The 46,291-nt window shown below is 33.6% G+C and carries 34 protein-coding genes and 1 tRNA gene (1 of these 35 running past the window's edge); 29 read left to right on the plus strand and 6 right to left on the minus strand.

Features of this window, described 5'->3' with window-relative positions:
- The 3 genes from QO182_RS09005 to QO182_RS09015 all read right to left on the minus strand — a co-directional run.
- Nucleotides 1-979 carry the beginning of an FAD-binding and (Fe-S)-binding domain-containing protein gene (locus tag QO182_RS09005; RefSeq protein ID WP_371561101.1) on the minus strand. The gene continues 1,928 nt to the left of window position 1, outside the view, so only the first 979 of its 2,907 coding nucleotides appear in the window; the start codon lies at nucleotides 977-979; its stop codon lies off the left edge, out of view.
- Between the two features lie 134 nt (nucleotides 980-1,113).
- On the minus strand, nucleotides 1,114-3,039 hold the full coding sequence (nagB, locus tag QO182_RS09010; RefSeq protein ID WP_371561103.1) for a glucosamine-6-phosphate deaminase: 1,926 nt from the start codon (nucleotides 3,037-3,039) through the stop codon (nucleotides 1,114-1,116).
- A 114-nt stretch (nucleotides 3,040-3,153) separates the two neighbouring features.
- Nucleotides 3,154-3,903, minus strand: coding sequence for a DeoR/GlpR family DNA-binding transcription regulator (locus QO182_RS09015; protein ID WP_371561139.1), 750 nt, complete (start codon nucleotides 3,901-3,903; stop codon nucleotides 3,154-3,156).
- 217 nt (nucleotides 3,904-4,120) lie between these two features.
- On the opposite strand from QO182_RS09015, the gene QO182_RS09020 reads away from it, so the two are divergent.
- From QO182_RS09020 to QO182_RS09030, 3 genes are all read left to right on the plus strand, one after another.
- Entirely contained in the window at nucleotides 4,121-7,180 is a 3,060-nt protein-coding gene (locus QO182_RS09020) for a SusC/RagA family TonB-linked outer membrane protein (protein WP_371540750.1), read from the plus strand.
- 18 nt (nucleotides 7,181-7,198) lie between these two features.
- Nucleotides 7,199-8,467 carry a carbohydrate-binding protein SusD gene (locus QO182_RS09025; RefSeq protein ID WP_371540752.1) on the plus strand — a complete coding sequence of 423 codons (1,269 nt, stop codon included), beginning with the start codon at nucleotides 7,199-7,201 and terminating at the stop codon, nucleotides 8,465-8,467.
- A 472-nt stretch (nucleotides 8,468-8,939) separates the two neighbouring features.
- Nucleotides 8,940-10,148: an anhydro-N-acetylmuramic acid kinase gene (locus QO182_RS09030; protein WP_371540754.1), complete on the plus strand. Its 1,209-nt coding sequence runs from the start codon at nucleotides 8,940-8,942 to the stop codon at nucleotides 10,146-10,148.
- A gap of 293 nt (nucleotides 10,149-10,441) precedes the next feature.
- On the opposite strand, the gene QO182_RS09035 is transcribed toward QO182_RS09030, so the two are convergent.
- Entirely contained in the window at nucleotides 10,442-11,191 is a 750-nt protein-coding gene (locus QO182_RS09035) for a DeoR/GlpR family DNA-binding transcription regulator (protein ID WP_371540757.1), read from the minus strand.
- 217 nt (nucleotides 11,192-11,408) lie between these two features.
- On the opposite strand from QO182_RS09035, the gene QO182_RS09040 reads away from it, so the two are divergent.
- The 24 genes from QO182_RS09040 to QO182_RS09155 all read left to right on the plus strand — a co-directional run bounded on the left by QO182_RS09040 (nucleotide 11,409) and on the right by QO182_RS09155 (nucleotide 42,278).
- Nucleotides 11,409-14,495, plus strand: a complete 3,087-nt coding sequence (locus tag QO182_RS09040; protein ID WP_371561106.1) for a SusC/RagA family TonB-linked outer membrane protein — start codon at nucleotides 11,409-11,411, stop codon at nucleotides 14,493-14,495.
- Nucleotides 14,496-14,506: 11 nt separating this feature from the next.
- Entirely contained in the window at nucleotides 14,507-16,054 is a 1,548-nt protein-coding gene (locus QO182_RS09045; protein ID WP_371561107.1) for a SusD/RagB family nutrient-binding outer membrane lipoprotein, read from the plus strand.
- Nucleotides 16,055-16,080: 26 nt separating this feature from the next.
- Nucleotides 16,081-16,911, plus strand: a complete 831-nt coding sequence (locus tag QO182_RS09050; RefSeq protein WP_371561109.1) for a DUF4397 domain-containing protein — start codon at nucleotides 16,081-16,083, stop codon at nucleotides 16,909-16,911.
- A gap of 177 nt (nucleotides 16,912-17,088) precedes the next feature.
- A complete protein-coding gene (locus tag QO182_RS09055; protein ID WP_371540833.1) occupies nucleotides 17,089-18,228 on the plus strand; it encodes an exo-beta-N-acetylmuramidase NamZ domain-containing protein in 1,140 nt (379 codons plus the stop codon).
- Nucleotides 18,229-18,323: 95 nt separating this feature from the next.
- A complete protein-coding gene (murQ, locus tag QO182_RS09060) occupies nucleotides 18,324-19,139 on the plus strand; it encodes an N-acetylmuramic acid 6-phosphate etherase (protein ID WP_371540768.1) in 816 nt (271 codons plus the stop codon).
- A 187-nt stretch (nucleotides 19,140-19,326) separates the two neighbouring features.
- A complete protein-coding gene (locus tag QO182_RS09065; RefSeq protein WP_371540771.1) occupies nucleotides 19,327-20,835 on the plus strand; it encodes a sodium:solute symporter in 1,509 nt (502 codons plus the stop codon).
- Between the two features lie 35 nt (nucleotides 20,836-20,870).
- On the plus strand, nucleotides 20,871-23,858 hold the full coding sequence (locus QO182_RS09070) for a glycoside hydrolase family 3 N-terminal domain-containing protein (RefSeq protein WP_371540773.1): 2,988 nt from the start codon (nucleotides 20,871-20,873) through the stop codon (nucleotides 23,856-23,858).
- A 6-nt stretch (nucleotides 23,859-23,864) separates the two neighbouring features.
- Nucleotides 23,865-25,136 (plus strand): acyltransferase family protein, encoded by a 1,272-nt coding sequence (locus QO182_RS09075; RefSeq protein WP_371561110.1) that lies wholly within the window; start codon nucleotides 23,865-23,867, stop codon nucleotides 25,134-25,136.
- Between the two features lie 187 nt (nucleotides 25,137-25,323).
- Nucleotides 25,324-26,901, plus strand: a complete 1,578-nt coding sequence (locus tag QO182_RS09080; RefSeq protein WP_371561112.1) for a glycoside hydrolase family 10 protein — start codon at nucleotides 25,324-25,326, stop codon at nucleotides 26,899-26,901.
- Entirely contained in the window at nucleotides 26,882-28,165 is a 1,284-nt protein-coding gene (locus QO182_RS09085) for an MFS transporter (RefSeq protein ID WP_371561114.1), read from the plus strand. Before QO182_RS09080 ends, QO182_RS09085 begins: the two co-directional genes overlap by 20 nt.
- Nucleotides 28,166-28,240: 75 nt before the next feature.
- On the plus strand, nucleotides 28,241-29,839 hold the full coding sequence (locus tag QO182_RS09090) for a glycoside hydrolase family 3 protein (RefSeq protein ID WP_371561116.1): 1,599 nt from the start codon (nucleotides 28,241-28,243) through the stop codon (nucleotides 29,837-29,839).
- Between the two features lie 214 nt (nucleotides 29,840-30,053).
- Nucleotides 30,054-31,514 (plus strand): Na+/H+ antiporter NhaC, encoded by a 1,461-nt coding sequence (nhaC, locus tag QO182_RS09095; RefSeq protein WP_371561118.1) that lies wholly within the window; start codon nucleotides 30,054-30,056, stop codon nucleotides 31,512-31,514.
- A 183-nt stretch (nucleotides 31,515-31,697) separates the two neighbouring features.
- Nucleotides 31,698-32,336 carry a peroxiredoxin gene (locus QO182_RS09100; RefSeq protein ID WP_371540788.1) on the plus strand — a complete coding sequence of 213 codons (639 nt, stop codon included), beginning with the start codon at nucleotides 31,698-31,700 and terminating at the stop codon, nucleotides 32,334-32,336.
- Nucleotides 32,337-32,446: 110 nt separating this feature from the next.
- Complete coding sequence (locus QO182_RS09105) at nucleotides 32,447-32,755, plus strand: thioredoxin family protein (protein WP_371540790.1); 309 nt, start codon at nucleotides 32,447-32,449, stop codon at nucleotides 32,753-32,755.
- A 124-nt stretch (nucleotides 32,756-32,879) separates the two neighbouring features.
- Nucleotides 32,880-33,137 (plus strand): hypothetical protein, encoded by a 258-nt coding sequence (locus tag QO182_RS09110; protein ID WP_371540792.1) that lies wholly within the window; start codon nucleotides 32,880-32,882, stop codon nucleotides 33,135-33,137.
- A 188-nt stretch (nucleotides 33,138-33,325) separates the two neighbouring features.
- On the plus strand, nucleotides 33,326-33,823 hold the full coding sequence (tpx, locus tag QO182_RS09115) for a thiol peroxidase (RefSeq protein ID WP_371561120.1): 498 nt from the start codon (nucleotides 33,326-33,328) through the stop codon (nucleotides 33,821-33,823).
- A gap of 12 nt (nucleotides 33,824-33,835) precedes the next feature.
- On the plus strand, nucleotides 33,836-34,210 hold the full coding sequence (locus tag QO182_RS09120; protein ID WP_371561122.1) for a diacylglycerol kinase family protein: 375 nt from the start codon (nucleotides 33,836-33,838) through the stop codon (nucleotides 34,208-34,210).
- A gap of 22 nt (nucleotides 34,211-34,232) precedes the next feature.
- Entirely contained in the window at nucleotides 34,233-36,671 is a 2,439-nt protein-coding gene (locus tag QO182_RS09125) for a DNA translocase FtsK (RefSeq protein WP_371561124.1), read from the plus strand.
- Nucleotides 36,672-36,675: 4 nt separating this feature from the next.
- Nucleotides 36,676-37,317: an outer membrane lipoprotein carrier protein LolA gene (locus QO182_RS09130; protein WP_371540802.1), complete on the plus strand. Its 642-nt coding sequence runs from the start codon at nucleotides 36,676-36,678 to the stop codon at nucleotides 37,315-37,317.
- 7 nt (nucleotides 37,318-37,324) lie between these two features.
- A complete protein-coding gene (locus QO182_RS09135) occupies nucleotides 37,325-38,764 on the plus strand; it encodes an LptF/LptG family permease (RefSeq protein ID WP_371561126.1) in 1,440 nt (479 codons plus the stop codon).
- Nucleotides 38,765-38,773: 9 nt separating this feature from the next.
- On the plus strand, nucleotides 38,774-39,907 hold the full coding sequence (gene ribB, locus QO182_RS09140) for a 3,4-dihydroxy-2-butanone-4-phosphate synthase (RefSeq protein WP_371540807.1): 1,134 nt from the start codon (nucleotides 38,774-38,776) through the stop codon (nucleotides 39,905-39,907).
- A 166-nt stretch (nucleotides 39,908-40,073) separates the two neighbouring features.
- Nucleotides 40,074-40,158 (plus strand) — tRNA-Ser (locus QO182_RS09145).
- Between the two features lie 116 nt (nucleotides 40,159-40,274).
- The gene (locus QO182_RS09150; protein WP_371561127.1) at nucleotides 40,275-40,895 is read left to right on the plus strand and encodes a hypothetical protein; all 621 of its coding nucleotides are present in this window, start codon (nucleotides 40,275-40,277) and stop codon (nucleotides 40,893-40,895) included.
- A 627-nt stretch (nucleotides 40,896-41,522) separates the two neighbouring features.
- The gene (locus QO182_RS09155; protein ID WP_371561128.1) at nucleotides 41,523-42,278 is read left to right on the plus strand and encodes a hypothetical protein; all 756 of its coding nucleotides are present in this window, start codon (nucleotides 41,523-41,525) and stop codon (nucleotides 42,276-42,278) included.
- A 77-nt stretch (nucleotides 42,279-42,355) separates the two neighbouring features.
- Here the strand turns inward: QO182_RS09155 and QO182_RS09160 are convergent, their stop codons facing one another.
- The gene (locus tag QO182_RS09160) at nucleotides 42,356-43,222 is read right to left on the minus strand and encodes a hypothetical protein (RefSeq protein ID WP_371561130.1); all 867 of its coding nucleotides are present in this window, start codon (nucleotides 43,220-43,222) and stop codon (nucleotides 42,356-42,358) included.
- Nucleotides 43,223-44,425: 1,203 nt separating this feature from the next.
- Here QO182_RS09160 and QO182_RS09165 point away from each other — a divergent pair.
- Together QO182_RS09165 and QO182_RS09170 are read left to right on the plus strand one after the other, a co-directional pair.
- Nucleotides 44,426-44,557, plus strand: a complete 132-nt coding sequence (locus QO182_RS09165; RefSeq protein WP_371561132.1) for a hypothetical protein — start codon at nucleotides 44,426-44,428, stop codon at nucleotides 44,555-44,557.
- Between the two features lie 37 nt (nucleotides 44,558-44,594).
- Nucleotides 44,595-45,050, plus strand: coding sequence for a hypothetical protein (locus QO182_RS09170; protein ID WP_371561134.1), 456 nt, complete (start codon nucleotides 44,595-44,597; stop codon nucleotides 45,048-45,050).
- On the opposite strand, the gene QO182_RS09175 is transcribed toward QO182_RS09170, so the two are convergent.
- The gene (locus QO182_RS09175) at nucleotides 45,051-46,106 is read right to left on the minus strand and encodes a hypothetical protein (protein WP_371561135.1); all 1,056 of its coding nucleotides are present in this window, start codon (nucleotides 46,104-46,106) and stop codon (nucleotides 45,051-45,053) included.
- Nucleotides 46,107-46,291 lie beyond the last annotated feature (185 nt).

Raw genomic sequence — 46,291 nt, forward strand, 5'->3', positions numbered from 1 at the left:
AAAACCTATTTTTACTTTGCTCTTTGTTTGTTTTAGTACAATCCAGAATAGTATCATCGATCATTTCACAAGTGTACAAATGATGTTTCATGGCAATCATAACAGCTTCTAAACTCTCTTGAACACTAGTAAAATGAGTTACTACCATCACATTATTAGTGGGGGGTAAATCATCAACTTTTAAAGTGACCTCAGTAGTAAAAGCTAAAGTTCCCTCAGAACCACAAAGCAGTTTCCCCACATTAATCGTGGGTTGGCTTCCGCCAAAAAGATCAGAATACAACAGAATATCTACTGCATATCCTGTATTTCTTCTATGAATTTCTGGTTTCGGGAATTCTTTTACAATTTCCTTCTGTGTAGCTTCATTCGATAATTCCTCGTAAAGGCTTCTGTAGATTTTATTTTCGAGAGAATCGCCTTTTGTTTTTTCAATAAATTCAGCCGAAGTTAATTCACCAAAAATAACTTGCGAACCATCACTTAAAATTGCTTTTATCTCAACAATTTTATCTCTGGTAACCCCGTAACGTATCGATGTGGTTCCAGATGAATTATTCCCTACCATTCCTCCTATCATACACCGATTAGAAGTAGAAGTATTAGGGCCAAAAAATAATCCGTGCGGTTTTAAATATAAATTCAACTCATCCCTGATAACACCGGGCTGAACTGTAATCGTTTTATTTTCTTTATCAAAAGAGACAATCTTAGTAAAATATTTAGACACATCTACTATAATACCACTACCAACTGTTTGTCCTGCTAGAGAAGTTCCTGCGGTTCTTGGCGTTAGAGCAATCTTGTTTTCCTTGGCAAAACGGACCAACTTTATAATATCAGCCTCATTTTTTGGTAAGGCTGCCGCCAAAGGCATTATTCTGTAAGCAGAAGCATCTGTTGCATAGAGTGTTTTATGAAGATCATCGTATAGAAGAGTTCCTTCTAAAGATCCAGCTAATTCTTTTAATGGGGGCAAGTTGGACATTGTAAATTGTATTGCTTTTGTTTTCACAAATATAAATGATAGTAAAGTATAATGGAACAATTATGACTATTAAAACAAAACTGCTAATCGTCATTTTGTTATAGCAGCCTTAATCGTATTTTTATTTAGTAATCAAATCGCTTAAAAGCTTCTATCGCTTCATATTCAGCTAAACCTAAGTTATCGTAGCTTTTTGCTGTGCTTTTATTGCGTTCCTCTGCCCTTACCCAAAATTCTCTGGAATCATTCCCTTGAAACATAACGCGATCCTTTTGAGACTGATGGAATAAGATAGCATGTCTTTTTAACATGACTTCATCCGGACTAAGCGGAACTGCCATGTCAATTTCATCAATAGCCCATTCATGCCAAGCGCCTCTATACAACCACAACCAGCAATCATCCATAAACGACTTGCTTTTTAGCGTAGCCATAGCTGCAAAAATAGCATTCAAACAAACCTCATGAGTACCATGCGGATCTGCTAAATCTCCTGCAGCAAACACCTGATGTGGTCTTATTTTTTCAATAATATCCATAACAATGGTAATATCAATTGCAGCTAACGGATTTTTCTTGATTTGGCCTGTTTCATAAAACGGTAAATCCAAAAAGTGAATATTAGCATCTTTCAAACCAATATATCTGGTTGCAGCATACGATTCACGTCTTCTTATAAGCCCTTTTAATTTTCGAACTTCAAGCGAATCCATTTCATCTTCCTTTTTATTGTTTAAAAAATGAATCACCTCTTTAAAATCTATTTTAGCGCGATCATCGCCAATAAAATCAGTGCATACCTCAGCAAACTTCAAAGCTTCATCATCTGTTACGGCAATGTTACCCGATGTTTGATAAACTACATGAACATCGTGTCCTTGCTTAATTAATTTTGAGAAAGTACCTCCCATTGAAATCACATCGTCATCTGGATGAGGACTAAAAAGAATAATTCTCTTTTGAGACGGATTAGCTCTTTCTGGTCTGTTACTATCATCAGTATCAGGTTTCCCTCCAGGCCATCCAGTAATCGTGCGCTGTAACTGATTAAACATATTAATATTCAAATCATAAGAAGATCCTTCCTGCGCTAATAAATCAGACATTCCATTGTTATTGTAATCTCTGTCTGTTAGTTTTAAAATGGATTGATTTGTTTGTTGACATAGCCAAACAATTGCCTTACTTTTTAATGCTGGCGTCCAAACACATTCTTCTACTAGCCAAGGCGTTTTTAGTCGCGTTAATTCAGAAGCTGCCGAATGATCTAACACAAAGGTCGTGTTATCATGATTTTGCAAAAAAGTAGCAGGGATTTCAGCGCTAATACCTCCTTGAATCGTTCTTTTAATTATATCTGCTTTGTTTTGTCCCCAAGCTAATAAAACAATCCTCTTAGATCTAAGAATTGTAGAAACGCCCATGGTTATCGCTCTTGTAGGAACATTGCTTATTCCGTTAAAATCTGATGAAGCATCTACCTTTGTAATGTGGTCAAGCGTTATTAATCGTGTTCCAGAATTGATATGTGATCCTGGCTCATTGAAACCCACGTGTCCTGTACGCCCTATTCCCAATAATTGAAAGTCAAGACCACCAACACTTTTAATTTTCAATTCATAATCAGTACAGTATTGATGTAAATCCTCAAGAGCTACTGCACCATCAGGTACGTTTATATTTTCAGGGGCGATATCAATATGATTGAAAAGGTGGGCATGCATGAAATAGTGATAACTTTGCTTATTTTCTTTTTTCATTGGATAATATTCATCCAAATTAAAAGTAATCACATTACTAAAGCTAAGCCCCTCTTCTTTATGCAAACGCACTAATTCATCATAAACTCTTATAGGAGAAGAACCAGTAGCTAAACCTAGTACGCATTTTTTATTTTCTGATTGCTTTACTTTAATTAGTGTCGCTATTTCTTGAGCAACTGCTTTTGAAGCATCTACCGAATTTTTAAAAATTTCATTATGAATTTTCTCAAATCGGGTTGTTTCATATTTTCCAGGTGCTACATAGTTTAGATTACGAATTGCTTCCATAGTTTAGTTGTATTTTAAGAAAGTTAATACAACAAATATAGAAAATAAAAACATAATAATGCGTTTCAATGCGTTATTTTAATAATAAATTATTGAATAACGCAAAATAACGCATTAAAGTATAGTAACCCCAGCTTTACGGTATTCTTCTAACACCTCATCCTCTGGATTTAAGTCAGTTATCATCGTACTTAAGCTACTAATCTCACAAACTACGTGAGGCATCTTCCTATTTAATTTTTCAGCAGTTAGCATTAAAATGACCTTATCAGATGCTTCTAGCATTGCTTTTTTAACAATCGAAACTTCATAACCTTTTTCGGTTAGTCCTTGCTTAGCACTTATACTACTCACCCCCATAAAACAAATATCTGCTTTGATTTTAGACAAAACCTTAAGCACATCCATTCCAATGGTTACCATGGCGTTTTTTTGTATCTTACCACCAATAAATATTAAGTCAATATCCGGGTATTGAGATAATTGCATTGCTATAGGCAAACTATACGTATAGATTGTTGCGCTTAATAATGGCGGAATTAATTTAGAAAAAACCAAGTTTGTAGTACCTCCACTCATAATAATTACCTGACCATCATGAAGTAAAGAAAGTGCCTTATGGCCTATTTCATTTTTCTGTGTTTCGTTAGATATTACTATATCAAAAACATTTCTAGGCTTATCTGCAATAGGAATCGCGCCACCATACACTTTCTCAAGAAGACCTCTTTCATGCAACTTGTTTAAGTCTCTTCTAATAGTATCTTCAGACACAGCCAATAACTCAGCTAACTCTACGGTACTAACTCGCTGTTCTTCAGCAAGTTTATTCATTATATAATTGCGCCTTTCTGCTTTTAACATCGTGATAAAGTAAATGATAGAGTACAAATGTATTAAAATAAATCATTAATATGGAGACGATTAGGGACACCCAAGGATTAAAACAACTTTCGACCCCAAAAAAAATGCGTTATAATGCATTATTTGAGTAAAAAATTAAAATACATCTGATAACATCGCATTTGTATGCATAAAATAAATACATTTGTGTACTAACTAAAACGTAAACCAAATAATTATGAAAAAATTATTCCTGATTTCATTATTGTTTATTTTTGTTCAAACCACATTTGCACAAACAAAAACAATTACTGGAACTGTAAAGAACAAAGCTGATGGAATTCCTATTCCGGGAGTTACAGTACTTATTAAAGGTACTACAAAAAGTAGCATCACTGATCTAGATGGTAACTACTTGATTAATGCATCGCCTAATGATGCTCTTATTTTTAGTTATATTGGTTTTGAAACCAGAGAATTAAAAGTAACAGAAAAAACAACTAATTTCAGCATCAATTTATCTGAAGAACTTAATACCCTAAACGAAGTTGTTGTCTTGGGTTCTACGGTACGAGTAACTAGAAAAGAACTTGGAAATGCAGTTACAAGTTTGAAAGCAGAAGAACTCAATCAAGCAAAACCTGTAGATCTTTCATCTGCTTTACAAGGAAAGATTGCTGGTGCCCAAGTTTCTCAAAACTCTGGAGATCCAGCTGGTGGATTCAGCATAAAACTTAGAGGAACTTCTTCTATCCTAGGTTCCTCAGATCCTTTGTATGTTATTGATGGTGTTGTATTGAATAATGCAACTACAAATCTTACAAACCTTAATGTAAGTAAAGGAAATTCAAACCTACAAATTGGACAAAACAGGTCGTCTGACATAAACCCGAACGACATTGAAAGCATTGAAGTCCTAAACGGAGGTGCTGCGGCAGCAATATATGGTTCCAGAGCTGCAAATGGAGTTATTTTGATCTCAACAAAAAAAGGAAAATCAGGAGAAACGAAGTATACGTTTTCAACAAGTCTGACTTCAAATAGCCTACGTAAAAAAGTTGGTGTTAATATGTCTGACAAACAATTCGTCAATTCTTCTCCAGCATTATTTCCAATACAAGGACAAGCTGCAACTGCAACTACCGTATTAGTAGCTGGAAGAAATTTAGAAACACGAACCATTTCTGGAATTAAAAGGTATGATTATCAAGATGATATTTTTACCACTGGAATAGGAAATGACACCTATTTTTCTTTAAGAGGCGGCGATGATAAAACAAAATATTTTTCATCTATTGGTTATTTAAAAAATGAAGGAATTGTTAAAAATACTGATTTTGAAAGATTAGGAGCCAAAATAAGATTACAGCATGACTTCAGTGACAAATTAACAGCGTCGATTGGCTTAAATTATATTACTTCTAGCTCGAATGAGAAACCAGATGGTAATGTTTTTTGGAGCCCAATTAATTCGATAACTATCACAAATAATATTTATGACATCAATCAAAGAAGCTCAAATGGTGATTTAATGTCAGTAGATCCAAATAGAGTAAATCCTTTATCTGTAATTGAAACTTTCAACATTACACAAAAAACAGATCGTATGGTTTCTGATATTCAATTGAATTATAAACCATTCAAAAACTTTAATGCTGACTTCATTTTTGGATTAGACAATTACAACCAAAAAGGAAAAGTTTTTATACCAAGATATCCATACTCTCCCGTGAATGGAACTTATTTTAATGACGGTTATGTTTCTGAAGCCTCAAATAGAGTCGTGCAATTCAACAATGATTTGAACTTGAGATACCTTTGGAATATCACTAAAAATATAAAACTAACCTCATTTGCAGGTTATAATATGCAAACTTACAGAGACGAACTTTTTGCGATTGAAGGTCGAGACTTAAAACCGTTTGTTCAAACAATTAATGCTTTTAACACATTGCTTCCAGGATCTCCTAGCGCGGGTGAATCAAAATATAATCTATGGGGTTACTATTTGCAAGAAACTATTGGGATCAATGACAAACTTTTCATAACTATAGCAGGAAGACAAGATGCCTCAACTGTTTTTTCAAAAGAAAACCGCTCACAGTTTTATCCTAAAGTAAGTGCTAGTTATGTATTGTCTGATGAGAAATTCATGCAAGACTCTCCTATAAGTTCAGCCCGTTTACGTGGTTCTTGGGGAGAATCTGGGAGTTTGACAGCAATAACTCCTTATGCTAGATTCACAAATTATTCTACAGGAAACCTTATCGGAAATACTTCCTTTACCCTTGAAGGCTTCAAAAAAGGAAATTTAGACTTACGCCCTGAAAAAAGCTCAACATACGAGGTTGGTGCTGACCTAGGCTTTCTTAGCGACCGTATAAATCTGTCTTTTAGTTATTACAATGCAGATATAGTAGACTTATTATTACCGGTACAACTAGCAAGTTCAACAGGATCTACCAATACCATCCAAAATATTGGAGAAATGAATAATAAAGGTTTAGAAATTGGATTGCGATATGATGTGATCAAGAAAGAAGATCTTAATCTTGATGTGTATGTAAACTACAGCAGCAATAGAAATAAAGTGACTGGTTTGCCGCAGCAAAGATTCAAATTAGACAGTAATCCTTCTGGAGCACCAGTATTTGTAGAAAAAGGACAACCAATTGGTATTTATTATGGTACGTATTACGCTAGAAACACAGACGGTAGCTTGCTACTTACTGCAAATGGATATCCACAAGTTGAAAAAGGAGATGCTCTAACTGGAAATCCTACGAGAGATGCAAGTGGACAACCTACAGGAACTATCCTTAATACAAAAATAGGAGATCCTAATCCAGATTACATTATCTCTTTCGGTGCCAATTTAAATTACAAAAAATTTGGTATGTCTATTTTATTTGACGGTGTTCAGGGTGTGGATGTATTTGATGCAGATTACAGAACAAGACAAGGAGTTGGAAATGGAGAATTAGTTGAAAAAGAACTTAATGGGGAATTACCCAGAGGATATATATGGTCGATATATGGAATTGAAGAATTTAGAGTTGTAGATGGTAGTTACATCAAATTGAGAGAAGTTTCGTTTAGTTATTCTTTCGGGAAATTGAATAGCTTTTTTGATGACTTAACTATTAATGCAAGTGGTAGAAACTTATTCTCCTGGGATAAATTCACAAGTTTCGACCCTGAAACTAACTCTGGAGGGCAATCATCAGTAGCTAAATATAATTTTGGTACAGTACCAATCCCTAGATCATATTCATTAGCGTTAAAATTTCAATTTTAATAAAAAAAAGAAAAACAAATGAAGAAAATATTTATAATCATACTAATAGTAAGTGTTTCATTTACTTCTTGCAACGAGGAATTCTTAGATCCAACTAAGCCTTCACAAGAACAAATTCTTAATAGTAGAGATGGTTTAATAGGAGCTGCAAATGGTTTACAACAGTTATGGAGTACATCAAGAATAAGCCCTGTTTATACTATTATCACAGCAAACGGATTTACTACTAATGAATTGAGACTAATCAATGCTGGTAATGCAGAGGAGGGTGAACTGTCGATTGGGGGTGTTTCTTTAACTGCTAAAAATGGACTAACCAATAACCTATGGTCACAATGCTTAGTAATTAATGCAGAGTCCCAAAAAATACTAGATAACATTAATGTTATCACCGTTGAAAGTGAAAAAGCTAGTATTTTAACCCATGCATCAATATATAAGGCAATGGCATTGGGCACGTTAATTCAATTTTATGAGAGCGTTCCATTGAAAACAATGAAAAATGCTCCATTTAACTCAAGAACTGAAGTACTAAGTGCAGTAATAGCTACATTAAAATCTACCGAACCTTTTTTAGCTAATGCCAATGGGTTTACAGGTTTAATATCTGGTATTAACTATAAAAACACAGTAAATGCTCTTTTAGCCCGTTACTATCTCATGTCTAATAATTATGATAAAGCATTAGAACATGCTAATTTAGTTGATCTAAAGTCTAAATCAACTTTTTTATACGATGCAGTAAGTAATAACCCAATTGCATTCAATTCAATTTTAACAAATAATGTATATCAGCCAATAGATAGAAGTTTTGGCTTACCTAGCAATCTAGCACCAATAAGCATAGATGCACGTATTGCCTTTTATATCACTCCGGGTTCAAGTCCAACGACTGCCGCTGGTTTTTTTAATTCAAATATAAAAGCAATACCTGTTTATTTACCTGGAGAAATCACATTAATAAAAGCGGAGGCTTATGCTAGAAAGACTCCCAATATGCTTGTTGAAGCAAAAGTAGAACTAGACAAGATCTTAACTAAAACAGCGGCAAATGATGCCTTTGGGATTGGTGCAAATTTACCGCCTTACACTGGCTTACTAAATCAATCGAGCCTTTTGTCTGAAATTTACAGAAATCGTTGTGTCGAATTATACATGTCAGGTCTAAAATTAGAAGATACTAGACGTTTTGACCGTCCAACGACAGAAAGAAACCGAAATTGGTATCCTTATCCAGACTCTGAACGTTTAAACAATACTAATACACCTGCAGATCCTGCTAATTAAAAAAGAAAAATCAACAACGAGGTAATTAGAAATATTTACCTCGTCGTTTTTTTAAATCAGCTTTAATTATAAAAAAAATGGTTTAGTTATTCGAATTATTGTAGGTGGTGATTCTGCAATGTGAAAAGCAGTTAAAAATGCCAAAGATGACTATAACCCAGCTTGGGATGATTAAAAAAAGTAAGAAATTACTAGTATGGGTTTTGTAATAAGGTACGTGGTAACAAAAAATTAGTAGAAAGAGGTATTAAAATGCTTATTGATGAATTGGAAATTAATGAGGATGATGCTCAACAATTAGTATTAGAACACAAAAGAGTCAGAGTAGCAATACTTGCCAATAAGTTAGCGAAATAATTTAAAATGTTCAAAACAGATATTTATAATTCTAAACCTTAGCAAAACAAATCAAGATTACTTTTAGTTCTAGTTTAGTCCATTATGGGAAAAGAAAAATTTAAAAATTGAACAGATGAATAAAAATATTGAATCGCTTTATAACATTGCAAGAAAACCTGTTCGAAAAATTATAGGGTTAATGTCTGGTACCTCGTTAGATGGTCTTGACATAGCCTTATGTGAAATTTCAGGTTCAGGAGAAAATACAAATGTTAAAGTAACTCATTTTGAGACTTCGGATTACTCTGAAGACATCAAGAAGGAAATCCGTACCGTTTTTGCTAAAAAAAACATTGATTTTCGACATTTGGCATTATTAAACGAATGGATTGGCTTGCTGCATGCTCAAAAGATTAATGAAGCCCTTCATAAATGGGATTTAAAATCTTCTGAAATTGATATTATAGCTTCTCACGGACAAACTGTAATGCATATCCCTAAAACCCAACATAAAATAGATAAGTTTCCAAATGCGACGCTTCAAATTGGTGATGGAGATCATATAGCTGTAAAAACCGGTATTATCACAATATCTGATTTTAGACAAAAACATCTTGCAGCAGGAGGCGAAGGCGCACCGCTGGCAGTTTACGGAGACTATTTCCTTTTTGGAAAAAAGGGAGAAAATAGAATTATGCTAAATTTAGGAGGAATAGCAAACTTTACTTATTTACCATCAACTATGAATTCTGAAGATGTTTTTGTCACCGATACAGGGACAGGAAATACTTTAATTGATGCATTCACCCGATTACACTTTCCAGAGATGTCGTATGATAAAGATGCTGCAATAGCAAAAAAAGGTCAAGTGAACCAAGACCTTCTTTCTCAACTTAAATCAGATATATTCTTCAAAACTGCATTCCCAAAAACTACAGGTCCTGAATTATTTAATATTGAATATGTTCAAAAAGCTATCGTACAAAGTAACAATGAAGATATTAGTATCTCAGACTTATTAGCAACCTTAACCCGTTTTAGTGCCGAAACAATTATTGAAGCTATAGAATATCCAATTAAAAACTCCGGTTTAAATATCTGTGAGTTTACTGTTTACGTCTCAGGAGGAGGCATGCACAACCCCTTATTGATTCAATATTTAAATGAATTACTGCCTTGTAAGTTTAAAAGAACCGATGAATTAGGCATTTTAGGAGATGCAAAGGAAGCCGTATTATTTGCAGTTTTAGCTAACGAAACTTTATCTGGCGGTGAAGCTGAATTCGGAAAAAGAGAAGGTGTTCCGTCCATTTCAATGGGTAAAATTTCATTTCCTAATTAAAAATGATTTTTGAACAATTTTAGGTAATAGTCTTTTTAAGAAATGTTATCTCAATTTTTATGATTATAGTCGGCAAGCCAGTGAGCTTTCAAGACACTTCTACTCGATTGTCCCATGTAAATAGGCACGCTTGTAATCCTCTCTACCTAATTTTATTTACGTTTATTTTTGTTGGGTATTTCGTCCATAGCTTCGTTGTATTTTAAGAAAGTTAACTCCACAAATACAGAAAAAAAAATGCACAGACATGCGTTATCTCAACAACTACTTTTTAAACAATGCTAAATCACGCATTAAAGTATGGTTATCCCAGCTCTACTGTATTCTTCTAAGACCTCGTCCTCTGGATTTAAGTCAGTTATCATCGTATTTAAGCTACTAATCTCACAAACTACGTGAGGCATCTTAGTATTCAATTTTTCAGCAGTTAACATTAAAACTACCTTATCAGATGCTTCCAGCATTGCTTTTTTAACAATCGAAACTTCATAACCTGTTTCGGTTAGTCCCTGCTTAGCACTTACGCTACTCACCCCCATAAAACAAATGTCTGCTTTGATTTTAGACAAAACCTTAAGCACATCCATTCCAATGGTTACCATGGCATTTTTTTGCATCTTACCACCAATAAATATTAAGTCAATATTCGGGTATTGAGATAATTGCATTGCAATAGGCAAACTATATGTATAGATTGTTGCGTTTAATAACGGCGGAATTAATTTAGAAAAAACCAAGTTTGTAGTACCTCCACTCATAATAATTACCTGACCATCATGAAGTAAAGAAAGTGCCTTATGGCCTATTTCATTTTTCTTTGTTTCGTTAGATATTACGATATCAAAAACATTTCTAGGCTTGTCAGCAATAGGAATCGCACCACCATATACTTTCTCAAGAAGACCTCTTTCATGCAACTTGCTTAAATCTCTTCTAATAGTATCTTCAGACACAACCAATAGCTCAGCTAACTCTATGGTACTAACTCGCTGCTCTTCAGCAAGTTTATTCATTATATAATTGCGCCTTTCTGCTTTTAACATAGTTCTAAAGTAAATGATAGGATACAAATGTATTAAAATAAATCATTAATATGGAGACAATTAGCTACTCCCAAAGAATAAATGCGATTTTCAAACCCTTAAACATGCGTTATATTGCGTTATTTGCCTTAAAATCGAAAATAAACGGAAACATATTGCATTTATATGCAAAAAATAAATATATTTGTTTAATAACCATAACATAAACCAAATAATTATGAAAAAATTATTCCTGATTTCATTATTGTTTTTGTTTGTTCAAACCACATTTGCACAAACAAAAACAATAACTGGAACTGTAAAAAACAAAGCCGATGGGATTCCGATTCCGGGAGTTACAGTTCTTATTAAAGGTACTACCAAAAGTAGTATCACTGATTTAGATGGTAACTACACGATTAATGCATCGTCTACTGACGCACTTGTCTTTAGTTATATTGGTTTTGAAACCAAAGAATTAAAAGTAACAGGATCAAAATTAAATCTTACCCTGAGTGAAGGTGCTGAAACACTAAAAGAAGTTACTGTAACAGGAGCTTTTGGTATTAACCGACCAAAAGCATCTTTAGGTTATGCTACTCAAGGAGTAAAAGGTGACGAAATTGCCGATACTCAAAGAGAAAATTTCATCAATGCTTTGCAAGGAAGAATTGCCGGTTTGACTGTTACCAGTACATCTGGTGCTCCTGGTGCTTCGGCAGCAATCCAACTTAGAGGGGTAAACTCCATGAGTGGAAATAACTCACCTTTGTTTATTGTTGATGGTTTACCCATTAGTAACTCTACGCTAGATCAAGGATTATTAATATCAAATGGTCCTAATAGAGATACTGATTACACCAATCGTGGTGCAGATATTAACCCTGATGATATTGCATCAGTTACTGTATTAAAAGGACCAGAAGCAGCAGCATTATATGGTATCGAGGCAGGAAATGGAGCTATAATCATTACTACTAAAAAAGGAAAAAATGGAAAAGGTTCATTCACATATTCAACAGATATTAGATTAGATGATGTTTATAGATTTCCTGAAACTCAAAGAGTATATCAAAGAGGTTCAAATGGTATAACAAATGATAATTATCGCAGGCATTTTGGAGAAAAATATCCAGAAGGAACTCAACTATATGACAACATCAACAACTTCTTTGAGACAGGGATTAAGAAAACAAACTCCCTAACTTTTGATGCCGGAACAGAACAATTGACTTATCGTTTGTCTATGTCTAATTTAGAGCAAACTGGTGTTGTTCCAAATTCAGCTTATAATCGATTGAATCTATCTTTAAGCGGAACTGTAAAACTATCGAGTAAATTAAAGTCGGAAGCTACTTTCTCTTACATCAAGTCTGAAACAGATAAAACATCTAAAGGTGCTGGTGGATTTTTATTAAGTCTATTAAGCTACCCTGCTAATGAGGACGTAACTAACTATCTAAATTCAGATGGTAGCCGACGCAAAATTACTGATGGGTCAAATGATACTGAAGTAGATAATCCGTTTTTTGAAGTAAATAAAAATAGAGGAAACGATAAAAACAATCGTATTCTAACTAATGTCTCTTTAACTTATGATCCATTATCGTGGTTAAGTTTTACAGGACGTTTTGGTATTGACGCCAACTCAACTCAAGGATTCAAATCAGTACATCCAGAATCAGCAAGAAGCGCATTCGGAATAGGTAGTGGTACAGGAATTTCTACTGGAGGTTATTTTGAACAGTATACAGATCAGTCTAACAATTATAACTATTTAGGATTTGGTACCGCTAAAAAATCAATTGGAAAATTCAATGGTCTACTTCGTGTAGGTGTAGCTCGATTAGAGAACAATTATAAGATTCTTTCTACAAAAGGTGAAAAATACTACGAATCAGACGTAATGAATATCAATAATACAGATCCATTAACACAGCGTTCACAAGAAAGAATTATTAAAAGACGTGTGGATGGTATTTTTGGTGAGTTTACTGTAGACTATGATAAAATCGTTTTCTTAACTTTAACAGGTAGAAATGATGTTTCTTCAACATTACCACGAGCAAATAACTCCTTCTTTTACCCATCGTCTTCTTTAAGTTTTGTATTCACAGAATTAGAAGCATTAAAGAACAGTAATATTTTATCTTATGGAAAATTAAGAGCTTCGTTTGCAAGAGTGGCTAATGATGCTAAACCTTATTCCATATCACCTACTTATGAAACAAAATCAACCACTGGTGGAGGTTTTGGATACTCAGTGACTGGAGCAAATCCTAATCTTCAAGCGGAGATGAATACATCAACAGAACTTGGTACAGAATTGCGTTTCCTTAAAGACAGAATTGGTTTAGATGTTGCTGTTTACAAAAGAAAAACAGACAACCCTATTATCAACAACATGCGTTTAAGTTATGGAACGGGATTTGTATTGACTGCATTCAATTTTGGTGCACTACAAAACAGAGGTCTTGAAATCACCCTTACTGGTTCACCTATTTTGACAAATGACTTTAGTTGGGATGTTATGGCCAATTTCACAAAAACAGACAGTGAATTATTAAACCTACCTCCTACTTTACCTGAATATTATACATCAGATACTTGGTTATTTGGAAACATAAGAGGTGGCGCTCGAGTAGGATCTTCATTGACTACATTCACAGGATATACCAACTTGAGAAATGACAACGGAGACATTTTAATTAACCCATCTAATGGACAAGCGTTGAAAGACCAATCGTTCCCAATTGTAGGTGATAGAAACCCTGATTTTGTAATTGGTCTTCAAAATAGTTTTAATTACAAGAACTTTAAATTATCCTTTCTTTTAGACATCCGTAAAGGAGGTGATATTTATAATGGAACAGCAGCGTATTTATACACTCAAGGTCTAAGCACAAAAACGTTAGATCGCGAAACGCCTCGAGTATTAAAAGGAGTTTTACAAGACGGTTTAGAAAACACTGCAACACCAACACAAAACAATATTCAAGTAACACCTTACTATCAAAATGAGGCTTACAATTTTAATTATGTTGACTCTGATTTTATCGAGAAAGACATCAACTGGTTAAGAATGCGAGACATCACAGCGAGCTACAAATTCCCTTCGAAACTATTGAACAAAACAAAGTTTTTTACTAGCATTTCTATGTATATTACCGTTACTGATGCCTTTATGGTTACTAATTATACAGGAGCAGATCCATCTGTAAATGGTTTGAACGCAAGTTCAGGTGGTGCTGGTGGTACAGGATTTGATTACGGAGTACTTTCTACTCCAAGAGGTTTTAATCTAGGTTTTAAATTTGGACTTTAATAAATTATAAAATGAAAAACATAACAAAATATATAGCTGTATCAATGGTAGCCTTATTATCTACAGCTTGTAATCGTGATGAAATAGCAGATGTAAATATTAACCCGAGTTTCCCAACTGCGACAGAACCTATCTATCTTTTACCTAGTATTCAGTCCTCTATGGCGTTAGGTATTCAGTATGACGCTCGATTTTTAGGGAAATACACTCAAAATTTCTCTCATTCTTCAGTTGGATATATTTGGGATTTATATGGATATAGTGCAAATAGTGATAGTGGTGGAGAAATTTGGAAAATGGCTTATTATACGATTGGACTAAATCTTACACAAGCTATTGATGGTGCCAATAAAAATCAACGTTATGATATCGCAGGATTATCAAAAGCAATAAGAGCATGGACTTGGCAAGTAGCTACAGATTATCATTCTGACCTTATCAAGTTTGACCAAGCTTTTACTTCTAGACTGACATTTGATTATGGAACTCAAGAAGAAGCCTACGCTGAAGTAGCTAGATTAGCTAAAGAAGGTATTGCTGACTTAGAAAGAACGGATGGAAAATCTGACGTTAGTTATACCGCAAAAGGAGATTTAATCTACAGTGGTGATAAAACAAAATGGATTAAATTTGCCTATGGTGTTTTAGCTAGAAATGCGAATAACTTAAGCAATAAGTCAAGCTATAACCCAGATAAGGTAATAGAATATGTAAACAAATCATTATCCAGTATAAATGATGATTGTTATGTACCGTTTTCTGGTATCGCGAACTCCGATACTAACTTTTTCGGACCTAGTCGAAACAACTTATCAAGTTTTCGTCAAACAGACTTTATTGTACACGCTATGGATGGAACGGTATTTCCCGGATCAACTGATCCACGTATGGCTAATGTACTTTCTCCCTCTGCAGATGGAGTTTTTAGAGGAAATCCTTTGAATACAACTGCCGGAACGGTTGCCGCAACGCGTATTCCTAACTTATGGGGAACGATTATATCTGGAAACTCGTCAACTCCTGGAAGATACCTATTTAGAAATACTGCCGATTTTCCTTTGATGACTTATACTGAACTACAATTCATTAAAGCTGAAGCAGCCTTTATCAAAGGAGATAAAACAACAGCTTTAGCTGCTTATAAAAAAGGAATAGAAGCAAGTATAGATATGGTGAACAGAAATACGGTTGTATCTACTGTTGCTCCAACAGCAGCTCTAATAACAGCAGCTCAAAAAACACTTTTTTTGATCAACCCAAATGTAGTTCCTACAGCTGCTAATCTTACCTTGAAACACATTATGATGCAAAAATATGTGGCTCTTTTTGGGTATGGATACGTAGAAACATGGACTGATATGAGAAAATACCATTATGATCCTTTAGTGTACGAAACAATGGTTTTTCCTATATTATCACCAGATAACAATGGAAAATTAGCGTATAGAGTTCGTCCTCGTTACAATTCAGAATACGTATGGAACTTTGCCGCACTTCAATCAATTGGAGCCGACAAACCTGATTATCACACAGAAGAAATGTGGTTCTCTAAACCATAATTATTTTAATTTTAAATAAATTTCAGATGAAAAATATAAAAATAACAATTACGAAGTACTTAGGATTAGCTGTACTTACTTTAGGCGTCTTTTCTTCTTGTGGTGATGAAACTAATTTTTCACCCTATCAAGAAAGTGTTCCTGAAACTGCTGCTCTAGTCAAGTTCCAGCATACTGCAATAGGTCCCAATGGAGTAAATTTTACTGCAAATTGGTACGTTGACGATGTAAAAACGACTAGTGTAAACGTATCATCAGGTCTACCACTAGGGATTGGATATGGAAGTGCTTATCCAGCTGCGATAAACTATTCATTAATTCCCTCGGGCGATAAAAATTTGAAGGTAGAAATTCCAGCGAATGCTACTACAGAGGCTACTGCATTACTTACTTCTCCTTTTAATATTGAAGCCAAAAAGAATTACACTAGTTTCTTAGTAGGTTTATCTCCTAATTATACTGCCTACACAATTAACGATGATTTATCTGTAGCTGAAAAGGATCCGACAATGGCCTATATCCGTTTTATAAATGTAATTGCAAACTCACCAAGTACAGGGTTTGACTTATCAATTAAAGAACTTAATAGCAACGCAGTTGTTTTTTCTGGAGTTGGCTACTTAAAAGGTAACGAAGTTTTTATCCCAATTACACCAATAGCCGATTTAGAATCGACTACTTATGAATTTCAATTGCGTGCCGTAGGATCTACGACAGTGATTGCTAAATCAACTCTTACTGCTCGAAAAGGTAGAGTCTATACCTTTATCTGTAGAGGATATGTAGGAGGTTTATCAAAAGGCTTACCTAGTGCTACTGTCAATATTCCTGTATTGACCTATTTCACTAATAAATAACCCATTAATTTTACTGGAAATAAACCACTTTAGCTCTGCTAAGGTGGTTTATTCTACCTTTATCTTGACCAATTTCTGGCTTTAACAACATAAGACTAATCTTCAATTACCATGGACTTATTTATAAAAAAAGTAACTTTTATTTTGTTTTTTATTGCACCTATTTGCATCCATTCGATGCCTCTAAAAAAGGAAATAGATGTGCTTTTAATGACTCCAAAAAGCAGCATTAAAACTGGAGCTGATAATTATGAGAAATACCTTCCGTTATTAAAAGACAAAAAGATTGGACTTGTTACTAATCAGACGGGGATTCTTAGTGACAAAACTCATTTAGTAGATTTTCTATTGGAGAAAAAGATAAATATTCAAACCATTTTTGCTCCTGAACATGGCTTTCGAGGTACCGCAGATGCAGGTGAACACGTAGTTGACGGAAAAGATCCAAAAACCGGACTTTCAATTATTTCTCTTTATGGGGATAATAAAAAACCAAAAAAGGAACAATTAGCTGGTATTGATATCATGGTATTTGATTTACAAGATGTAGGCGCCCGTTTCTATACCTATATTTCCTCTTTACACTACGTCATGGAAGCTTGTGCCGAAAATGGAATTCCGCTTGTAATTCTTGACAGACCAAATCCAAACGGAGGCATTACTGATGGTCCTCTTTTAGAAAAAGAATTTACAAGTTTCGTAGGCATGCACCCTATTCCCTTGCTTCATGGAATGACTATTGGAGAATACGGAAAAATGATTAACGGTGAAAAATGGTTGAAAAATGGGATCCAATGTACGCTTACTGTTATCCCTTGCACTAACTACAACCATAATATGTCCTATAATTTACCCATTAAACCATCTCCGAATTTGCCTAACGATCAATCCATAAATCTATATCCAAGTTTATGCTTTTTTGAAGGTACTAATGTGAGTGTAGGTCGAGGTACTGAAAAGCAATTTCAAATTTATGGCTCTCCTTTTTTAAATAAAAATAGTTTCAATTTTACTTTTACTCCAAAACCAAATTTTGGTGCAAAAGACCCAATGCATAACGGAAAAGAATGCTTTGGTGAAGATCTATCATCCAGTAAAAAAGTAACTCAGCTAGAGCTTAAATGGCTTATCAAAGCGTATCAAAATACGGGCGACAAAACTAAATTCTTTAATGCGTTTTTTACAAAACTAGCTGGAACAAAAAAACTTCAACAACAAATTGAAAAGGGAAATTCAGAAAATGAAATTAGAAAAACATGGACCAAAGATCTAAATGATTTCAAGAAAATGAGACAACACTATTTAATCTATCCATAAGACCATCAAACATTTATGGTTATAATTTAAAAAAATAATATGCCTATTATTTTACAACTGCCCTTGCCCCTATTTAAATATCATACTTAAAAAAAATGAAAAAAAACAGCCTTGATACAGAACAAGAATCTCTCTATGCCAATTTGGATAAGATGAGTACGAAAGAGTTACTTTCTAACATTAATGCCGAGGACAAAAAGGTCCCCAATGTTATAGAGCAACAAATCCCAAACATTGAGAAATTAGTAGATGCGGTCGTGGAAAAAATGAAATTGGGAGGTAGACTTTTTTATATTGGAGCCGGAACTTCGGGTAGAATCGGTATTCTCGACGCCTCTGAATGCCCTCCTACATTTGGAGTTCCTGATGATTGGATTATTGGCATCATTGCGGGAGGCGACAGTGCAATCCGTAAAGCTGTTGAAAATGCTGAAGATGATTTTAATCAAGCTTGGAGAGACCTTTCTGCTTTTTCTATAACTGATTTAGATGTGGTTATTGGAATTGCCGCTTCGGGAAATACGCCTTACGTAATTGGTGGACTCGAAAAAGCAAAACAAAATAATATTACTACAGGTAGTATTTCCTGTAACAGTAAGAGCAAAATATCTGCTATAGCAGATTTCCCAATAGAATTAATAGTTGGACCAGAATTCTTAACTGGAAGCACGCGAATGAAAGCGGGAACATCCCAAAAATTAGCACTGAATATGATTTCTACTTCAGTAATGATTAAACTGGGAAGAATTTACGGCAACAAAATGATAGACATGCAATTGTCTAACAAAAAACTCGTAAAAAGAGGGGTCGAAATGATTGTCGAAGAGTTGAAAATAAATAAAGAGGAAGCGGCTAAACTTTTAAAACAGCACCAAAGTGTCCGGGCAGTTTTACTAGCTATGAAAAAATAATAAGCAGCCCTGCTTCTTTTATACCCTTTATTTAAAGTTAATTAGGTTGGTTTGGTTTGGTCCTATTAAGCGCTGTCTAACAAATTAATGCTATCCTAGCAATAATTAAGACAGTGTTTGATTTGACCATTAAATCACTACTTAAAAACTACTTTACAACTATTTTATTCTTTAAAATTTAACAACAATGACACCAAGTGCAATCCTAATTCTTATCATTATTTATTTTGGAGTTTTATTCTACATCTCCCATAAAGTCAGTAAAAATGACAACGGAAATGAAGCTTTTTTTAAAGCCAATAAAAACTCCAAGTGGTATTTGGTGGCTTTTGGAATGATTGGAACAGCACTTTCGGGTGTAACATTTATATCTGTTCCTGGGGAAGTAGGCTCGCCAGGCGGAGAGCAATTTAAATATTTCCAGTTTGTTTTAGGGAATGCCATAGGCTTCATCGTAATTACAAAATTATTACTGCCGCTTTATTATAGAATGAATCTGACCTCAATCTATAGTTACATCGAGAAAAGGATGGGTACTTACAGCTATAAAACAGCAGCCAGTATATTTTTAATCAGTAGAACAATAAGCTCAGCCTTTAGACTTTATTTAGTGGTAATTGTACTGCAGCGATTTGTATTTGAATACTATAATATTCCATTTGCAGTAACGGTCCTGATTTCATTAATTTTAATCTATTCCTACACGTATAGAGGAGGATTAAAAACGATTATTATAACAGATACTTTACAAACTTTTTTCTTAGTAAGCTCCGTATTTCTTACTATTTACTTTATTTGTGACAGTCTCGATTTAAATGCCATTCAAGCCTTTAAAGAAGTACGTGATAGCTCCTACTCCAAAGTATTTTTCTTTGATGATTTTATGACAAATAAATTTCATTTTGTCAAGCAAATACTGGGCGGAATGTTTGTTACAATAGCCATGGTAGGACTTGATCAAGATTTAATGCAAAAAAATCTAAGTTGCAAGAACACTAAAGAAGCGCAAAAGAATATGTTAACGTTCACTGCAATTTTTGTTATTATCAATATCTTCTTTTTAAGTGTAGGAGCACTACTTTATATTTACGCAAACAAAAACGGAATTTCAGTACCCCTAGATGCTATCACTGGCAAACCAAGAACTGATCTATTATTTCCAGAAATAGCACTGAATCATTTGTCTATAGTACCTTCTGTTGTGTTTTTGTTAGGACTGATAGCCGCAACATTTGCTACTACTGATTCTGCATTGACTGCTTTAACCACTTCTTTTTGCGTTGATTTCTTAGCTATGGATAAAGAAGAAAACAGTCATAAAACGACTAATGTAAAAAACAGAAATCTGGTGCATCTGGCTTTTTCAATACTGCTGTTTGTAACCATCGTCTTATTCAACACCATTAATGATAGTTCAGTTGTAACAATGATTTTTAAAGTCGCAACTTACACTTATGGTCCTTTACTAGGTCTATATGCCTTTGGATTATTCCAAAAAACAAAAAAAGTATCCGATAAACTAGTGCCTATAATTTGCGTGCTTGCCCCTGTTATCACCTATATTATTAATGAAAATTCCCAAGTGTTATTTTTAGGCTATGTATTTGATAATGAATTAATAATAATAAACGGACTTGTAACCTACATCGGTTTGTATCTTACAGGTAAAAACACAGCTGAACTGCAAAAATTTTAGGAATACTGATACTTATTTAAAAAAATAAATTACGGATGAACAATAAAATTTTAAAAATTAGCGCCTCTATTATAGTATTGTTTCTAATGATTAATTGCGCCAACTATAAAGCCAAAAGACTACTTAAGGAAGGAATCACCGCAGAAAACGCAATAAAATATAAATCGAAAAACAAATCCAAAAGGAATACCTTTTTTAAAACTACTGATTCAGAATCTATTTGGGTAGACAACATCTATTCTAAAATGACTCTTGAAGAAAAAATTGGTCAATTATTTATGATTTCGGCGTATTCTAATAAAGACGAATCACATCAAGAGGCTGTTGAAAAATTAGTAACCGAAAACCATGTGGGCGGAATTATTTTCTTCCAAGGTGGACCAGTCAGACAAGCTAATTTAACTAATCGTTATCAGGCTAAAGCGAAAGTTCCTTTGTTTATTGCTATTGATGGAGAATGGGGATTAAGTATGCGTTTAGATTCTACTTATCGCTATCCATGGAACATGACTTTAGGCGCTATTCAAGATTTGAAATTAGTTGAAAAAGTAGGTCAAAATATGGGAGAAGAAAATAAAAGAATGGGAATCCATTTTAATTTTGCTCCCGTTATCGATATCAATACCAACCCTAAAAATCCTATTATTGGCAATAGATCTTTTGGCGAAAGCAAAATAAATGTAGCTAATAAAGCCACTGCCTTGATGAAAGGGCAACAATCACAAGGTGTTTTTAGTACTGGGAAACATTTTCCAGGTCATGGAGACACTTCTACTGATTCTCATAAAACCCTTCCTACTGTTGGCTTTAGCAAAAGAAGAATTAATTTGGTCGAATTGTATCCTTATAAACAACTTTTTGATGAAGGTTTAGCTTCGGTAATGGTAGGCCATCTCAACATCCCTAGTTTAGAATCTTCAAACAGACCTACTTCGCTTTCATACAAAGTGGTAACCAAGTTACTCCAAAAGAAAATGAACTTTAAAGGACTTATTTTGACAGACGCTTTAGGAATGAAAGGGGCCAGTAATTTTATAGGCCCAGGTGAAATTGATTTAGAAGCCTTTCTCGCAGGAAATGACATCTTACTTTGTCCAGAAAATGTTCCTTTGGCTATAGCCAAAATAAAAGCGGCATATAACGACAATCGAATCAATGAAAATCGCTTGGCTTATTCCGTAAAAAAAATACTCCATTATAAATACAAATCAGGTTTAAATAACTACAAACCAATCAATACGACCCATTTGCAGGAAGATTTAAACTCTTCTAAAAAAGACGCTTTACACTACCAATTGTATGAAAATGCTATTACAGTATTACAAAATAAAGAGTCCATTTTACCTATAAAAGACCTAAGTCAAAAAATTGCTTATGTAAAATTAGGAGATTCTAATAACAGCTCTTTCTTAACTACATTAAAAAAATATACTGAAGTAATCGAAGTTTCGGATACTAATATTGATCGCTTAAACGATAAACTTAAAGATTATAGTACGGTTATAATTGGTTTTCATAAACTAGATAAAGCATGGGAAAACCAAGAATTCTCTGAAACCGAATTAAATTGGCTGGAACAAATTGCATCCAAAAACAAAGTAATTCTCGATGTTTTTACAAAACCTTATACTTTATTGACTGTCCCTACATTCGAAAATATAGAAGGTGTTGTAGTATCGTATCAGAATTCTGATATTGCCCAAGTTGTCTCGGCTGAATTGCTTTTTGGAGCTATTGAAGCCAAAGGAAAAACACCCGTATCAATCAACAACCATTTTTCAGTAAACGATGGATTAGCAACTGAAAAATTAAATAGACTCGGATTTACAGCTGCTGAGAATATGAATATGGATCCTGCGATCTTGAATAAGATTGATGCAATCGCCCAAAAAGCAATCGATGGTAAAATGGCCCCTGGTATGCAAGTTCTTGTAGCTCGAAAAGGGAAAGTAGTTTTTCAAAAATCCTATGGGCACCCTACTTATGACACTACAACTAAGGTTACAAATACAGATTTGTACGATGTGGCTTCGCTGTCAAAAATGATTTCGACACTTCCTAACATCATGCAATTGTTCGATCAAAAAAAGGTTGCTCTGGATACTCGTTTGGGAACGATGCTCCCCTATTTTGCCAATACAAATAAAAAGGATATTCTTTTTAAAAATTTATTATCCCATTACGCAGGACTGAAATCGTGGATTCCTTTTTATAAAGAAACTTTAGATGCTACTAACAAACCTTCTGAAACCTATTATCGAAAAGTACCTAATCCCAAATTCTCTATAAAAGTTGCTGATAGTTTATACCTAAGAACTGACTACCAAAACACCATCATGAAAATCATTGCTGATTCCCCATTGGCAACCAAAAAAGAATACGTTTATAGTGATTTTACATTCATCCTTTTAAAAGAATATTTAGAACAAATTACCCATAAGAAACTAGATATCCTTAGTCAGGAAAATTTTTTCAACTCGCTTGGAATGAATTACACCTTATACAATCCGTTACAAAAATTTGATAAAAACGTAATTGCACCCTCAGAAGTAGATACTTATTTTAGACATCAGCAAATTCAAGGTTATGTACATGATATGGCTGCAGCTATGCAAGGTGGAGTTGCTGGTCATGCCGGTATCTTTTCTAACGCTATGGATGTAGCTAAAATGATGCAATTGTACTTACAAAAAGGCTCTTATGGCAACCATCGTTATTTTTCTGAAGAAACATTTGATGCTTTCAATACTTGTTACTTTTGTTCTGAAGGCGTGGAAAGAGGTTTGGGTTTTGATAAAAGACTTGGTGCAAATGGTCCTACTTGTCAATGCGCTTCACCATCAAGTTTTGGACACACTGGCTTTACAGGAGACATGGCTTGGGCAGATCCAGAAAATGAAATCGTTTATATCTTTTTATCGAATAGAACCTATCCTGAAGTATCAGCAGCAGGAAATACACTGGCAAAAGAAAAAATCAGGGAAGATATTCAAAAAATAATCTATGAAGCAATTCAAAAATAAGACATAATGAAAAATGACAGAATAATTTCAGTCGATATTTTAAGGGGAATGACAATTTTATTGATGATTATTGTCAATAACCCCGGAAATTGGGGCGCGGTATATACTCCATTATTGCATGCAAAATGGAATGGCTGCACTCCTACCGACTTGGTTTTCCCCACCTTTATTTTTGTATTAGGAATTGCTATTCCTTTGGCTATGCCAAAAAAAACTTGGAATCAAGAAACATTTATTAAGATAATAACACGAACACTTCGAATCATTAGTTTGGGTTTGTTTTTAAATTTCTTTAGTAAAATCTTCATTTTTAGTGATAATCAAATCTTGCTGCTATTCGTTCGCTTAAGTATAACAATTCTTGTAGGATATGCTTTATTAGGCAATTTTAATCCAAAAGTCAAACTGCTCTTAGCCGTTTCTATTTTTACTATTTTACTTTTCCTCGCCTACAGCGGAATTGAAAGTTTTAACGATGTGAGATTACCCGGTGTCTTACAACGCATTGGTATCGTTTATCTCATCGCTACAGTGATCTATCTAAAAACAGAATTAGAAACACAAATAGGAATTACGATTGCCTTATTAATTGGTTACTGGGCATTACTGACCATCATTCCTGTTCCCGGAATTGGAACCGCAAATTATAATGAAGGAACGAATCTTTCCTCTTGGCTAGATAGTTTTTTGTTAGAAGGACATATGTATGGCGCTACTAAAACTTGGGATCCTGAAGGCATATTAAGTACGCTACCCGCCATTGCAACAGCATTAATAGGGCTAATCATAGGGAAACTGATACTTACTAATGAGTCTAAAATTAAAATTATTAAAAAAATGGCTGCTATCGCCTTTGTTTTGACCACAACCGGATTACTCTGGTCATTCGTTTTTCCGTTAAACAAGTCACTTTGGACAAGCTCTTATGTATTATACAGTGCAGGAATAGCTTTGTTTATTTTAGCTGTTTTACATTATATTACAGAAGTAAAAGGGGCTAAAAAAGGATTCTTCTTTTTCTTAATATGGGGAGTGAATCCAATGATTGTATTTTTTCTATCAGGAATACTTCCTCGTGCTTTAGGGATGATCACTTTTCCAAATCCTGAAAATGCCGATGCTAAAATATCAGTTTTAAGCTATGCTTATCAATTTTGGATTAACCCTAATTTTGATAATGAGAAATCAGCTTCCTTGACTTATGCGCTACTTTATGCTTCCCTATGGTCGTTACTACTATGGTTTTTCTATAAGAAAAAATTATTTTTTAAAGTTTAAGAAAAGTATACTAACCTAATAATTTAATTCACATTGGTTTAATCTAAAATGAGGCTATTAAGCCAATTTAAAAAAATAGCTTTGGCAAAGTAATTGAGATAATCAAAAAAGTGAAATTTTAATACTTATATTACTCATAAACATCACTAAAAAAACTATTTTTGAACTCTATAAAAACATCCCGATAATGAACCGTACCAAGCACCTATTCTTATTGCTTTCCTTTATTTTATTGTCTTTTTCAAATGGAAATGCACAAGAAAAAGTAAGCTATCCTAAAAACGAATTTAGAGCAGTTTGGATTGCTACTGTGGTAAATATTGACTGGCCAAAAAGTGGTTCGGATCCTATTGAAAAACAAAAAGCTGATTATCTAGAGATTTTAGATACCTATAAAAAATTAAATTATAATGCTGTTATTGTCCAAATTAGAAGCGTGGGTGATGCTTTTTATCCTTCAAAACTAGCTCCATGGTCTAAATATTTGACTGGGAAAGAAGGGCAAGCACCTAGTCCTTATTTTGACCCATTAGAATGGATGATCACAGAAGCTCATAACCGTGGCTTTGAATTCCACGCCTGGTTAAACCCCTATCGTGCCACTATGGATTTAAGAACTGATATTCTAAGTCCTACCCATGACTATTACAAGCACCCGGAATGGATGATTAAATATGGCGGAAAGTATTATTACGATCCTGCCTTGCCTGAAGTTCAGACTCATTTAATTGCTGTAGTTGACGAGGTAGTTAGAAACTATGATATCGATGCAATACATTTTGACGACTATTTCTATCCTTATAAAATACCAGGTGAAAACTTTAATGATACGGCATCATTTAAAAAATATGGGGGCGGAATGAATTTACCAGATTGGAGACGTCTTAACGTGAATAATTTTGTGAAATACTGTGCCTTTTCTATCAAAAAAATCAAGCCTTGGGTTCAATTTGGTATCAGCCCGTTTGGCGTTTGGCGTAATAAATCTGTTGATCCTAGAGGATCCGATACGAATTCCGGACAAACAAATTACGATGACTTGTTTGCTGACCCTGTGGCATGGATGGAGAACTGCTGGATTGACTACCTACTACCACAATTGTACTGGAGTATCGACCATAGAACCGCTTCTTATGCAAAATTGATTAAATGGTGGTCTGAAAACTCAACAAATACCGCTATTTACATTGGAAACGGAAGTTATAAAATCAATACCGATTCTGATAAAAAATGGAATATTCCAAGTGAAATTCCTAATCAGATTGATTTGACTAGAACTTATAAAAACATTGGGGGAAATGCTTTTTTTAGCGCCAAATCATTTGTAAACAGAAACAAAGCGGTGACCGATTTACTTTTGCAAAATCAATACAGATACCCAGCACTTCCCTATGTTGTTCCTAATTCTAGAAGAACAGACATTGAAATGCCTACGGTTTCTACTATTACAACTAATAATTTAATTTCGACTGTTACAATGGATTATCCTTTGCTCAGTAAAATACGTTACGTAATGGTTTATGGTGCCAAAGACAGTTCTAAACTTGATATTAATAATCCAAGTCAAATCGTTGATAAAATTGCTTTTAAGGAACAAAAGGATAGTATCAGCATCAAAATTCAGAAGAGCCTTTTAGAAAAAAATAATATTTATGCTATCACATTCATTGATTATTACGGTAATGAAAGTGAGGCAGTTCTTTTAAATAAAACAACAGAAACCAAAACGATTCAAAGTACTTTAAATGACGAAAATAGACAATAGACCTTGGTACTGGATACCCTTTTTGAACTTTGCCTCGGGCTTGCCTTACGCTATTATTATCTCGGTTTCGGTCATTATGTACAAGAACCTTGGGATTGACAATGAAGACATCGGGATATACACGAGTCTATTGTATCTACCTTGGGTTATAAAACCTTTATGGAGTCCATTTATTGATCTATACGCGACAAAGAGGAAGTGGTTTTTAGCCATGCAATTAGTGATATCTATTGCCTTTCTACTTGTGGGATTAACGATTCCCATGAATAATTTCTTTGTAATCAGTCTCGCCATTTTTTGGGTAGCGGCTTTTGCATCAGCATCGAATGATGTTGCCAGCGACGGTTTCTATATGTTAGCTTTAGAGAAAGAACAACAATCTTTTTTCCTTGGAATTCGCAGTACATTCTATCGCCTTTCCATGCTTACCGGAAATGGTTTGATTGTAATAATAGGTGGTTATCTGGAACAAGAATATGGCGACAAACAAAAAGCATGGTCTTATACTATGGTTATCGTTGGTTTGATTATGGCTACATTGACCATTTATAATTATTTTTCTACACCAAGAACCGAAGTAGTAACTACTAAAGAGGAAAAAGCAACAGAACCAAAAATAAGTTTTGCAGCCGTCTTCGCTAGTTTTTTTCAAAAAAAGCAAATTGGTTTTGTACTGGCCTTTATATTATTATTCCGCTTGGGCGAGTCACAATTATTAAAAATGCTAACCCCTTTCCTTATCGATGACAAAGGTTTAGGCGGAATGGGTTTAACTACCCAAGACGTGGGAATTATATATGGAACTTTTGGGGTAATCTCTCTAACTATTGGCGGAATCATTGGCGGAATTGTAATTTCTAGAGATGGTCTTGGTAAATGGATGCTGCCCATGATTCTGGCGATGCACTTGCCAATACTTGGATTTGTTCTATTAGCGCATTTTCATCCAGCCTCCGTTTATTATATTTATGCTACTGTTATTGCAGAGCAATTTGGTTACGGTTTTGGTTTTGCCGCCTTTATGATGTATTTGATTTATGTGGCTGATGGCGAATCGAAAACCTCGCATTACTCTATTGCAACTGGATTCATGGCATTAGGAATGATGCTTCCTGGAATGGCAAGCGGATTCATTCAAGAATATTTAGGCTACGGAAATTTCTTTATTTGGGTATTTCTAGCCACTCTTCCCGGATTGATTCTGTCTCGTTTTTTAATTTTTCCAAAAGACTTCGGTAAGAAATCGGAACAACAAAATTCATAAACATATAAGTCATATAAGTTTTAGAAAAGATTATCAGCTATTCTTAGATGGATTATATGGTTAAAAATAAATCAAATGACTTTAGAACAAAAAATAGGGCAATTCTTTTTTCCAGCCGTTTTTATAAACGATACAGAAGAAAATATTCAAGCAACTGAAGAATTAATTAAGAAGCACAACATCGGTGGACTTACTTTTTTTCATAGTAGAGCTAGTGCTGCCACTAATTATGAAACTAAGAAAAAAATCGTTTTTAATGACGACAGTTACCAGCGATTGAAAGATTTAATTACTCGGTATCAAAAGTGTGATACTACTCCTTTACTGATGAGCATTGACGCAGAATGGGGCTTGGCGATGCGAATTGAAAAAACGCCACAATATCCTTATGCTATCACACTAGGTGCCTTACCTATGAGTGAATCTCATTTAGTGTATCAAGTGGGAAAACAAATAGGTCTCGATCTAAAATCAGCAGGACTTCATTATAATCTTGCTCCCTTAGCCGATATAAACAACAACCCGAATAATCCGGTGATTGGATACCGTTCTTTTGGTGAAAACAAAGAAAAAGTAGCCCATTTTGCTTTAGAATACTTGCGAGGAATGAACGACGCGGGGGTTTTGGGTTGCCTCAAGCATTTTCCTGGACATGGAAATACTAACGTAGATTCTCATTTAGGATTACCCGTTTTGACAGAAACATTAGAACAATTACTTGAAAATGAATTGTACCCTTTCATAAAAGGAATAGAAAGTGATGCTGACTCGATTATGATAGGGCATTTAGCCGTTCCTGCATTAAATAACGGAGCAAACACTTCGGCAACATTATCAAAATCAGTGATTGAGACGCTTTTGCGAAAGCAATTAAATTACAATGGACTAGTGATTTCGGATGCACTTAATATGCACAGTGTTTCCAAACTTTATGAAATAAAAGGCCAACTAGAATGGGAGGCTTTTAATGCCGGAAATGACGTGTTGTGCTTTGCTGAAAATGTACCAGAAGGCATTCAGGAAATCCTTAAGAATGCAAGTCCAGAACGTATCGAAGAAAGTTTTAACCGCTTGATGAAATGCAAGCAAAAAGCAGGTTTATTTGATAATCAAGAGAACGTAGCTGTCGAAATGGATTTTGAAACAGCTTCACTTTTAAATGGTAAAATTGCTCAAAAATGTATTACCACTATCAAAGACACTCATAATACAGCAGTTGTGATTGATGCAGCAAAAAGAGGCACATTAGCAAAATTGAGTATCTATAAAAATACAGAAAACGCTTTTTTTAAAACGCTTGGCCCTTCCCTATCTGCACCAGAATTTGCTATTGAAATAGATACTAAAAATACAGTTGAAGAGATAGAAAAAAGTCTGAAGGGTTATGACACTTTAATTATTGCTCTTTTTGTTCCAAAGGCAAAACCACAGAATAATTTTGACATTGAAGAAGCTGTTCTGGAAATGCTGAAAAAATTAATTTTATCAAAAAAATGTGTATTATATTTATTTGGTAATCCTTATGCCTTACAAATTGTACCAGACCTGCAATCTATTAGCGGCCTTGTTCAAGTATATCAAGATTTTGATGAATTTCAGGAAACTGCCGCATCTCAATTGCTTGAAAATTCAAGCTGCAAAGGAACTCTGTCTGTGAGCATTAACAACTTTTAAATAGTTGTAAAATTAGAAAGCCACACTTTTAAGAATAAGTATTCTTTTTAATTTTAAATATAACCCAAAACAAGTTACGAGAAAAAAAATCGAATTGTTTTCGTTTTCTAAACCTAAACGCTCCGTAAATAAATCTATAATCTAAAGTTTTCACCAAATCTGTTTAGGCTCATAGGAACTTTTTTATCTATATTGCAAACTCAAACGCAATAGAATGGAGACAAAAATTAACAAAAATAAAGAATTATCAATTGGGGAAGCTTTAATTCCTGTTGCTGCGCTTATAGTGATGCTCGGTTATAACGTATATGTATATGGAGACGAAGCTTTGAGTGGCAGCAATCAATTTGTCTTATTATTAGGTGCGGCTGTTGCGGCTGTAGTTGGCTTTTTTAATAAAGTTACCTATGAAAAAATGATGGCTGAAGTGGCTGAAAATATTAAGTCTACTGTTGGTGCTATTCTAATATTATTAATGGTTGGCGCTTTGGCAGGTACTTGGTTAATAAGCGGAATTATTCCTTCTATGATTTATTACGGCTTACAAATTCTGAGCCCGGCCATCTTTTTACCGGCCACACTAATTATATGTTCTATAATTTCTATTGCTACAGGAAGTTCCTGGACCACGAGTGCTACTGTTGGTATTGCTTTGATTGGTGTGGGTGGTGCTTTAGGTTTTGATCTAGGTATGGTTGCTGGTGCGGTAATTTCAGGAGCCTATTTTGGAGATAAATTATCACCCATGTCAGATACAACTAACCTTGCCCCTGCAATGGCTGGAACTGATTTGTTTACACACATTAGATACATGACTTTAACCACTATTCCTACATATGTTATTACGCTGATTCTTTTCATTATACTTGGATTATCAGTCGATATTAAAGGAGATGTAAATATTGGGTCGTTACTAACTGATATTGAAGCTTCTTTTACTATTACACCATGGCTGTTTGCGGTACCTGTTATTGTTATTGGTTTAATAATAAAAAAAACAGAGCCTTTAATCGCCTTATTAATTGGAACCTTATTAGCTGGAATCTTTGCTGTTTTATTCCAACCTCATATCATTAATCAAATTGCCGGAGTCGAGCAAATGACTTTTCAATCAGCTTATAAAGGAGTTATGGATGCCATAACAGGAAAGGTGGTAATCCCTACCGATAATAAAACTCTGGCAGATCTTTTCACATCAGGCGGGATGCAAAAAATGCTAGGAACCGTTTGGTTGATACTTTGCGCCATGGTATTTGGAGGAATTATGGATGCAATAGGAGCTTTGGCAAGAATTAGCCAAACATTACTAAAATTAGCCCATACTACTTTCGGGCTTTTCGCTTCCACAGTTGGAAGTTGTTTAGCCTTAAACATTACGGCGTCAGATCAATACTTAGCTATTGTGGTTCCTGGTAAAATGTTTGCAAAAGCATATGAAGAAAAAGGCCTTGCACCTGAAAATTTAAGCAGAACACTAGAAGATGCGGGAACAGTGACTTCTGTATTAATCCCATGGAATACTTGTGGAGCTTATCAATCTGGTACCTTAGGGGTTTCAACTTTAGATTACCTGCCTTACGCCTTCTTTAATATTTTAAGTCCGTTTATGACCTTAATTTTCGCGGCATTTAATATCAAAATCCGACAATTGGTAACTGATAAAAAAATTAATTAAGAACTCGATTACTTCCTTATAAAATCCTAATGACATGACTATGAAAAAGTTGTGTCATTATTTTTTGAAACTATAGTATAAAACTATAACTCTATCGAAATATATAATTAAAATTGATTGTACGAACATGACCTTATTGTTTACTTTTGCCGAAAGAATAAATTAATAATAAAATATATAATTATGTCATTAGTAGGTAAAAAATTCCCAAGTATTGCAGTTGACGCTATCTCAGAAATGGGTGACAACATGAAAATCAACATCTTTGACGAAGCTGTAAACAACAACAAAAAAGTACTTTTATTTTGGTACCCAAAAGACTTTACTTTTGTTTGTCCAACTGAACTACACGCTTTTCAAGCTGCATTACCAGAATTTGAAAAAAGAAATACAATCGTAATAGGTGCTTCTTGTGATACAAATGAAGTACACTTTGCATGGTTAAATACTCCAAAAAATAACGGTGGAATTGAAGGTGTGACTTACCCAATTCTTGCAGATACTAACAGAAACTTATCTAACATATTAGGTATTCTTGATATCGACTCAACTGAATACAGTGAAGAAACTGACTCCGTAATAGTAGAAGGATCAAACGTAACTTTTAGAGCTACTTACTTAATTGACGAAACAGGGAAAATCTTCCACGAAAGTGTAAACGATATGCCTCTTGGTCGTAACGTAAACGAATATTTACGTATGGTTGATGCTTATACTCATATCCAAGAAAAAGGTGAAGTTTGTCCTGCAAACTGGGAAGCTGGTAAAGAAGCAATGAGTGCTGACAGAAAAAGTACTGCTGAATACTTAAGCTTAAACTAATAAAAATTAGTTCCAAAATTAATTTTAATGGCAATACCAAAAATCAGTTTCTTTAGTGGAATTTGAGCTTTGCTATTGCCATTGATTTTTAAACTTTAAAACAAACAACTATGTTAATAGATTTAAACGAAGATACTTTACAGGATTTAATAACTAAAAACGAGAAGGTAGTAGTTCAATTTTCGGCATCTTGGTGTGGAAATTGTCGAATAATGAAACCAAAATTCAAAAAATTGGCTTCAGAAAACGACGCAATTACTTTTGTTCTTGTTGATGCTGAAAATTCTCCTGAATCACGAAAATTGGCCAACGTAAGTAACCTTCCTACTTTTGCAACATTTGTAGGCGGTAAACTGGTAAATGAAACTCAAACAAATAAACAAGAAGTCCTAATTGAATTAGTGAACGAAATAGTTTAATGTTTTTGTTTAAAGTTTAATGTTGTCAAGCTTTGTAAATAAGTTTAATGTTAAACTCAAAAATCATTTCTTAAGCAACAAATAACTTTAAACTTTTAAAACTTTAAACCTTAAAATAAAAAAAATGAAATTACCTGTAATAAAGCATCTAACACAGTTTATAGAAGAAAATGACCAAGATTACATTATTGAAACTATTGAAGTTCTGGAAGCAATGACAGAGATTCCTTCATTGAAAGACGAAGAACTAGATGTTATAGGAGAACTAATTTCTAATATGTATGGAGCGATTGAAGTACATAAAATGGTTAAGAGTGGTACTGATAAAAAAGAAGCATTAAATACTTTTATGAAAAGAGTGATGGGTTCTATTGATAAATAATATCCATTTTTATTTCACATCAAGCACAAAACGCACTTATTTTTAGGTGCGTTTTTCTGATTATATACACTTCGTAAGTTAAAAAGCATTCGACCACAATAGTTTGCGTTAGTTCATAAATCTTAACTGTTAAAACTTAAATCTTAAATAAATTTCATACTTTTGAACCACAACTAAAAACAAAAAAAATGGCATCAATTACATTAGGAGGAAATCCAATACATACTTCAGGAGAATTACCAAAAGTGGGAACGCAACTGGCTGATTTTAAATTAATACAAAACGATCTTTCTGTTGCTTCGCTAAGCGATTTCGCTGGAAAAAAACTTGTGTTAAATATATTCCCAAGTATCGACACTGGAACTTGTGCAGCTTCAGTAAGAAAATTTAATGAAAGTGCAGGGAAATTAGAAAACACAGCAGTAATATGTGTTTCAAGAGATTTACCTTTTGCTCAAAAACGTTTTTGTGGTGCTGAAGGACTTGAAAATGTAATTAACTTATCTGACTTTAATTCCGGAGAATTTGGTAAAACAAATGGTCTTGAAATCGTTGATGGTCCATTAGCAGGCTTGCACTCAAGAGCCCTTATTGTGGTTGACACAAACGGGACTATTATCTATACAGAGCAAGTTCCTGAAATTGCTGACGAACCAAATTACGACGCTGCCTTAGCTGTACTATAATATTTTCATTTAATGGAATTTCAAAAAGACAATAGCTTTATCAAAGGAAGACTGAAAAGTGTGAGTTTCGCTGTGAAAGGAGCAATAAAGTTAATTACGACCGAACACAGTATAATGGTTCAGTTTACATTGGGGATTTTAGTTACCATTGCTGGATTATATTTTCAAATTTCGGCAACAGAATGGCTATTTCAAACATTGGCGATCGGCTTTGTACTGAGTATCGAAGGATTAAACACGGCTGTTGAAAAAATTGCTGACTTTATTCATCCCAATTATCATGAAAGAATTGGTTTCATAAAAGACATTGCTGCGGGAGCTGTATTTTTTGCAGCTTTAACAGCAATAATAATCGGTTTAATCATATACGTGCCTCTAATTTTTTAAGCATTAGAACATACAATCAAGAATGGCAAAAACAACAAAAAAAGAACCTTTAGACAAGAAAAACAATTCAAAAGCTAAAGAAAGTACACCGTGGGTATTAACTAAACAACACAAAATCGTGTTGGGCAGTCTTTTAATCTTATTTTCTGTTGCTTTACTAGTTGCTTTTATATCCTTTTATATTCACGGACAAGAAGATCAAAGTGCCGTTTCTGAATTGGGAGATCGATCAGAAACCGTACAAAATTGGTTGGGGAAATTTGGTGCTTTCTTGGCAGATGTAATCGTTTATAAAGGTTTTGGACTTGCATCTTTTCTATTTGTTCGCTTATTTTTCTTGACTGGAATCTTTTTAATTGTAGGTGTTTCTTCTAAAAAACTTAAAGGAATCTGGTTCTGGGATTTATTTGCTATTATTATTTTGTCCGTTTTATTTGGATTTTTCGCCACTTCATTACCTGAATTAGGCGGAACAGTTGGTTATGAACTAAATTCATTCCTGCAGGATTATATTGGAAAAACAGGAACCCTTTTACTTTTGATTTTCGGTCTGATTCTTTACGTTATTTTTAAACTTAAACTGTCTCCAGAAAGAATTCAGTCTTTTTTCGAAAATACAAAAAAAGAAATTAAATCTGATTTAGGGACTAATACAGCTCCTAAAACAGGGAACTCTTATAATTTAGAAGAGTTTGCCATTACCGAAGAAAAAGAATCAGAAAATCCTCCGCCACTTCCAAAGCCTTCACAGTTTGAAGTTAACAAAGAAGCTTTAAAACCAACGATTAGCCATTCTTCTGAAATTAATCTCGATCCTGTTGCTAAACCGAAACCAGTCGAAGAAGTATTAACAGATAAAAATGCCGTTGACGATTCATTTGTTATTGAAACAGCCCCTGAAGAAGATCTTATTGAAGAGAATTTAGCGTCAAGACTTGTTTCGGATTTTGGTTTATTCGATCCAACTTTGGATTTATCCAACTATAAATACCCTACAATTGATCTTTTAAAAGAATATTCAACCGGTGGAATCACAATCAACCAAGAAGAATTAGAAGAAAACAAAAACAGAATTGTAGATACACTGCGCAATTATAAAATAGAAATTGCACAAATTAAAGCAACTGTTGGTCCTTCTGTAACCTTATACGAAATCGTTCCTGAAGCAGGTATTCGAATTTCGAAAATTAAAAATCTAGAAGATGATATCGCTTTATCCCTTTCGGCATTAGGAATTCGTATCATCGCTCCTATTCCTGGAAAAGGAACAATAGGAATCGAAGTTCCTAACAAGAATCCAACCATGGTTTCCATGAAAAGTGTAATTGGTTCTGCTAAGTTTCAGGAAGCTGAAATGGAGCTACCTATTGCCTTGGGAAAAACAATTTCTAATGAAACCTTTGTGGTCGATTTAGCAAAAATGCCTCACTTATTGATGGCAGGTGCTACTGGACAAGGAAAATCTGTGGGTTTAAATGCAGTTCTTACTTCTTTATTGTACAAGAAACATCCAGCTGAAGTTAAATTTGTCTTGGTAGATCCTAAAAAAGTAGAGCTGACTCTTTTTAACAAAATTGAAAGACATTATTTAGCTAAACTTCCAGATAGCGAAGATGCCATTCTTACTGACAATGCTAAAGTGGTCAATACATTGAACTCTCTTTGTGTGGAAATGGATAACCGTTATTCGTTGCTGAAAGATGCGATGGTGCGAAACATTAAAGAATACAACGATAAGTTTAAGGCTAGAAAACTAAATCCTGAAAACGGACATCGCTTTTTACCCTACATTATATTAGTTGTAGATGAGTTTGCCGATTTGATAATGACTGCAGGAAAAGAAGTAGAAGTTCCCATAGCTCGTTTAGCACAACTGGCCAGAGCGATAGGAATTCATTTGATAATTGCAACACAAAGACCTTCGGTAAACGTAATCACGGGTTTAATTAAAGCCAATTTCCCTGCAAGAATTGCTTTTAGAGTAACATCAAAAATTGATTCAAGAACTATTTTGGATACCTCTGGAGCCGATCAGTTGATTGGACGTGGAGATATGCTTTACACGAATGGTAATGATATTGTGCGTATACAATGTGCTTTCATAGACACGCCTGAAGTAGAAAAAATAACCGATTTCATTGGTTCGCAAAAAGCATATGCAACAGCTTATTTACTTCCAGAGTTCGTAGGAGAAGATAGTGGCATCAATCTTGATGTAGATATTTCCGAAAGAGATACTTTGTTTAGAGAGGCTGCCGAAATCATTGTAAATGCACAACAAGGTTCGGCGTCATTGTTACAAAGAAAACTAAAACTAGGCTACAACAGAGCCGGCCGACTAATCGACCAATTAGAAGCTGCTGGAATTGTAGGACCGTTTGAAGGAAGCAAAGCACGTGGTGTAAATATCCTAGACATGAGTTCTCTTGATCAATTTTTTAACAATGAACAAAACAATTAATACTATGAAAAAATTTATTCTAATTACATTTATTCTACTTTTTAGCTTTTCGACACAAGCACAAGACAAAAAAGCAAAAGCGCTTTTAGATCAAGTGACTTCAAAAGTTAGAAGTTATGACAACATTGTAATTGATTTTAAATATTCGTTGAATAATTCGAAAGAAAACATCAATCAGGATAGTAAAGGAAATGTGACTATGAAAAACAATCAATACGTCTTGAATTTCATGGGAATTACTAAAATATTCGACGGAAAAAAGACCTATACTATTGTTCCAGAAGATGAAGAAATTACTATTTCGAGCTTTAATGAAAAAGACGATAGTGCCATTACACCTTCAAAAATGTTAACTTTTTTCAATAGTGGTTATAAATATTCGATGGATATCCTACAAGATGTAAGAGGACGTAAAATTCAATACATCAAATTAATCCCTACTAACGCGAAAGACCAGAGAAAAGAAATACTATTAGGTATTGATGTACAAACCAAACACATCTATAACTTGATAGAAATGGGTAAAAAAGGAACAAAAACTACTTTAACAGTTAATTCTTTTAAAACCAATCAACCTTTGTCAAAAAATCAATTTATCTTTGCCGAAAGTAAATATCCAAATTACTACATCAATAAATTAGATTAATTCTTAGGTGAAAATTCTAGACAAATACTTATTAAAAACATTCCTGATTACATTTACTACGGTATTTGTAATCTTGTTTTTTATATTCATTCTGCAAACTGTTTGGCTATTTATAGCTGAACTAGCTGGTAAAGACTTGGATATAGCTTTAATTATTAAGTTTTTGATGTTTTCGATGCCTCGAATAATTCCGCTGGTACTTCCCCTTTCGATATTACTAGCTTCTATAATGACGTTTGGAAATTTAGCAGAGAACTATGAGTTTGCAGCTATGAAATCTGCGGGTATATCGTTGCAAAGAGCGATGAGAAGTCTGACTGCATTTATTCTTCTATTGAGTATTGTCGCTTTCTTTTTTGCCAACAATGTAATTCCGTATGCAGAATACAAATTCATTAATTTCAGAAAAAATATTGCACAGGTAAAACCAGCAATGGCTATCGCCGAAGGACAATTTAGCGATGTAGGTGATTACAATATAAAGGTCAATAAAAAGTCTGGAGATAATGGAAATATCCTGACAGGCATTACCATTCATAAGAAATCCAATACAGGAGACGGAAGCAAAACGGTAATCAAAGCAAAAGATGGAAAATTAGTTAGTAGTGAGAAATCAAGCATTTTACAATTAGTTCTTAATGATGGTAACTACTACGAAGACCTGATTCCAAAAAAATATGAAGATCGGCTAAAGTTACCATTTGCAAAAAGCTCTTTCAAAAAATACACCCTCAACATCGATTTATCACAATTGAATAAAGTGGATGTCGATGACAACAATATAGCCAACACCAACACAATGTTGACAATAAATGAGTTAAGCTATACTTTAGATTCTCTGCATAAAAACCTAAAAACCGAAATCGTTTCGTATTCGGAAAATATCAATTTGAGAACAGGAATAACAAGTAACAATACTATTCCTAACATATCCGTACAAAAAAAGAAACAACTTCCTGATGATCTTTTGTCATTGTATACGGATAAGCAAAAACTAGAGATATTAAAAATGGCAAACAGTAACACTGTAAGCACAGGATACTCGATTGATGCTACTAGAGTTAACTTAGAAAGTAAGCAAAAAAACATTAACAATCATCAACTTGCATTTTACGATAAATTTGTAATAGCATATGCCTGTTTTATGATGTTTTTTATAGGCGCTCCTCTGGGTGCTATTATTAGAAAGGGCGGACTTGGATTGCCCATTATCTTTGCTGTTTTAATTTTTATATCCTTTCACTTTATAAATACTTTCGGAAAAAAAATAGCACAAGAAAACGGTATGTCTCCTTTTATGGGAGCCTGGATGTCATCGTTCATCTTGACGCCACTAGCCATATTATTAACCTATCGAGCAACAAATGATATTGGATTAATAAATATGGACGTTATTTTAAGTCCATTCCAAAAACTATTTAAAAAATTATTTCCATCTAAAAAATAAACACCTATAATGGTCACAAATAAAATACAACTTAATACAATAGAAGAAGCAATCGAAGACATCCGTCAAGGGAAGATAATCATAGTTGTCGACGATGAAGGTCGCGAAAACGAAGGTGATTTTTTGGCAGCAGCCGAAAAAGTAACCCCAGAAATGATCAACTTCATGGCAACTCACGGACGCGGATTGATTTGCGCTCCATTGACAGAAAGTCGTTGTAAAGAATTAGGATTACACGTAATGGTTACTAACAATACCGACCCAATGGAAACTGCGTTTACTGTTTCCGTAGATTTAAGAGGTGGCGGAGTGACTACTGGAATATCGGCTGCTGATAGAGCTGCCACTGTTATGTCTTTTGCTAATCCAGACACTAAACCACATGATTTAGCCAGACCGGGACATATCTTCCCTTTAATCGCAAAACAAGGGGGGGTCCTTAGAAGAACAGGCCATACTGAAGCAGCTATCGATTTCGCTAGATTAGCAGGTTTTACATCCGCAGGAGTGATTGTAGAGATCATGAATGAAGACGGAAGCATGGCTCGCTTGCCACAATTGGCAGAAGTGGCGAAAAAATTCGATTTAAAATTAGTTTCTATCGAAGATCTTGTCGCCTACAGAATGCAGCACGATAGTCTGATTATTAAAAAAGAAGATTTTGATATACAAACTCGTTTTGGTAATTTTCGCATGAGAGCTTACGAACAAACGACAAATAAACAAATACATATTGCTTTAACTAAAGGTACTTGGAATTTAGGAGAACCTGTTTTGACAAGAATACACTCTTCTCAAGTTAACAATGATTTATTAGGTACTTTGACTAACAATGAGGACCAGCAGCTAGATGACATGTTTAAAGTAATAAATGAACAAGGAAAGGGAGCTGTAATCTTTATAAACCAAGACATGCAATCTGTAAATTTACTAAGTCGTATCTCAGAACTAAAGAAATTACAGGCAGAAGGCGAAATGAAAGCACCAAAAATTAAAATTGACAGCAAAGATTTTGGTATTGGCGCACAAATTCTGCACGACATCGACATTTCTAAAATTAGATTAGTCTCTAATACGCAGCAAGCAAAACGAGTTGGAATGATTGGATATGGCTTAGAAATCACCGAATATGTAAATTATTAGCCTTTTTTCATTTGTTTTAAAAAAATATATTTTTCCTAAAGCAAAGGAAATGAAACAATTAAAAAATAGCTTGAAAAATAGCTTAAATTTTTATCCAAATTGTTTTTGTAAATCGAAAAAGGTGCTTATATTTGCACTCGCAATCAGGTAGTGGTTGTCGCTCACTGGAGAAATGGCAGAGCGGTCGAATGCGGCAGTCTTGAAAACTGTTGACTGTAACAGGTCCGGGGGTTCGAATCCCTCTTTCTCCGCAGGAAAATCACCCTAACCCTTGTAAACAAAGGCGTTAGGGTTTTTTATTTACAATATATCCCCACATTATCCCCACAATTATCTTTTTTTATTTTTTATTAACTTTAAAATAAAAATGGAATCACATAAATTATCCGTAAAAAGAATCCTTATCGATTTACTTTCAATCAAGGATCAATTGAAAATGCTTTTCAATAACAATACTGAATACGCAACCCTTATAAATTTCCTTACCGAGAAAGATTATTATAATGATGATGATATCCCTTTACCAAGTTTAAAAGAGATTGAATCTAAAACTGGATTAAAAACAAATCAACTTAGAAATCAGCTATTAAATATCTATCAAGAATTATTTGAATATGATTCAAATAAAACATTAGAATTTAATAATAAAGAATACTTCTTCTTTCTAGAATTTAATAAAACATATGCCTCTTTTACACTCAAAAACATCAACCATCTACCAAGAATTGGAGAAAACATTACAATTCCTTTTTTAAAAGCAAAAATTCAATCAGAAGTTTTTTATGTTGAAGATATCAGACATGAATTTATAGGCACTTCTCAAAGGATTGAAATATATTTAAAATCAGGTTATTTTAATTCCTATTTCCATTTCCGAAAACATCAAGCTTTGGAAGAAAACGAAATAGGTATTCTAGAAATACATGATATGACGGATTATCAAATTAAAGAAAGATTACGAATGGGTCGATTTAAATACAATAGATAAAAAAACCGCTTATTTCTAAGCGGCCAATAAAAAGTATCGAAATATAAATTACCGTACCAAAGCTAATTTAAGATACTCCCCTTTAAGTTTTGCTGTGCTTTTGTGTTTTAATTTAAGCTACCCAATAATTAAAGATTCAACTTGTTCTAATTTTAAACTTGTGAATTGACAGAATTCCTCAATCGATACCAATTCGTTTTCAAGCTTTTTAAGCTCCTTTCTTATCTTTTGTAGTATTCTAGTACTTTGTCGATAACTCTTCCCTGTAATACGTTGTATATCCTTTGGATAAATACACAATCTTTTATTCTGGCTTCTCATACTCTATCTATGGCTTTGATTAGGCTTTGTAATACTTAAAACATTATAATCCATTCTAAAAAAAGTTTTAAATTAATTAGAAAAAACTTTGCTTTAAAGCTCCAAATTACAATTATATGTTGAGCTATTAGAGACATCTTAGTCGTTTGTTGCCGTTTGTGTCTTAATGTGACGTAATGCATCGTACTACCATATAAACAAGATAAAACCATCCTATATTTACTTTAAAATCAATATTTAAAGTCTTAAAAAAGAAAAAAATATTGATACAATTTTAAATAATTAAAAACTTAAATCTTAAGAATCATGGCAAGACAGAATGGAATTATTAAATTGAAAGGTACTATCGGGGATATTACTTTTTACAAAACTAAAGACGGGCATTTAGCACGTGAAAAAGGCGGAATTGATGCCAACAGAATTAAAAACGATCCTGCATTTCAAAGAACACGTGAAAATGGTTCTGAATTTGGTCGAGCAGGAAAAGCAGGAAAAACTTTAAGAACAGCATTAAGAACGTTGTTATTAAATTCGTCAGATGGCAGAGTAGTAAGCCGACTTACACAATCTATGGTAAAGGTTATACAAGCCGACACAACAAGTGAAAGAGGTTTAAGAAATGTTATTGATGGAGAAGCCGAATTACTTACTGGTTTTGAATTTAATATTAGAGGTAAATTAGGAACTAGCCTGTTTGCTCCATATACAGCGAATATTGACAGAACTTCTGGAGCTATATCCGTTAGTATCGATTCATTTGTTCCTGCAAATATGATTGCTGCCCCAGGTGGAACAACGCATTTTAAAATTACCTCTGCAGGAGCTGAAGTAGATTTTGAAGCAGAAACTTTTGTTTCTTCAACTTCTGAAACTTTTATTTTACCTTGGGATTTCAATGGAACTGCTACAATTAATCAAACAAATAACGTTACCCCTGCAAGCACAAAACCATTATTTCTTGCTTTAGGAATAGAATTCTTCCAAGAAGTAAATGGTAGTATGTATCCATTGAAAAATGGTTCTTTTAATCCTTTAGCATTGGTACAAGTAAGTGGATTGTAATTTAATTATCCTTTTTATAGTAAAGCCTAGTCGTGAGACTAGGCTTTATTTGTTAGTATTTGTTATTTTTTTGCATTTTAAAATCCTCTTCCATTTGACAATTGCTTACGATTTGTATAACAATAATCCTTTATTTCTTGAGTCTGACTTATAAAATCAATTACTGCATTTATTACTTTATCAGATTCTACTTCATGTAAATTATTAATATTATTGGCTTTTAAATCATAATCAAGAGTTGCCCATAAAGAATCATAATGCCTATCTCTACCCTTGATAATCTCATATTGTAAAAAATCACTATCCAATTCATTTTGGATTGACATTGAATATTCATATTCAATACCTGAAATAATAGCAGACATTCTTAGCTTGTTTTTACCTCTTTGGTTTGAGATAAAAAAATCATAATTGTTGGATCCAATTTTAAAAGAGATACTTTCATCATCTTGAAACGCTTCTACACTATTAAATGAAAATATATCAATCAACTTATTATATAAGCTAGTTTTCCAATCAATAGCAATAGATTCTTTTATTTTTCCTTTCAGTAAATAGGTTTCATAGAAACTTAATAATTCTCCAAATTCTATTTTTGACTCTGTTTTATAACCTAACTCTAAGGAATTTATTTCAGAACTTAAAAGTAAATTCATTGATGTTACAATTCCGTATTTTTCATTCAAATATAATTTAGCATGCAAGTTTGGAATACATATAGGTGTAATACCTATGTCCACTACTTGCTTATATGAATCTGGCTCATTATCTCTTATATAAAATTCAACTTCAATATTTCTATTTTTTAAATCCTTTAGTTTTTTAACCAACTTATACCATTTATCGAATTTACAATATGGAGAAACAATTATTACTTTTTCATTAGCTTCATCTAGTAAATTTAATATTTCACCAGAAACATTATTAGGCTTTAATAGTATCATTTTTATTATTAAAATTTTATGCTAAAATATAAACTTATTTGAAATAATTTATTTCTTTAATTACTATATATTCTACTTCAAAAGAAAAAGAAAAAAAAGAAAGTCGTCCTTACTGAGAAGGTTTCAAATGAAGTCAAGTTTTTTTTGAAAAAATACTACCTAACTATTCTTGCATATTTTAATCGTGTTTGTAAAGTCGGATTATGAATTGGAAATGTAAGGGTGGAGATTTTTTCAAAAACCCGTAGGGCTTGAACTTTACTATTTGAAACCGTAGCAGATCTTCACTTTCTTTTTATTTATTTTTTTGTAGCAGGATGTTTCTTGTCAACACTCCTTTTGAGATGTTCTTTTGGAATCGGCAATCAAACACCCCCAAGCACCGCAGAAAATGATAATTGTAGCGATAGCGGAAATTATTGTTTTTCGAGGAGCGAAGAGGCGGTGTTGCGGCAATCGAACTGCCACCATAGATGCGAAAGGTGAGCGTAGGTACGGAGCGAAACGAAGCAGATATGAGCGTGAAACGGCGGGAAAAAAATATAAGATAGCCTTTGGCGTTCCTTGATTTAGGGCGAAGTGATAACGGAGCCAACCCCGATGGCTGTGCGAAGGAGCAACCGCTGAAAAAATATAGGGCGGCAGACATAATACGGCTGGAATGTAGTGAAACGTAGCCTGCGGAGTGTAACGAAATGAAGCGGTATTGTGGATGCATAAGCCCGACCGAACGCAGGAAGAGACCGTGTGAAGATGAGGAACGAAACAGTGCAAAAAATATAGCTGCTTATTTTCAAGCTGCTGTATTTTATTGTGCTGTGAAGTGTCTGTGGAATGGAGGGAAACCTAACTATTGAATAGAATTACTTAATTGTTTATTTACCGCTAAATGTTCTTATGGAAATGTAAGGTTGACCGACTGGAACAGCCGAACGGAACAAAGGGAATGACCGTAGTGAGACCGCTTGATTGCACGTAAATGTATTACGCATATAAAGTAATATTAGTAAACAAAACTTAAATAATAATCACTATATTAGAGTTATAATTATTACTGTCATATGGAAGGATATTCGCTAAAATATTAATATAGAACAGATAGAAAAACTATAGATTATCCCTATATATACCATATTACTTATAAACAAAAAGTATGGTTATTGTTTTTTTTATAATAGAAACACATGTATTTTTGCAACATAAATGAAATCAACTACATTACATATCGAAAAACCATCTAAAGGTTTATTAGAATTAGTTCGAAAATTACAAGCAGATAAAGAAGCTAGTAAAAAAGAATTAAGAGCTAATAGCGATAAATATTTTGCTAAATAAAGATTAATACCCTTTTTAATTAATGGAGATTAATCAAGTGATACCTTTAGCTACTCTACAGTCGCACAAATATTTAATAAAATTCAGCAGTTTTGATATAGCAGCTATACCTGAAGGTGTTAGTATTCCTATTGTGAATTTAGTTATTGAATTATTAGATCCAATTGAAGAATACAATAGTAGTTCAACACTTTTTAGAATTTCTAGTATAATTGAAAATTACATCATTAATCATAATGTTATATTATATTGCTATTGTGACATCGTAGAAATTAAAAAAAGTGAAAAGAAAAACTCAATTAGTAATCAAGAGTTTAGAAGCCGATTATTTTGTAGAATGTTTGAAAGACACACTAAAGGAAATTATATAAATAAAGTTGTAATAATTGATGATGAAATTGCAAATAACCATTACATTCATTTAATTACTGAAAACAATAATAAAGATTTTATAGATATAATAACAGATGAACTTACTCTATTTGACAAATAGTTAGTAATATTTATCAATTATATCTTTTAGCGATTTAAAATCATTTTCTTCAATTAATTCAAGTAACTTCTCTCTGTCATAAAAAACATCAAGCCTTTTGGGTTTAAAAGTACCTTTATTTAACTCTATTAAATGTGCTATTGCTTCGGGTTCAAACATACTAGAAGTTATATAAACAGCTTTAAAAGCATAGCCATTATCAATATCTACTTGATATTTATCTTTTATAAATGGCAATGTTCGGTTAAAAAACCATTTTAATGTATATTTAGTGTCATATTTACCTAATGGTATTTGATGTGCCGAATGATACCCTTTTAACTCGATAACTATTATTTCTTTAGGATTAGAAGATCTTATGACATAATCATACTCATACCTTTCCTTTTCTACCTTTTGAGTATCTTTATTAGTGAAGTTTTTCGAGTAATAAACATTTGGATTTATATCGGCGTTAGGATATTGGTGTTTTAAAACTTGATACATCATTACTTCAAACAATGTACCTTTTAAAGCTCCCAACTGAACTTCTTGTCCAGAATCCTTTATTGTTTTTAAAGTGTCTTCTATTGTTTTCTCAAAGTCCTCATTTTCTAGAAATTTTTTATTAAGCTGGAGTTTAGAAACATTTTCTAAAATTGAAAAAATATTTGAGCCATAAATTGAACCTATATCGTAACATAGAAAGCCCAAAGATCTTAAAGTGCTTAAAATATATGAAGAGCAACTTCGATATATAACTATTGGTATAATTTTACGTGTACCGGTTGTAACTGAATTTAAATTAATTTGTATTCTGCTTAAAAAGCCATCTAAATCTATTTGATTGTACTCCCTCGACAATAAAATATCAACCACAACTAAAGTTTGCTTTTCTATAGTTTTAGCTCCATTGGCTGTTACAGGGTTTAATCCTGTTGCTTTTGTATAACCTAAAGCGTCCCACAAAAGATTGTTATGAACGGCTCCCAAGGATGGAGTTGTTTTATTTCTGAATCTATTATTTAAAGATGTAATAAGATTTGATTTTGCTAACCAATCTATAATATCTTTCACAAAAAGAGAATCGATAAGTAATTTCGAAAAATGCGTTTTAATTAATTTCTCTTCCGTTTCTTTTACCGTTTGTAATAATATGTATTTAACATCATTTGCGTCTTTAGCTGGAAAAACCGGTCAAATTGACCACCCAATTCCAGTGCAAATTGACCACCAGTTCCGGAGTAAACTGACCACCCTAT

The sequence above is a fragment of the Flavobacterium sp. Arc2 genome (genome assembly GCF_041431385.1).
Classification (GTDB): domain Bacteria; phylum Bacteroidota; class Bacteroidia; order Flavobacteriales; family Flavobacteriaceae; genus Flavobacterium.

Bases quoted from the DNA above. Each gene is read 5' to 3' on its own strand.
- ribB (WP_371540807.1), top strand. From the start codon at position 38,774: ATGGTCACAAATAAAATACAACTTAATACAATAGAAGAAGCAATCGAA.
- tpx (WP_371561120.1), top strand. From the start codon at position 33,326: ATGGCATCAATTACATTAGGAGGAAATCCAATACATACTTCAGGAGAA.
- QO182_RS09025 (WP_371540752.1), top strand. From the start codon at position 7,199: ATGAAGAAAATATTTATAATCATACTAATAGTAAGTGTTTCATTTACT.
- nhaC (WP_371561118.1), top strand. From the start codon at position 30,054: ATGGAGACAAAAATTAACAAAAATAAAGAATTATCAATTGGGGAAGCT.
- QO182_RS09110 (WP_371540792.1), top strand. From the start codon at position 32,880: ATGAAATTACCTGTAATAAAGCATCTAACACAGTTTATAGAAGAAAAT.
- QO182_RS09015 (WP_371561139.1), bottom strand. From the start codon at position 3,903: ATGTTAAAAGCAGAAAGGCGCAATTATATAATGAATAAACTTGCTGAA.
- QO182_RS09100 (WP_371540788.1), top strand. From the start codon at position 31,698: ATGTCATTAGTAGGTAAAAAATTCCCAAGTATTGCAGTTGACGCTATC.
- QO182_RS09165 (WP_371561132.1), top strand. From the start codon at position 44,426: ATGAAATCAACTACATTACATATCGAAAAACCATCTAAAGGTTTATTA.
- QO182_RS09020 (WP_371540750.1), top strand. From the start codon at position 4,121: ATGAAAAAATTATTCCTGATTTCATTATTGTTTATTTTTGTTCAAACC.
- QO182_RS09035 (WP_371540757.1), bottom strand. From the start codon at position 11,191: ATGTTAAAAGCAGAAAGGCGCAATTATATAATGAATAAACTTGCTGAA.
- QO182_RS09160 (WP_371561130.1), bottom strand. From the start codon at position 43,222: ATGATACTATTAAAGCCTAATAATGTTTCTGGTGAAATATTAAATTTA.
- nagB (WP_371561103.1), bottom strand. From the start codon at position 3,039: ATGGAAGCAATTCGTAATCTAAACTATGTAGCACCTGGAAAATATGAA.
- QO182_RS09130 (WP_371540802.1), top strand. From the start codon at position 36,676: ATGAAAAAATTTATTCTAATTACATTTATTCTACTTTTTAGCTTTTCG.
- QO182_RS09045 (WP_371561107.1), top strand. From the start codon at position 14,507: ATGAAAAACATAACAAAATATATAGCTGTATCAATGGTAGCCTTATTA.
- QO182_RS09050 (WP_371561109.1), top strand. From the start codon at position 16,081: ATGAAAAATATAAAAATAACAATTACGAAGTACTTAGGATTAGCTGTA.
- QO182_RS09030 (WP_371540754.1), top strand. From the start codon at position 8,940: ATGAATAAAAATATTGAATCGCTTTATAACATTGCAAGAAAACCTGTT.
- QO182_RS09090 (WP_371561116.1), top strand. From the start codon at position 28,241: ATGACTTTAGAACAAAAAATAGGGCAATTCTTTTTTCCAGCCGTTTTT.
- QO182_RS09055 (WP_371540833.1), top strand. From the start codon at position 17,089: ATGCCTCTAAAAAAGGAAATAGATGTGCTTTTAATGACTCCAAAAAGC.
- QO182_RS09155 (WP_371561128.1), top strand. From the start codon at position 41,523: ATGGCAAGACAGAATGGAATTATTAAATTGAAAGGTACTATCGGGGAT.
- QO182_RS09150 (WP_371561127.1), top strand. From the start codon at position 40,275: ATGGAATCACATAAATTATCCGTAAAAAGAATCCTTATCGATTTACTT.
- QO182_RS09065 (WP_371540771.1), top strand. From the start codon at position 19,327: ATGACACCAAGTGCAATCCTAATTCTTATCATTATTTATTTTGGAGTT.
- QO182_RS09075 (WP_371561110.1), top strand. From the start codon at position 23,865: ATGAAAAATGACAGAATAATTTCAGTCGATATTTTAAGGGGAATGACA.
- QO182_RS09040 (WP_371561106.1), top strand. From the start codon at position 11,409: ATGAAAAAATTATTCCTGATTTCATTATTGTTTTTGTTTGTTCAAACC.
- QO182_RS09125 (WP_371561124.1), top strand. From the start codon at position 34,233: ATGGCAAAAACAACAAAAAAAGAACCTTTAGACAAGAAAAACAATTCA.
- murQ (WP_371540768.1), top strand. From the start codon at position 18,324: ATGAAAAAAAACAGCCTTGATACAGAACAAGAATCTCTCTATGCCAAT.
- QO182_RS09105 (WP_371540790.1), top strand. From the start codon at position 32,447: ATGTTAATAGATTTAAACGAAGATACTTTACAGGATTTAATAACTAAA.
- QO182_RS09085 (WP_371561114.1), top strand. From the start codon at position 26,882: ATGACGAAAATAGACAATAGACCTTGGTACTGGATACCCTTTTTGAAC.
- QO182_RS09070 (WP_371540773.1), top strand. From the start codon at position 20,871: ATGAACAATAAAATTTTAAAAATTAGCGCCTCTATTATAGTATTGTTT.
- QO182_RS09080 (WP_371561112.1), top strand. From the start codon at position 25,324: ATGAACCGTACCAAGCACCTATTCTTATTGCTTTCCTTTATTTTATTG.
- QO182_RS09120 (WP_371561122.1), top strand. From the start codon at position 33,836: ATGGAATTTCAAAAAGACAATAGCTTTATCAAAGGAAGACTGAAAAGT.